The following is a 56,321-nucleotide window of genomic DNA, read 5'->3' as shown; positions in this document are numbered from 1 at the left end:
GCACCCGTCAACGAGGTCGCCCTCCGAGCCGCGATCAGGAAGCATATTGCGGATACGCGCAAGAGCAACCGCTCGGCCATCGCCGATCTCATTGGCATGCTCGACACGAAGAAGCACTTGATGCGGGAGGTGCGAACCACTGACATCAAGCCCTATCTCGCGAGGATCGCGCGCAACCCCATCCCGCTTGCCGCGTCCGGGATGACGGATGTCGATTTCGGTCGGCTCCTGCAAGATTTCGTCGCCACGTCGTTTCCCGGAAAACGTGGAACAGGAGAATATGCCGACTATCACCACGCGCTTTTCAAACGTGTGAAGGATGTGTGCGTCCCGAAGACGCCAAAGGCGGCTTTTGCATCGACCCGAGATGTTGCGAGGATCTACGATTTTTTCGTTACGACCTATGCCTCCGAAGGCAAACGCAAAGGTCTGGTGCCGGGGCATGCCTACGAGATTTCCGGCACGGCCAAGATAACGATCCTGCGCGGCGGAAATCCGGTCGATATCTGCTTTGTGCTGTTGCGAAATCCCTGGCGGGACTATGTGCGCAGCTACGTCTTCAAGCTCAACGATTCAAAGAGCGGCGATATCGTGAAATCCTTGTCGGGAAAAACGGTTGAGCAGTTCAACGCGCTGTCCGAAGACGCTCTGACCATCCTTCAGTTGCAGGGTCAAGGTTTCGCAGAACAAGCCAAGAAGCTTGAGGCGGATGCCTCGCAAAGCGTGCGCAAAAGCGCTCAGTTTCCTGTCGAACTCTCCGATATCACCAAGTTCTTCGACCAGGTTCAGGTGGGTTCCTGAGGCACTCGCCTGTCTCGACGGGCATGACATCTGCAGCAGGGGGCAAGATCATGGCCGGCGGCAAGGAGGGGATGAGGGCGGACGGCCTGACCCCCGTGTCGGAGATAGATCCGCAACAGTTCACGGCACTGGGGTTGAAGGATCACGGCTGCGCGCAGCTCGACCTCTGGATGGCGGCGCTGACCAGGGGCGACGGCGACGTGGTGGCGTACCAGTTCGACCTGCCGGTCTATGCACCGGATGGAGGGCGGACGACGCCGACGCGGGTGTTCGTCGCCGCCTCCGTGCTCCGGGAGGCCTGGCGCCCCGGCGACGCCTATGAGGCGCTGAAGCCGGCCCGCGCGGCGATCGACAAGGCACTGGCCGTCACGTCGGCGCAACTGGCCTATTCCTCCTATGATTTCGCCGCCATTCATGCCGTTGAGGGCAATGTGGCGGAGGGCGATGTCGCGCGCGTTTCGGCCACGGCGCGCGCGCTTGCAAGCGACTGGCCGCACGCGCTGACACCCCTGCGGGCCGGCATCAATTTCACCGGGGAGGCGAGCCTGCTGCCGGAGGTAAGCCCGGCGTTGCGCAAGCGCTTCGGGCTCGACGGCAGCGTGCGCGTCGCCGGCAGTGTCGGCCGGCTGGAGCGGGGCTACTGGATCGAGGCGAGCACGGCCGTCAATGTCGCGCCGCTCGATCTGCTGGGCGGGCGTCTGTCCATCGCGCTGCAGCGTGCCGGCGTGCGGGTGGACGGGGTGGCGGCTGAGGGGGTCGGCAGCAGCGAGGTACCGCCTTTCGCCCTCGGCCTGAGCGGGACCATCACCCTCGACACGCAGAAACTCGCCGTCGGTATCGAACTGGATCCCGTTGCCGCGCAACTGGCACTGACCGCCGATGCGCCGGAAGTGCTCAGGGCCGGCGCGCTGCTGAAAAGCCTGGCCCCGGAACTCGACACTGCTCTCGGCGGCGTTCTCGGCACGGCGGACAAGGTGGTGCCGGGCCTGCGGCGGCTCGCTCTGAGCACACCGCTTGATGGCGTCGACGGTGCGAAACTCGCCGTGTGGCTCACTTATGCCGAGCCCTTCACCTTGTTCGATCTCATTCGGGTCACGCCCAGCCTGTTCGCCGCTGGTACCTATAGCGGGTCCGCCTTCAGCTTCGAGGCGGAGCTGAGCGGCGAGGGCATCATCGGGAGCGGGGCGCTGGCGATGCGCTTCGAGACCAGCCTTTCCCTGCCCGATGGCGCGTTCCGGGCGGGGGCGGTGGGGGGCGAGGTTCGTTTGCCGGCCGATGTGGCCGGCAAACTGGGCAAGGTGGCCGGCTGGGAGAGCCTGCGCCTGATTGATCTCGCCCTCACCGGCAATACCCGCGAGGGGGCCTATTCCTTCACCATCGTCACGCTCGGCTTCCTCGATTTCCGCATTGGCGGCGGCACGCTGTCGATCGGCGATGTGCGCTTCGAGGTGGGCAAGCGCCGGGGCGAGGGGCTCACGGCGCAATTGGAAGCGAGCCTGGTGATCGGCGATGTCGAGGCTGATGTGTCCATCGACATCGACAAGGGCGTGCGCGGCACGGTGACGGTGCCCGTGCTCCCCATCGGCGCTCTCGCCGCCGATCTGCTGCAGATCGAGGCGCCCGGCGATCTCGCGGCGGTGGAGATCAACGGCTTCCAGCTCGACATCGCGCTGGGCGAGCAGACGGAATTCGCTTTCTCCGCGGAATCCAACTCCCCCTTCACCATCGCCGGGCTGAGGCTGACGCTCGGCAAGCTCGATGTGCGCTATGCCGGCGCGCTGTCGCTGCAGGGGCGGGGGCAGATCCGCCTCGATGCCACCGACATCGCGCTAAACCTCGATTATGCCAAGGAAAACTGGAACTTCTCCTTCAGCGCCGACACCCGTGTCGATCTCGGCCGCGCGCTGGCACCCCTGGCGCAGCACCTTGGCTTCACGCCGCCTTTCGAGGAGGGGCGCGTCACCGTCTCGCGCGTCGCTGGGGCGCTGCGGCTGGGGTCCGAGGGGACGCGGCTGGCGCTGAATTTCGAGTTCCGCCTCAATGACGGCGATTTCCGCCTGACCCTGGTGGCGGCGCGACTCGGCGAAAAGGGCTGGGAGTACAGTCTCAAGATCGGGCCGGTAACGCTCGATTTCCGGAGCCTTCCGGTGGTCGGAGGGGCGATACGGGCGGGGGTGGAGGCCTTCGCCAAGGACGGGGACGCCAAGCCGGTCGGGGTCGACGGGCTGCGGGTCGGCGTGCTCTCGACGCTGGATGCGGCCACCCTCGCGGCGCTGTTCAAGAACCTGCCGGACCAGGATTTTCCGCCGCCGCCGCGCGACGTGGCGGGCAAGCTCTCGCTCACCGGCACGCTGCAACTGCTCGATTACAGCAAGCCGATCATCTACCCGAAGCCGAAGGCCGATGAGACCGGCAAACAGGCCGATGAGAGCGCCAGTCAGGCCGATGAGGCCGAAAAGGCCAAAGGCGACAAGAACGTCAAACCGGAGGTGGAGGTGCTGCCGCCGGTGGCCGCTCCCGCAAAAGCCGAACCCGATGCCAAACCCGCCGACGATCTGAGCTGGGTCACGGTGCAGCGCGATTGCGGGCCGCTGCATCTCTCCAAGCTCGGCTATGGCGTGCGCTCGGCCGAGGGCAGTTATGAGGTCACCGCCGCCCTGGCGGGCAAGGTCAGCGTCGCCGGGGTTCAGCTTGAGCTGATGGATGCCGGCGTCAGCGTCCGCCTGAACGCGCTCACCGCCCCGCGCGGCCGGCTGAAGGGCATGAGCCTCAGCTTCAAGCGCGGCGCGGTCGCGGTCGAGGGCGGTTTCCTGCAGATGTCGGAGACCGTCTATGGCGGCCAGTTGAACATCCAGTTGCCGAAAGTGTCGATGGGGGTGGTCGGCGTCTATGGCAGCTACAAGACCCCTTCCGGCGGCGCCTCCACCTCGCTGTTCATCTATGGCACAGCGAGCCTGACCGGCGGCGCCGGCATCAAGCTCGGGGCCCTCACCCTCACCGGGCTGGCGCTCGGCTTCGGCCTCAACCGCCGGGTGATGGTGCCCGAGATCGGCGGGGTGGCGGATTTCCCGCTGGTGGCGCTGGTCATGAAGGACAGCGCGGCGGAGGCTCCCCAGCCTTCCGCCATGGAGATGCTCACCACGCTGGAGCGCCACCTGCCCTTCGCCGAGGGCCAGATCTTCGCCGCGCTGGGGCTGCGCTTCACCATCGCCGAGGCGATCGACGCTTTCGCGCTCGCCATCGGGCAGTTTGGCCGCGAGGTCGAGTTCTCGCTGCTGGGCCTCGCCCGTTTCGAGAAATCGGTCGGCAGCCAGAAATTCTGCCGGGTCGAACTCGCCATCAAGATGACGCTGCGGCCGGAGGAGGGCGTGTTCCTGCTGCAGGCCGAACTGACGACGAATTCCTGGGTGCTCGACCCCTCATGCCGGCTCACCGGCGGCTTCGCGCTGGGTGTGTGGTTCGCCGGGACGCGCAAGGGCGATTTCGTGCTCACCCTCGGCGGCTATCACCGCGATTTCAAACCGCCGGCGCATTACCCCGCCGTGCCGCGCCTCGGGCTGAACTGGGCGGTGACGAACGAGCTGACGCTGAAGGGCGAGCTTTATTGCGCGCTCACCCCCTCGCATCTCATGGCCGGCGGGCGGTTCGAGGCCTCGTTCATCCATAGCCGCATCAAGGCCTGGTTCATCGCCGCGGTCGATTTCCTGCTGCGCTGGGCGCCGCTGCAGTACAGCCTCGATGCCGGCATCTCGATCCGCGTCGAGGCCGACCTCTCGCTGTTCTCGATCAATCTCAGCCTCGACGTGCAACTGCGGCTGTGGGGCCCGCCCTTTGCCGGGCGGGTCCGGGTCAAGCTGTCGGTGCTGTCGTTCGAGATCGCCTTCGGCGGCGCGCCGGCGCCGGCGGAAATCCGCGGCTGGGCCCAGTTCGGCGCGTTGTTCCTCGACAAGGCCAGCCCCCATTGGCAGGCCGTGCCGCTGCCTGGCCTGCCGGTGGAGGCGCCGGCCATCTGCGGGGTGGTGCTGACCGGCGGGCGGCTGGCGCAGCCGGACGACCGGCAGCCGAGCGGGCCATGGCGGGTGCGCGGCGACGAACTCAGCGTCTCCATCGCCTCGGTGCTGCCGGCCACCACGCTGGTGCTCGGCACGCTGGCGGGCGCCGTGCCGCCCAAGGCGCGCAGCGGGACAAACCTGGCGCTGGCCGCGCCGCTGGCGCTGGAGGCGGTGGCGGCCACCCATGCAGCCGAAGGCGCGGCGCTCGGCATCGTACCGCTGTCGATCACCCAGGCGGAAAGCCGGCTCACCATCGGCCTCGTCCGCGACCTAGCCGGCGGCGTGACCGTGGCGGTGGATCTTGCCGGCTGGCACAGCGAAGCCGAACGCCAGGGCATGCCGGCCGCGCTGTGGGACCGGCAGAAGCCGGGCGACGCGCCCGCCGCCAAGCTGACCGGGGCCTATCTCACCGGCCTCGCCCGCCTCGCCCCGCCGCCGGGGCGCCGCCGGGGCGAGGGGATGCGGGCCGCCCTTGCCCGCCACCGCGAGAGCGACCTGATCTTCCGCGCGCCCGCCCTTTGCGAGCCGCCGGTGCAGGCCGCACGGGCGGGGGCGCCGGCGCCAGCAGCGGCGGGCGTGCCCTCGGCCGAGCTTCTCAAAACCCTGGGCGCGCTGGGCTTTCCCGTTTCGCTGGAGGCGTCGGCGGGGGAAGCGCGCCGCCTCCGCCACCCGCCGCTGCACCGCGCCTGGCCGGAAGGAGCCTGACCCATGCCCGCACCCGGCCCCGAAGCGCTGGCCGTCGATCTCTACGACGCCTATCTGCCGGCCCTTTCCGCCGGCAGCCACCGCCTTGTCGTGCAGCAATCGCTCACCTATTCCGACGCTGGCGGCGCGGCAAAGGCGCATCATTATTACCGTGACGAGACCTTTCTGGTCCGTGGCCCCCGCTTCTTCCTCGACGAGAGCGACATTCACGCCCGCTACCCCGCGCCGGGGGCGACGGGCGATTTCAACCGGCACATCCCCAATATCGTGCTGCGCAAGCGGGCGCTGCCCTGGGAGCGCGAGCTCAGCCTGACCGGCACCGCGCGGGCGCCGTGGATGGCGCTGTTCCTCCTCAGCGAGGCCGAGTTTCAGGCGCAGGGCGGCGAGGCGGCGGTGCAGACCCTGGCGCCGGAGACGCTGTTCACCGCGAACCGCCGCAGCGCCGACGGCACGGTGCTGTTTCCCAGCCTCGAACCGGAGCCGGACAAGGAGGCGGGCCAGCAGCGCGTCAGCGTCATCGACCTCGACCGCGCGCTGGCCGCCGCCCTGTGCCCTTCGGCCGACGACCTGTCGCGGCTCGCCCATGTGCGCCAGGTCGAGATGGGCGACAAGCCGCGCGCGGCGATGCATGGCGCCGGGGAGTTTCCCGTCATCTGCGCCCGCCGCCTTCCCGCCGCCGGGGCCCATCTCGCCCTGCTGGTGTCGCTGGAAGGCTGGGAGGAACTGATCGAGGCGCGGCTGCCGGAGGGGCCGGCGCGGCTGCGCTTCGTGCTGCTGGCGCGCTGGGGCTTCACCCATGACCCGGATTTCGCCCACAGCTTCCCCGGCCTCGCCCGCCGCCTCAGCCTCGACCTGCTGCGCAGCCCGGCGCCGCCGGGCCTGCCCGCCAGCGCCGCCGGCCTGCTGGCGACGGGCCACACGCCGATGGCCTATCGGCGCGCAGAGGGCGGCGCCGGCCTCGGCTGGTATCGCGGCCCGTTCGCGCCGGCCCCGGTGGCGCCGCTGCCGCTGGATGCCATCGACCATGCCGATGCCGCGCTGATCCTGGCGCCGGAAGACGGGTCGCTGACCCTGTCCTACGCGGCGGCGTGGCAGCTCGGCCGGCTGATGGCGTTGGCCTCTCCCGGCTTTCTCGCCGCCACCCGCGCCTTCATCTCCGACAATGCCGGCCCGCGCGAGGTGGCGTTCCGGCTCGACACCTATATGCGCACCCATCTGGCGGCGATCCGCCGCGAATGGAGCGCGCCGGCGCCGGCGCCGGGGGACGACGCCGCGCCGCCCGACAGTCTCCACGCCGTGCTGCGGATGGCCGGCTGGCTGCGCGGGCTGCTGCGTCTCGACGGCGTGCCCTTTCCCTATCTGGTGGCGGGAGAGCCGCTGCTGCCGGCCGCGAGCCTGCGCTTCTTCCATGTCGACGCGAACTGGCTTCTGGCGCTCGCCACCGGCGCGCTGAGTCTGAGCGGCACCGCGACCGGGGAAGGCGCGCGCGCCGGCCTGCCGCTGCGCCGCCTGTTGTCGCGGCTGATCGAGCGCTGCGAGGCGGGGCCGATGGCCGAGCCCGACCCGCCGGGCGACCTGCTCGACCGGCCGTGCACCGGATTCCTGCTGCGCGCGACGCTGGTTTCGGACTGGCCGGGGCTGGAGACGCAGGTGGAGACCGCGCCGGCGGGCGCCCGGCTGCAGCGGCTGGAGCGGCTGGCGCCGGATGTGCTGCTCGGCCTCGCCGAGGGGCGGATCGCCCGGGTGACGCTGAAGGAGCCGCCGGAGGGGCTGGCGTTCCGGCTGGCACCGCCGCGCGAGGGGGTGCCGGAGCCCGATGCGCGCGGCCTGTTCAGCCCGCTGGCGCGGCTGACGGCGGAGCAGGCGCTGGGCCTCGCCCGGCCGGGGCTGGCGGGGGCGGACCCGCTTTCCGCCGCCGCCTTCGCCGCCGGGGCGCTGAGCAGCGGCAGCATCCAGAGCTATGTGTGGGAGATCCCCAGGTGAGCGCTGTCGACACCGCCGCGCAGGCGGATTCCCAAGTGGCAACGCCGCTGCTGGTGCCGATTCAACTCGACGCGCTGGTCGTCGAGGGCGAGGCCGGCCCCGAGGGCGACCTGCTGCTGGCGCGGCACACGGCCGAGCGCGGCGCTTCGCTGCGCTGGAAGCCGGGGCGGGTGAATTACGCCCCGGGGCTGCGCACCCTGGTCGATCCAAGGTTGACCCCGTTTCTCGGCGCGGTGCCGGCGGCCGGCGACCGGCTGGCGCTGCGCGACAGCGAGCGGCCGGTGAAGGGCGATCGCGGCGTGTATCTGCGCTGGATGGTGCCGGAAGGGCTGCGCAAGTCGCTGGTGGAGAACGGTCTCAGCTTTCCCGCTTTGCCGGACCAGTGGCTGATCCTGCGCCTGCTGCGCCGCGCCGGCTCCCGCCGCGAGGTGGAGATCAAGGCGTGGATGATCGACGGCGCGGCCTATCCCGGCGATGCCGGCTCCGCCAGCCTGCCGGTGCCGGCCCCCGGCCGGGGCGGCGCGGGGGCGCCGGAACTGGCGGCGCAGCCGGTCGGCCTCGTGCGGACGCTGGAGACCTACGATCCCGCCCGCCAGGCGCAGATGGCGCATATCGAGCTGACCGCGCTCGGCACGGCGTGGACCGGCTCGCCCACCTTCGCCACCTCGCTGGCGGAAAACCGCAACATCCTGTCCTGGCATGACGGGCTGGCCGATCTGCGCGACGGGCAGGACAAGCTGCCGCTCGCCAGCGTCAGCTATGCGGTGGTGGGGTGGTATCGCGTGCCGGGCGCCGATCCGCTCACCGCGCTGCCGTCACGTCTGGCGGACGAGGCGGGCGGGCCGGCCGATCTCGCCGCCGTGCTGACGCATCTCGGCTGGGCGCTGCCGCCGGGTGTGGAGGCGCCGGGGCCGTGCCTGTTCCATGGCACCGTCGCCCATATCAATTTCTGGGACCCGCAGCGCTATCGCGGGCCGCTGCTCGGCTCGCCGCAATCGCCCCCAGCCCATGGCGGGCTGATGCCGCCGGAGCCGCGCATCGAGGTCGGGCTCGGCGCCTCGGCGCCGGCGGCGCTGGCGGCGCTGGTGTCCGACCGGTTCTGGGACGACGAGGTCGACCCGGCCGACCGGCCGAAATGGGCGGTGCTGGAAGGCCATCTGCTCGGCGCCGCTGATCCCGCCGGGCTCGATGCCGCCACCCGCCGCAGGCTCGACCATCCGCTCGGCTTCACCTCGCTCGACGCCGGCCAGCGCCATGTCCTGGTGCAGGACAAGGAGGCGGCCGGCGAGGCGGGGGCGCCGACCGCCGGGCAATGGCAGGAACTGGCGCGGCTCAATGAGCGCCAGTCGGCGCTGAACGCAGAGGTGCGCGCGCTGATCGCGCGGGCCAATGCCCTGCGGATCGCCTGGCGCGCGCGCATCGTCGCCGTCCGCACCGGAACGCTGCGCCCGGACGCGACGCCCGACCCGCTCGCCGGGCTCACGGCCGATCTCGACGCTTTCGTCGCCGACATTGGGAGGGCGGGCGATAGCTCGGCCATCCTCTCGGCCGCGCTCATCGCGTTCGGTGCCGATCTGCCGCCGGGCTGGCGGCTGGAGACCGAGCCGGAGCCGCCCTTCTGGGTGGCGGCGGACCCGGTGGTGATGCTGGCGGGCATGCCCGGCGCCAGCCGTGCCGCGCTGCCGGACAGGCTGCCCTGCCGCACGCCGGCCGGGCTCGTCACGCAGGCGCCGGTAGCGCCGGAGCGGGCCGGCTTTCCCGAGGCGGCGCTCGCCGCGCTGGCGGCGACCCTGGCCGAAAAGGATCTCGCGCGCGTCGGCCTGCCGCAGGTCGGCCCCCTCGCCGGGCTGCTGCGCGAGGCGGCGCTGATGGAACAGGCGGTGGCCTCCGCCGCCTTCGCCGAGACCGCGCCTTTCGCCGGCCAGATCGAATGGGCGGGCTGGAAGGACGCCCTGCAGGCCCGTTTCCGTTCCGGCACGCCGGGCGGGTCGCTGGTGCTGGCCGGCGGCGACGGGCGCGAGGTGGCGCCCGAGACGCTGGTGGCGGTGTGGGGCCAGCAGCCCTGGTCGCCGCTCTATATCGACTGGAGCCTGGGCTGGCACGCCAGTCCCGCCGGGCCGGGCGACTGGAGCTTCCCGGCCGGCCAGCACCCGCTGCATTACGATTATCGCCAGCCGGCCGGCGTGCCGGCCGCCGGGCGCGACACCACGCTGCAGGTGAAGGGCCGCAGCCTGATGGCGCCGATGGATGGCGGCTTCATGCGCGAGGCGCTCGCCGCCGCCCTTGCCGAGTCACGGCTGAACAATGGCGATTTCGCCGCGCTGACCCACATGCCGCTGGTCGGGCAGGAACTGTCGGGGCTGGGGGCGGGCGTGCGGCGCCTCAACGCGCAGGCGCTCACCCCCCGGCCCGATGCCGCGCTGGTCTGGCTGACCCCGGCGACCGACCGGCCGTTGCAGACGGGCCTGGCCGCGCTGGCGCGGCTCGCCGCCGGGCTGCGCATCGCGGTGCCGCCGGCGCTGCCGCCGCTGCCGGCGGCGGGCGAGATGCCGCCGCTGGAGGCCGGCTGGTTCCGCCTTGACCATCTCTGGGTGATCGACGATTTCGGCCAGTGGGTGGAGCCGATCGCCCGGCCGGAGACGCGGGTGCAGCCGCATCCGCGCTCCCGCCTGCGGCTCGGCCCGGCGGTGGACGACACCCAGTGCGGGCCCTTCGCCCGTCCGCCCCGGCTGACCGAGGGCGCCCGGCTCGACATCTCCTTCGCTGGCGGCGAGACGCCCATACGCGGCTGGCTCTATCTCAACCGGCTCGACCATGCGCTGGTGCTGTGCGACGGGGCGGGCAGGCTGCTCGGCCAACTAATGGCCGAACCGCCTTTTCCTGTCGGCACCGGCGGTGCGGTCTGGCGCGCCTTCGCGCGGGCGGAGGAGCTTTCGCCCGATACGATCGCCGATCCGCTGCTCGCCCGTCTCGCCGCCTGGCTGGCTCACCCGTTGCTCGGCGGCGACCGGCTGGAGCGGCTGCTGGCGGGAATCGACGACGCGCTCCCCACCATCCGCGCCCGCGAGGCGGCGCCGGAGGAAATGCTGATCGGCCGGCCGCTGGCGGTGGTCGCGGCACAGGCGCGGCTGCGCGCCTTCCGCGGTGACCCCGCGCCCGGCGCCGCCGCGCTGCGCCTGCCGCTGCGGCTCGGCAACCGGCAGGACGGGCAGGACGGGCTCGTCGCCCATGCCGAGGGGCTGCGTTTTTCCGATCTCGTCGCGCTCGACACGGCGACACCCGCGCAGGTGGGCTTCGCGGCGCCGAGCGACCTCGTGCTGATCATGGACCCTCTGGCCTCGGTGGAGGTCGCCTGCGGGGTGCTGCCGGCCGGCAGGGCGAGCCTGCCACCGGAGACGGTGCGGGCGGCGCTGGCGCGGCTGGAGATCGGCTTCGCCGCCGGCCCGGTGCTGTTCCACGGCGCGCTGCCGCTGCTGCCGCCGCCGGCCAGTACCGGCGGGCGCTGGGAATGGCAGACGGCGGACGGCGCCGGAACCGCGCTGGCCGCGCTCGGCCTTGAGCCGCGCTTCGACGGCGCGCCGCCCTCCATGGGGGAGGGGTGGCTGATCCTGCGCCGTTCCGAACCGGCGGCCGAAGCTTTACCCCTCGCAGCAGAAGGCAGACTGGCATGACCCGACGCCCGCGGCTTTCCACCTTGCTCGCGGCCATTGTGCTGGTGGCCGTTCCGCTCGCCGGCGGCACGCCGGCGCGGACCCAGGGCGCCGCCCCGCCGCTGGAGGCGCGGGTGGTGCCGGGCACGCCGCCGACGCTGCAACTGGTCATTCCCCCCGCGCCGGGGGCGGGCGCCGCGCCGCGTCCGCGCGTGGTGCAGGTGATGCTCGACCGCGACAGCCTCGCCGATGCGCTCATCCGCGACCAGAGCGACGAGCTCTGGCAGGATATCGGCAAGGTCAATGGCGTGCTGCAGGATGCCGGCGGCGATGCGCTCTGGCATGTCATGCGCAGCGATGCCGCCGACCCCGCGAAGGTCCGCATCGGCATCGCCAATGTCGACCTGAACGCCAGCGACGCCGGGACACCGGTGCCCGGCGACCCGACGCTGCGCGTGCTGCTGCCGCTGCGGGCGGGCGACCGCGCGCTGCCGCTTGAGGTCAGCACCGGCCCCAGCATCGACCGGCTCTCGCCGCCGGTGACGGTGGAGGCGCGGCTGGAGAAGCCGGCCGATGTCGACCCCGGCGCCAAGCTGCGCTTCGCCGCCGATGCCGCCACGCCTCTGGCGCTGGCGCTGGGCACCCCGGTGACGTTGAGCTGGCACATCACCGACTGCGTGCAGGCGACGCTGAGCGGGCCGATCGACTACCGCCAGCCGGTGCTCGCCATCACCCCGGACAAGGGCGTGTGCGCCGGCTCGAAGAAAGTGCTGGCGATGGGCCCCGCCACCTATCAGCTCACCGCCGAGATCGCCGGCACGGCGCCGAGCCGGGTCAGCGCGGTGGTCACCCGCATGGTAGCGCTGGATGTTCGCCGCTTCGACCAGTTCGCCCATCTGACGCTGACGCCGCCTTCCGTCCTGCCGGGCGGCAAGGTGCGGGCGCGCTGGTATATCCGTGAACTGCCGGTGGACGATCGGCGCGAGGTGATGCTGTCCTGGACCGACGCCAATGGCAATCGGCGGCTGCAGCGGCTGCGCGCTTCCGCCAGCCAGACCAGTTCCGGCGAGATGAGCTTCGCCGTGCCGCAGAGCGCCGGCGCGGCCGACACCGCCGTCCGGCTGCATTATGGCGACGAGTCCATTGCACGCTCCTTCGAGATCGAGCGCTGGCAGGTGGCCGGAACCTCTCCGCCGGCGGCGGGGGCGCTGCGCGGCATGGCCTTCGCCGGCGGGCGGCTGGTGCTGTGCGGCGAGAACGGGCTGTTCCTGTCGGATGTGGGCGCCGGCGGCGGCATCGAGCCGGACGGCACCGGCAAGACCAATGACCCGTTTCCCGCCTTCACCCGCGTGCCGCTGCGCCTGGGCGCCCGCGCCGAGGGCGAGCGGGCGGACCGGCTGCCGCTTCAGGAGGCGCCCTGTCTCGCCGTGCGCGCGGTGGATGCCGACCGCGTGGCGGTGCTGGCGCAAATCGACAAGCCGGTGCCCGGCCAACCCGCCTATGCCGAACTGACGCTGCTGGCGCCGCGCGACCAGGCGGCGAGCACGCCGGTGACGCTGGCCGACGATCCGATCAACATCGCTGCGGCGCAGCGCCGGGACTACCAGATCGCCCTGCTGCGCGGGCGGCTGATCGTGCAGGTTGAGATCGGCCCGCTCGACCGCAGCGGCGGGCTGAATGCGCGCTCCTCGGTCAAGGCGTTCTCCATCGCGGAAGGCGACATACGTACCGGCCGGGTCGGCTGGCGGGCCGAGCCGGCGCTCGCCACCGACGAGCTGAGCCCGCGCTATGGCTGGCATCTCGTCGATGGTTTCGGCACCGATAATGAGGCGCTGCTGCTGGTCAACGAGGTCAGCGGGGCGACGGCGCGCTTCGAAGCCGATCCCCGGAGCGCGGAGCGGCTCGCCCAGGCCCGTGCCAGCGGCTCCCCGGCGCGGCTCGCCGCCGCGCGCGAGGCGGTGGAGATCGACTTTCCCACCGCCGCCAGCAGCGTGCCGAAGGCGCAGGCCGCCGCGCTGGCCGAGGGGCCGGTGCTGAATGTCGGCGGCGTGCTCGTCGCGCTGGGGGCGGGGCTCGCCTATAACCCGCAGACCAATGAATGGCAGAAGGGCGCCTTTGGCGAGACCGGCGGACGCGGCAGCGTCGCCGCCTATCGCGGCGACAACGAGCCGCGCCTGTGGCTGATGACGGCGGAGGGCAAGCGGCTCAGCCTGACGGTGGAAAGCCCGCGCCTGTTCGCCGCCGACTATTTCGAGAACACCCGCGCCGCCAGCCTGCCCTATCTCGTCCTCGGCGCCAATGTGACGATCCGCACCCGCGAGCCGCTGAACTGGCGCACCGACAAGCGCACCCGGCTGGAGAAGACGGGTGAGCAGCCCGACACGGTGAACTGCACCGTCAAGGGCGTCACCAGCGCCGTGGCGATGGTGACGAGCAGCTACACGCTGTTCTATCCCGACCGCGATTTCGAGCTCGTCGGCACCTCCGCCGACCGCAAGACCAACATTTCCAAGGCGCATCTGGGCAAGGGAAGCTGGGACGTGACCGTCAGCTCCGATCCCTGCGCGTCGGTACGGGTCGAGCCGGCCCCCGTGCCGAGCCGGTGAGGTCTTCCCAGCACGTCGCCGCCCGGCGGCACCCCGAGTCAAGGAGCAGGACGATGAGCGACGATACCGTAACCCCGCTATGGACGCTGACCCGGGTCCGCCAGATCGACAGCGACACCGGCAGCCTCAGCCTGACGCTGGACGGGGAAAGCACGCCGAAGGTCGAGATCACCGCTGATGGCCGAGCCGCCTTCAACACCGCGCTGTCCGTCACCGGCCCGGTGATCCTGGAGGCGCTGGCCACCGCCCTGTCCGGCCTCACCGTGACCGGCGCGGTGAAGGCGAGCGGCACCATTGAGGCGGAACAGGGTCTGGCCGGCATGGGGGCGGTGCCGGTTGGCGCCATTCTCATGTGGTCGGGCAGCCCGGCCAAGCTGCCGGCCGGCTGGTACCTGTGCAATGGCAGCGGCTGGCTGGCCAATGGCGACCCGGTCCCCGATCTGCGCGGCAGCTTCATCGTCGGCCATGATCCCGCCAGCGCCGACTACAAGACCGTCGGCAGTCGCGGCGGCGCGCCGAGCTGCACGCTGAAGGTCGCCAACCTGCCCAAGGACGACCTGCTGACGCTCAAGCAGCTCGTGGTGGCCGTACCCTATATCCCGGGTGACAATAACGCCCTCTCGCGCAATGTCGGGGACGAGGTCAAGCTGCCATCGAACGGCGCGGCGGAGCCTTTCGACATCCGCCCGCCCTGGTACAGCCTGGCCTATATCATCTATGGGGGGCCGAATTCGCGCATTCCCTCCGATCCCGGCATTCGCGCCGTCCTGCGCGCCGGCGAAGCGCTGAGCCGGGGAGGCAGCGTCGTCTCCCCGTCGGGGCGCTACAGCCTGCTGCTCGACGCATCGGGCCGGCTCAGCCTTCGCGACGATCGCGACAGGCTCAAGCCCCTGGAAATCTGGGTCGCCATGAAGGACCGCAGCGACGCGATCGGTACGATCGCCCGGATGCAGGCCGACAGCAACTTCGTCCTGTATGCCGGCGCCCGAGGGGCCGTGTTCGCCTCCGATACCTTCCAGAAAAACGGCGTGCTGCTGCGCGTGACGGACGACGGCAAGGTCCGCATCGACGACGGCGAGGGGCGCGCCATCTGGTCGAAGCCCTGACATATGGCGGCACACCGGCCCCTGCCCGACACCCCGCGCCCCTGAAAGGACACCGAGATGAACGACCAGACCGTGACGCCGAAATGGCGGCTGACCCGCGTCGCCTATGAGGACGACGACAATCTCAAGCTCACCTGCGTCGACCAGACCGAGTCGGCGCTGGAAATCACCACCGATGGAAAAACGACGCTCAACACCTCGCTGACAGTGAACGGGCCGCTCACGCTGGCGCAGCCGGTCTCGGCGTCGCGCGGCCCGGTGAGGGTGACGGGGGGCCTCTCCGTCAGCGGCGCGGTCGAGGTGCCGGGCGGCATCACCGGGCCGGGCGCCGTGCCGAAGGGTGTGGTTGTCATGTGGGCGGGCGATCCGGCCCACCTGCCCGAGGGGTGGGCGCTGTGCGACGGCCAGAACGGCCGCCCGGACCTGCGCGGGCGGTTTCCTGTCGGCGCGGATGGCGGCAGCTTCCCGGCACATCAGGCGGGTGGATCACGCGAGCATTCTCACCATATCGACCATACTTACAGGCTTACCTCCACGCGCGATGCGGACGGAAAGAATTTCGGCGTCATCGCGCCGGAGACGCTGCAACGGCTGACGTGCGATACCCATCACGCCTCGCACCTGCCGCCCTATCTGGCGCTGCACTTCATCATCAAGCTGTAGCGTCACACCCGGTGCCGGCGTGCCGGCGCCCGGCCGCGCCTGACAGCGCCCGCCGCATCCGCTATAGGCGGGTGCGTGGTCCATGGGGGCATGCGGGCGGGAAACTGCTCCTGCGGCGGTCGGGCGGGCATGAGCGAGACGTTGAGGCAAGAGCCGGGCCGTACCGAGGCGGCGTTCGCGCTGCTGGCGCACCTGTGCGCCGAGGCCGGCGCCCACCGTGCGGCGACGCCGGCCTCGCCGGCGCTGCAACGCGCGGCGGCCAGGGTCGAGGACTGGGCAGGCTTCCTCCGCCTGGTGGAGCGGCACCGTGTGCCGGGGCTGGTGCATGTCGGGCTGGGGGGGCTTGCCGGCACGGTGCCCGAGGAGGTGCGGCGCACCCTCGCCGGCAAGGCGCAGGCGCTGGCGCGGCAGAACCTCGCCACGGTCGCCGCGCTGGTCCGGCTGCAGAAGCTGTTCGACGCCGCCGGCATCGAGGCGGTGTTCTTCAAGGGCGCGCTGGTCGGGCAGCGGGCCTATGGCTCGATCGCGGTCAAGCACGGCAAGGACATTGATTTCCTGGTGCGGCCCGAAGACCTTGACGCGGTGTTCGCGCTGCTCGCCGGCGAGGGCTACCAGCCGGACTTCCCCGCGCCGCCGCTGACCCCGGCGAAGATCGACGCGCTGCGGGCCTTCCAGATGGAGGCGGTGATGAGCGATCCGGTCCGCGGCGTGCAACTGGAACCGCATTGGCGGCTGACTGAGAACCGCCGGCTGCTGCCGCTGCAACCGCTGCTGGCGGCGGCGGGCCGGCGCGAGAGTCTCGCCGGTGTGCCGATCCACGGCTTTCACCCCGACGACGAATTCGCCTATCTCTGCGTCCATGGCGCCCGTAGCGGCTGGTTCCGGCTCAAATGGCTCGCCGATCTGCACGCTTTGCTGGTGGGGCGGACACAGGAGGAGCGGCTGCGTCTCTACCGCCATGCCGAGGCGCGGGGCGCCGGGCCGGCCGCGCTGCTGGCCTTGGCCCTCTGCCGCGATCTGTTCGACCTGCCTCTGCCGACGGCGCTGGCGCGGCCGGCAGAGGCGCCGCTGCAGCGGGCGATGCGTCGGCTCTGCCATGCCTTCCTGCGCGAGGAACGGCCGCAAACCTCGCTGCGCGCGGTCGCCCTCCTGCCGATGCTGCACGCCATGGCGTGCGGGCCCGCCCATGTCGGCACCGAGATCCTGCGCTGGACGGTGAACTGCCAGGACGCCCTTGACCTGCCGCTGCCGCGCCGGCTCTACCTGCTCTACCCGCTGCTGCGCCTGCCGCTCTGGCTCGGGCGGCTGCTGACCGGCAAGGGCCTGCTGCGCCGCCGGCAGCCGGCCCGCTGACCGCGCCGCCGCGCGCGAGCATATTCTCTCTCCGCGATGTGACGGCCCCTTCACCCGACAGGTTGATTCGGCCCGATCGGATCCGGCTCCGTCGGCGTGCGCGGCGGTTGCCAGGGACGGGGCGGGGGTGGCAAGTGTGCCAAGTGTGGCGGCGCCGGGCTGGTCCGGCAGGCGCGCATGAGGATTGGCGCCTGCGGGCGCGAGGCGGAGGGACCATGCCGGCAATCGAGATTTCCGGGCTACTCACCTTCACCATCGCCATTGTGGTGTTCTTCGCCGGCTCCGGCATCAACCGGGCGATCCCGCCGCTCGGCCGGTTCAACATTCCGGAAGCGGTGACGGGTGGCCTGCTGGCAGCGCTGGTGACGCTGATCGCCTATCGCTTCTTCGACACCGCCATCGTGTTCGATCTCGGGGCGCGGGACATGCTGCTGCTGTATTTCTTCACCGGCATCGGCCTCAATGCCCGGCTGGACGACCTGCTGGCCGGTGGGCGGCCGCTGGTGATCCTGCTCGGCCTCACCGTTCTCTATCTCGTCATCCAGAACGCGATCGCCCTCGGTGCCGTCAGCCTGCTCGGCCTGCCGGAAGGGCTCACCGTGTTCCTCGGCTCGGCCTCGCTGATCGGCGGCCACGGCACCACCATCGCCTGGGCGCCGCTGATCGCGGAGCGGTTCGGCGTGGCGAACGCGCTGGAGGTCGGCATCGCCGTGGCGACGCTCGGGCTGGTGCTGGCGAGCCTCGCCGGCGGGCCGATCGCCCGCTACCTCATCACCCGGCATCATCTCAAGAGCGAGCGCGGGCAGGAGGCAATCGTCGGCCTGCCCAAGGCGGTGGATGAGCGGCGCGACGACGACATCAGCCATGTCAGCCTGCTGCGCACCGTGCTCGTGCTCAATGTCGCCATACTGATCGCCTTCGGCCTGGAGGAGGCGGTGGAGTGGACCGGGCTGAAGCTGCCCATGTTCGTGGTGTGCCTGCTGGTCGGCATCGTGCTCACCAATACGGTGCCGCGCCTGCTGCCGCGCCTCAACTGGCCGACGCGCACGCGGGCGCTGGCGCTGGTCTCTGATCTCGCGCTGAACATCTTCCTCGCCATGTCGCTGATGAGCATGCAGCTCTGGAGCATTGGCGGGCTCGGTCTCGCCCTGGTGCTGGTGCTGGCGGTGCAGACGCTGGCGGCGGTGGCCTACATCGTCTTCGTGGTGTTCCCGGCCATGGGGCGCGACTATCAGGCAGCGGTGATCTCCGCCGGCTTCACCGGCATCAGCCTCGGGGCCACGCCGACCGCCATCGCCAACATGACGGCGGTGACCAAGGCGCATGGGCCTTCGCCCCGCGCGTTCATCATCCTGCCGCTGGTCTCGGCCTTCTTCATCGACATCATCAACGCGGCGGCGATCGGATTTCTTGCCCGCTGAAGCGGCGGTTCAGTCCGCCGCCGGGTCCTCGACCGTTTCGCTGAGCGTCTGGCCGAAGCGCTCCACCTGCCCCTGATAGGTGCGGCGCGTCTTCGGGTCGATCACCGCGATCGGGGCGCTGAGTGCGAGGCCGGCGGCGCTGCCCACCGTCTGGCCGACACCGATGGCGCCGGCGGCGATGCGGTCGCCGAGGCTGATTTCGGAATCGGTCACGGTCTGTCCGTTCACCAGCCGCTGGCCGATGAGCTGCACCACTTCCGGCGAGGAGGCGAAGCGGCCATGATTGAGCGAGTCGCCGCTGCGCATGGCGGTGAGGTCGATCACCACGATGCCGGACTTCTCCAGATCGGCGTAGTATTTCTGTGTGTCGATCATGCCCAGCCGGTCCACGCCGCCGGCGATGCGGCGGGAGACCTGCAGCGCCCGGTCGTCCTGAGAGACGAACAGGGTGAAGCGCGCCTGCGGCCCGTTCAGCGCCCGCCATTGCGAGGCGAACACGTCGACATCGACATCGGGCGAGGCGAGGATGACGTTGCGGATCTTGGCCGGCAGCTTGCCGCGGCGGATGGCCATCTGCCGCAGGCTCTCCATCGCCAGCCACGCCCCCATGGAATGGGCCATGATGGTCACATCCTCGACGCGCGGATCGCTCGCCACCTGCCACACCGTCTCCTCGAAGGCGTCGCGCGAGAAGATGGTGCTCTCGCGGTCGAAGAGATAGTCGAACACCCGGGCGCGTGAGGGCCAGGTGAACAGCACCGGCGCCACCTCGGAGCCCGAGTCATGCACGATCTGGGCGAAGCGGTAGACCGCGTCCTCGAAGCGGTTGTTGAAGCCGTGGACGAAGATCAGCACCCGCCGGCTCGGCGGCAGATGGCTGTCGAGCCAGCCCTTCGCCGCCTTCACATTCGGCAGCGGCGTCACCGCGAGGGTGGCGAAATCGGTTTCCGGGTTGGGCGGCAGGCGGCGCGGCCACTGCACCTCGCCGATCTGGCGGCGGCTGTCCGGCGGGATGGAGACGGTGAAGGCGTCGAGCGACACGCCCGCGCCGCGCTCGCCGGTGTAGAGAATGCCGGCATCGGTGGAGGGTTCGCGGGTGGTGGCGACGAGAAGATTGACCTTGGTGGTGTCGGGCACGGCCGCTTCCACCGGCGTGAGCACGCCCACCGGCCGGTTCGAGCAGCCCGCGCACAAGGCGAGGGCAAACGCAACAATGACGAGACGCATCCAGCCTCCGCAGGCCCGGGCCTGTGACAAGCGCCAGCATTAGCCTGCCGAGGCGACGATGGCGAGTCACCCCGCCGTGTCGGCCGGCCGCCGCGCCTTGGGAGGCCGACGCGTCCGGCGCGGCTCAGGGTGGCGGCGCGGTCGCCGGGGCCGGGGGCGGCATGATGCGGTCGTTCATATAGGCGAAGAACGGGTTCGACGACATGCGCACCAGCGCGTCGAGGCTGACAATGAGCGCGCCGCGCTCGCCGCGCACCGCCATGGCGCCGAGTTCGAGGCCGAAATTCTCGTTCGGGTCGGGATGCGAGCCATAGAGCCCGTCTTCCGGCGGGAAGGGCAGGGCGACATGGGAGAGCGAATAGACATCCGGGGGATAGGCGAGGCCGAGCGGGCGCACGGTCTCTTCCGTGCTGCCGGCGGGAATCGCGTGCTCGACCACCTGATCGGACCCCTCATTCTCATTGGTGATGATCACGGTGCGGAAGGCGCGCGGGAGCGGTGGCAGCAGGCGCAGCAGCGCGGAATAGGAGGTCGCGCGCAGCAGCGGGCCAAGCTTGGTGTTGCGGTTGATGTCGAACAGCACGAGTTCGCTGCCATTGGCCGGTAGCTGGCCGTACAGCGCGTCGATGATGGCGCGGGTGGAGACGGTGAAGTCCATCACCGACTGGAAGGTGAGCGTCGGCGCCAGGTCCTTCAGCCGTCCGGCCCGCGCCTGGGCGCTGATGGAGGCCTGCAGCGCCCGGGTGAGGCGATGCGACTGCACTGCGCCATTGACCGGGAAGCTGTTGTACTTGAACGGATTGAACTCCGGGACGATGCCGAGCCACGCCGCCTTGTCGAAAGCTGGCAGCCAGGCCGGCAGCGCCGCCAGCCCGGCGAAGCGGGCGAAGCGGGTGATGCCGATCATCGGCGAGATCAGCACCAGCCGGTCGGGGCGGACGAGTGTGTCATCGCTCAGCGCGTCGAGTGCGTATTTCAGCGCAAGCGCCCCGCCATTGGAAAAGCCGACGATTTCCAGCTTCTTGCCCGGCGCCCGCGCGGCGGCCTCGCGCACCGCAAGGCGGGTGGCGGCGAGCCAGTCCTCCCATTCGACGGCGGTGAGGCCAGCCGGCACCGTGCCATGGCCGGGCAGGCGCGGGGCGATGACGAGGAAGCCATTGGCGAGGTAGCGCCCGGCGACATGGCGCAGGCTGTAGGGCGAATCGGTGAGGCCGTGCAGCAGCACGACGACGCCAACCGGCGCGCCTTCCGGCACCAGCTCATAGGAGCGGTTGAAATCCTGCGACAGTTTCGGCGGGTAGACGACGCTGCCGGCGAAATAGCGGTTGGAGGGCACGCGCTCGTCATCGGGCAGCTTCTGCACCACTTCGCGGGTGACATCGGCGAACAATTCGTCCTCGCGGGCGAGATAGCCGCGCCAGTCCGCCTGGTCGAGCTCGTCGACGCTCAGCTCCTCCGGCACGAAAATGTGCCAGGGCTCCAGCGGCGGACCGCTCTGGGCGAACCAGATGCGCGAGCCGAGAAAGGCGACGAACAGCACGAGCGCGAGCACGCCCAGCCATTTCAGAATCTTGCGGAGAAGGCGGAGGACAGTGGTCATGACGCTACGGCAGGCTCCTCACGGCCGGACATCAGCCGGGCGATCCAGCGTGTGCCCTCGCCCTCCTCGCAGAAGGTGAGGGCGGCGATGACCAGCGGCACGCCGATGAAGGCGCCGGACAGGCCCCACATGAACGCCCAGAAGAACACGGCGAACAGCACCAGGAAGGGCGAGATGGCGAGCGCCTTGCCGGCCACGCGCGGCTCGATATAGCTGCCGCTGAAGAACTGGATCACGTTCATGGCGAGGAACACCGCCACCGCCGTCTCCCAGGCGCCGAACTGCGCCAGCGCGAAGAAGGTCGGCAGCAGCGTCGCCACCAGCGGGCCGATGAACGGGATGTAGTTGAGCGCGAAGGCGATGACGCCAAAGGCGAGCGCGAGATCGAGCCCCATGGCGGCGGACAGCGCCCAGACGAACAGGCCGGTGAGCAGGCTCATTACCGTGCGCACCACCATATAGGTGCGGAACTTCGCCGCCGTCGCCGCGCTGGCGCGTACCAGGCGGCGGCCGGTCTCGCCCGCTTCCGCCACCAGCTTGGTACGGACGATGTCGACCTCCAGCAGGCCGAGCATGACGAAGATCAGCGTCACCACGCCAAAGCCGAGCATGCCGTTGAGCCGCCCGGCCAGCCCCTGAAACGTGCCGATCAGCCAGCTCGCGTTGAAGGTGTCGGCCAGCATGCCGGCGGAATAGAGTCCCATTTCCTCAAGCTGCGCGGCGGTCTCGCTATAGATCGCCTGAAAACGCCCGGCATTGGCGATGAGCCAGCGCCCGGCCTGGCTGAAGCCCCAGATGGTGGCATAGAACAGCACCGCCAGCACGAGAATGGTGAGCACCAGAGTCGCCATCATCGCCAGCAGCGCCGGCACGCGCTGCTGCAGACGCTGCTGCAGCGGCCAGACCAGCGCGATGATGAACAGGGCGAACGCCACCGGCGCCACCACGGAGCGGGCGAGATAGATCGCCCCCGCCGCGAGAATGAACGCGCAGATGCCGAGCGGAAGACGGAGCGCGCCGAGCGTCATGGGAGCTTTCGTGAAACGTGGCAACAAGATGACATGGGGGATAACACGCCGCGCCCCCTGGGGAAATCCGCGCCGGCCACCTCGCCTGTGGACCCGCTTCCGCTGCGGCATGGCGAGGGCGCCCCATGCGCGCGGCGCGGCGGCCCGACAAGGCGGGTTAAATTGGCTGAGACGATGGTCTATCTTGCCGTCCTCGGCGGGGGCGGCGATGGGGGCGCCCCGGCCGCAACGAGAACAGCCGGTCAGTTCGGGGGGATGGAATGGGAGGGCTGCTCGCCTTCAGCCGTATCGTTGACGGTCTCAACGAGAGATTCGGCCGCATCGCCGATTACTGCGTGCTGTTCGCCTGCCTGATCAGCGCCGGCAATGCGACGGTACGCTACCTCTTCAGCTATTCCACCAACGGCCTTTTGGAAGCGCAGTGGTATCTGTTCGGCGCGGTGGTGCTGCTCGGCGCCCCCTATACGCTGAAGCGCAACGAGCATGTGCGGGTCGATCTGGTCTATATGGCGGTGTCGCCGCGCGCGCGGCTGTGGATCGACACGCTCGGCTTCCTGCTGATCCTCATTCCCGCCGGCTGCTATCTCACCTGGCTGAGCTTTCCCTTTTTCTGGCAGTCCTTCACCGCGGGCGAGGTGTCGCAGAATGCCGGCGGGCTGATCCTGTGGCCGGCCAAGCTGCTGCTGCCGCTCGGCTTCGCGCTGCTCACCGTGCAGGGGCTTTCCGAACTCATCAAGCGCGTCGCCGCGCTGTCGGGCGTGCTCGACATCTCCACCGACTACGAGAAACCGCTGCAATAGGGCGGCGCGACACCCCGCTCTCCAGCCTTTCCCGCCCTCCAGCCTTTGTCCGACGCGCGAGCCCCGCATGTTCTCCTATGGCGTGATGCCCCCGCTGATGTTCGCCGGCATGATCTGCTTCATGCTGGCCGGCTTTCCCGTCGCGTTCTCGCTGGTCGCGGTCGGGCTGTTCTTCGGCACGCTGGGCATTCTGACGGACCATTTCACCTTCAGCTTCCTGCAGGCGCTGCCGTTCCGCTTCTACGGCATCATCTCCAACGATCTCCTGCTCGCTATTCCCTTCTTCACCTTCATGGGCGCGATCCTGGAGCGCTGCGGGCTTGCCGAGGATCTGCTGGAAGGCACCGGCAAGCTGTTCGGCAAGGTGCCGGGCGGGCTCGCCTATGCGGTGATCATCGTCGGCGCCATTCTCGGCGCCATCACCGGCACGGTGGCGGCCTCGGTCATCGCCATGGGCGTGATTTCGCTGCCGGTCATGATCCGCTACGGCTATAATGAGCGCCTCGCCACCGGCGTGATCGCCGCCTCCGGCACCATCACCCAGCTCATCCCGCCCTCGCTGGTGCTGATCGTGCTGGCCGAACAGCTCGGCCGGCCGGTGGGGGAGATGTATCTCGGCGCCATCGGCCCCTCGCTGCTGCAGGTGCTGATCTTCCTCGCCTATGTGTTCGTGCTGTCGCTGTTCAAGCCGCAGCATATGCCGCCGCTGCCGCCGGAGGCGCGCGGGGAGGGCGGCTGGCCGCTGATCCGGCAGGTGCTGTGGGGCATGGTGCCCTCCATCGTGCTGATCCTGCTGGTGCTCGGCACGCTGGCCATGGGCCTTGCCACGCCGACGGAAGCGGGCGCCATGGGCGCGATCGGCGCCATCCTGCTCGCCGCGCTGCATGGGCGGCTGACCTGGACGCTGCTGCGCCAGGCCATGGCCTCCACCGCGCGCCTTACCGCCATGGTGGTGTTCATCCTGATCGGCGCCACCGTGTTCAGCCTGGTGTTTCAGGGCATGGACGGGGCGTTGTGGATCGAGCACCTTTTGTCGCAGCTTCCGGGCGGCAAGGCGGGATTCCTGATCTTCGTCAATGTGTTCATCTTCTTCATCGCCTTCTTCCTCGACTTCTTCGAGATCGCCTTCATCATCGTGCCGCTGCTGGTGCCGGTGGCGATGAAGCTCGACATCAATCTCGTCTGGTTCGGCGTGCTGCTCTGCGTGAACATGCAGACGGCGTTCATGCACCCGCCCTTCGGCTTCGCGCTGTTCTACCTTCGCGGCATCGCGCCGAAGTCGATCCGCACCTCGCAGATCTATTGGGGCGCGATTCCGTGGCTGCTGATGCAGCTCGTCCTCGTGGTCGTGGTCATCCTGTGGCCGGAGGCGGTGACCTACTGGATCAGCGCGCCTCCCAGCGTGGACCCCGCGACCATCGAGCTCAACATCCCGCAATATGACGCGCCGCCGCTCGACCTGGCGCCGCCGCAGTTCTGAGGTCAGGCGGGGAGGGCGCTCGGTCCCTTGCCGCGCACCGCCGCGATGCCGGCCGCCACGAAGAACATGAGGACGATGCCCTGCGCGATGGCGAAGGGCGGTTCGGCCTGGGTGGGGGCCAGCGCGTGCAGGCCCGGCACCTTGGCGAAGAGCTGGGCGACGGCGACGAAAACCAGCAGCCATTGGCTGGCGACGATGCCCAGCGCGTAAACCATGTTCCAGCGTCCGGCGCGGTGGAAGACATAGTCCGCCGGCACGGTGACCGCGAGGACGAGCAGCGCGATGACGCCGACAATGTGCGAGGGCAGCACGCCGGTGAAGGGAAAGCCGAAGCCGGTGGCGCTGGTGGCGACGGCGGTGACAAGGAAGAGGACCGTCCAGCCCCGCCGTTCATGGCCGGTGATGAGGCTGGCGATGACGACGAAGCCGGCGGCGATGGCGATGAGGCTGAGCCAGGTGTGGAAGCCCGTCCACGTGGTCGGATCGAACATGCGCATGCTCCCCGATGGCGCCTCCGCCCGACGCGGTGCGCGGCGCCGGCAGGCCGCCGCCGGCGCATTGATGATACGCATCACTTTTATTGACGCCAGTGTGAAGGCCTGCGGCGCCTGGCTTTGCGCGCCGCACGCGGCGAATTCGCCCGTCTGTGTCTTTCGGCCTATAGGCCGGGCGGGCGCCGCGCGCTAAGGCGGGGCCCGGCAGCCGCCACCGTCCTTGCCGCCGCCCGTCTTGCCGACGGGGCGCCCCCTGCATATTGGATCGCCTATGTCCGCCCCCGCCTCCACGCCGGCATCGTCTCCCGCCGGCATCCCGCACCCGGGAATGGGCTTCCGGGAATTCGTGCTGTTCATCGCCGGCCTGATGGCGACCAACGCCATCGCCATTGATTCGATGCTGCCGGCGCTGCCGGAAATCGGCGAGTCGCTCGGCATCGACACCGCGAACCACACCCAGCTCGTCATCACCGCCTATCTGCTCGGCTTCGGCGGGGCGCAGCTCGTCTATGGCACGCTGGCGGATCGCTTCGGGCGGCGCAGCGTGCTGCTGTTCGGGCTGGCGGTCTATACGCTCGCCTCCATCGGCGCGGTGTTCGCTGGCACGCTCGGCGTAATGCTGGCGGCGCGGGTGATGCAGGGGGTCGGCTCGGCGGCGACGCGCATCCTCGCCATCACCATCGTGCGCGACTGCTATTCCGGCTCGCATATGGCGCGGGTGATGTCGCTCGCCTTCCTCGTCTTCCTCTCCGTGCCGATCGTGGCGCCTTCCATCGGGCAGGCGATCATGCTGATCGCGCCCTGGCGCGGCATTTTCCTGATGCTGTGCCTGTTCGGCGCGGTGCTGTTCGTGTGGACGCTGGCGCGCCTGCCGGAGACGCTGCATGCGGAGGACCGCTCGCCGATTTCCTTCGCCGGCATCTCCCATGCCTTCGGTCTGATCGTGCGCAGCCGCATCACCGTTGGCTACATGCTCGCCATCACCATGGCGATGGGAGGGCTGTTCGGCTTCATCAATTCCGCCCAGCAGGTCTTCGCCGACGCCTTCGACGCGGAAGAATTCTTCACGCTGATCTTCGCGCTGATCGCCGTGTTCATGGCGGCGTCCTCGCTGCTCAATGCCCGCATCGTCGAACGGCTCGGCATGCGGCGCGTCTCGCACGCGGCGCTGTGCGGCTATCTCGCGGTGACGCTGCTGCATGCGGCGATCGTGCTCGGCGGGGTGGAGAGCATCTGGAGCTTCTCCATCCTGCAGGGCGTGATGATGTTCTGCTTCGGCCTGATGGTATCCAATTTCAACTCCATGGCGATGGAGCCGGTGGGCCATGTGGCCGGCACCGCCTCCTCGGTGCTCGGCTTTGTCAGTACGGTCGGCGGGGCGCTGGCCGGCTTCGCGCTGGGGCAGAATTTCGACGGCACCACGCTGCCGCTGACACTGGGCTTCGCCGCGCTCGCCACCGTCGCGCTCGCCTGCGTGCTGTTCGCCGAAGGCGGCAGGTTGTTCCAACCCGACCGCCGCGTTTCCGATACCGAAACGTGAGTATTTGTAAGAGCAGAGGTATTTAGTCGCCGTCTTCTGTCGCCCTTCTGCACTTTGGGAACAGCTTTGCCGGAGCGGCGTTGAGGTGCCGCACATCAACGGGGCAGGGCGACAGGAGTAATACCATGATACGACACGCGATTATTGCAGCTTCGCTGATCCTTGCCGCGCCTCTGGCGGCGAATGCGCAGGACGGCGCCGGCACCGCCGCCGGCGCGACCACAGGCGCGGTGGGCGGCGCGCTGGTCGGTGGCCCGGTCGGCGCCGTGGTCGGCGGGGTGGCCGGCGCGGTGGTCGGCGGCATCGCCGAAGACCGGCGCTCGCGCTTCCGCGGCTATGTGGTCGAGGAGAACGTGCCGTCCTATCGCGTCGAGCGCGAGGTTGTGGTCGGCACCGAACTGCCGCCCGACACGGTGCACTATTACGAGGTGCCGGCGGAATATGGCGTGAAGGAATATCGCTACACCGTCGTCAATGAGCGCACGGTACTGGTCGATCCCGCCACCAACCGGGTCGTGCAGGTCATCGAGTGAGGCAATGCCGGGTCCGCTGCCGTTTCTAGACGGCGGCGGGCCCGGCAGCGCTCGCCATGGCACTGCGCGGCGCGCGCGGGGAGGTCTGTTTCTTCGGCGCCGCCAGCAGGTGCGCGGCACGCGACTGGGCGAATTCGAGCAGAATGGCGCCGAGTTCCGGTTCGTCGATGAGCAGGGCGGCGTCCTCGGCGGGCAGCCATGCCTGCATCCGCTCATGGCGCTCCGGCCAGTCGGCAAGCTGCCGCCGCACGGCGAGCGGATAGACCGACACTTTCACCAGGGCGAAATGTGTGTCGAGCCGCTTCCAATAGAGATACTGGCCGAGCCGCTTGCGGCCAACATCCCCGACCACGCCGGCTTCCTGCCGGGCCTCGATCTCGGCGGATTTCCAGTCCTTCCGGTTCTTCATCGGCCAGCCCTTCGGGATCACCACGCGCTGGGTCTCGCGCGAGGTCATGACGAGAACCTCGATCTGCCCGCCGGGCGTCACACGGTAAGCCAATGCCGCCACCTGATTGAGGGGCCGGCCATCGGTCATCCGGCGCCTGATCTGCTTCTGTTTGGACATGATGTGCTACATGTAGTGCATCGCGCCGGAATAGCGATGGCTTTCAGTGCGCTTTCTCACCCAACGGAATCCCGCATGACCACCGAACTGACCCTTCTGGCCTGGACGCTGGTTCTCGCCGTGGTGCAGGTGCTGCTGCCCGCCGCGTGGCGCAACCGGGAGACCGGGCTCGACTACAATGCCGGTCCGCGCGACGAACCCGGCCCGCCGGTCGGGGTCGTCACCGGGCGGCTGCGGCGCGCGCAGGCCAATCTCTACGAGACGCTGCCGCTCTTCGCCGCCGCCGTGCTGATCGCGCATGTCGCGGGCCGGGAAGGGGCGCTCACCCTCTGGGGCGCCTGGCTCTATCTCGGCGCCCGCATCGTCTATGTGCCGCTCTACGCGATGGGCATACCCTATCTGCGCTCGATGGTCTGGTCGGTGGCGCTGCTGGGCCTCGGGCTGGTGCTGATCGCCGTGCTGTGGCCGGCGTGAGGGGGGCGGGCTGATGGCGGTCGATTTCTCCTCCTTCGATTTTCTCGTCATTCCCGGCCGGGAAAACGCGCCGGCCGACCATTGGCAGTCATATTGGCTCGGCGCGTTTGCCAATTCGACCCGTCTGATCCAGGCCGACTGGAGCCGGCCGGAAGTAGGCGCCTGGACCGAGCGGCTCGATGCGGCGGTGGAGGCCGCGCCGCGCCGGGTGGTGCTGGTGGCGCATTCCGTCGGCGTGGCGACGGTGGTGCGCTGGACCGCCGCGCAGCCGGCGCGGGCGCGGGCCAAGGTGGCGGCGGCGTTTCTGGCGGCGCCGACCCATGTCGACGATCCCGACCCGTCCTTCGACCTGGTGCGCAATTTCGGCCCGATGCCGCTGGCGCCCCTGCCTTATCCCACGCTCATCCTGTCATCGCGCGATGATCCGCGCGTGACACCCGAGCAGGCGCGGGCCTTCGCGCAGGCCTGGGGCGCCGATCTCGCCGATGTCGGCGAACTCGGCCATATCGGCTCGGCGGCCCGGCTCGGCCTGTGGCCGCAGGGGCTTGTGCTGCTCGGTGGCTTGCTGGCGCGGATCTAGCGGCGCTGCCGCTCAGTGCTGGGCGAGGATCGCGGCGATGGCCTGGGCCACGGGTTTGGTCACGCGCTTGCGGTAGCGGCGATGGACGAGCTGGCCATTATGGAACACGTCCTGCTCGACATAGAGATTGCTGCCGTCCCAGCGCAGGATGTTGTCGGATTCGACCGTCTCGATGACGCCGATCCCCGGAATCAGATGTCCTTCCGGTGCGGTGGAGCTCATGCGCTTTCTCCTGCGTGTTCCGGCGCGCTCTGCGGCGGCCTCCGGCGATGATAGCCGAGCGCGCGGCGAAAGCCATCGGGAGCTTTGCGGGCCTCACGCGGCCGGCGGGGGGGAAGCGCCGGCTTCGGGCCCGGCACCATTGGCGCTCTCCACCTTGCCGCGGCGCTGCAGCAGCAGCACGGTGATCCAGCACAGCAGCGCCCAGCCGCTTCCGGCGCACCAGCCGGCGAGCACGTCCGTCGGCCAGTGGACGCCGAGATAGATGCGGCTGAAGCCGACCAGCAAAGTGAGGCCCACCGCCACCGCCAGAGCATAGGCCTTCACCCGGCGCTTGCGTTCGGTGCGCACGATGAGGACGCCGAGGGTGAGGAATGTCACCGCCGAGCCCATGGCGTGCCCGCTGGGAAAGCTGAGCGTGCGGACATCGACGAGATGGGCGACGAGGTCGGGCCGCGGACGCTCGAAGCCGAGCTTCAGCGCATAGCTGAGCAGCCCGCCGGTCGAGGTCGCCACCAGCACGAACAGCGCGGCCGCGCGCTTGCCGTCAATGGCGAGGAAGCCAGCGACGATCAGGGTGAGCAGCGTCAGTACCGTCGTCCCGCCCAGCGCCGTCACGTCGCGCATGACAATTTCCAGCCAGGGCGGGCCGAGCGGGTCGGCCGGGTCGCCCGGCGCGCGGAAGGCCAGCAGCACCGCCTCGTCGAAGGCGTGGGTCTCGCCCTCCACCACCTCGTCGGCGATGAAGGCGAAGCCCAGCAGCGCCAGCGCCGCGCCGCCCAGCGCAAGGAGCACGGCGAGCTCGGGCAGGACGAGGCCGGACAGAAGGCGCAGGCGGAGGGGTAGGCGTCGAGTCACGGGCTGCAGGAGACGGCGGGCGGAGAGAAAGGACATCGTTCACCGGCACTGAGGAAATGGGCGTTGTCGGGCCCGTCGGCATTGGAACCGATGACGGCCCTGCGGTGTTCCCTTGCTGCACATGCAGGAGGTGGTCATGTTTAAGGGCGCAGCTCTCTGGATGCTCGGTATTCCTTTGCCGATCATTCTTATTCTCTGGTTCATGGGATATCTCTAGGGCGCGCGCAGAGCCGCAGCCGGGCCCCGGCCGCGGCTGACGCGCGGCCGGGGCCCGCGCGGGCATCCGGCGAAGGGAAGGCGAGACACATACGGCGGTCATGAGCATCATCGGGACCCACAATAGCGCGCTGGTGGCGCTGTCGATCCTGATCGCCGTCGCGGCGTCCTATACCGCGCTCGACCTCGCCGGCCGCATGACCCGCACCCGATCGGCCGGGCTGGTTTGGCTTGGCGCGGCGGCGGTGGTTCTCGGCGGCGGCATCTGGTCGATGCATTTCATCGCCATGCTGGCGCTGAATGTGGGCATGGAAGTTTCCTACGGCGCCGAGCTGACGCTGGCTTCGCTGCTGCTGGCAGTGTTCGCCACCGCCCTCGCCCTGTTTGGCGCCAGCCGGCCCGGGATCGGCATTGAGGGCATTCTGCTCAGCGGCATCTTCATGGGGCTCGGTATTGTCGGCATGCACTATACCGGCATGGCGGCGATGCGGATGCCGGGCTCCATGAGCTACGACATGATCCATGTCGGGGCGGCCATTGTCCTCGCCATCTCCGCCTCCACCCTCGCCATCTGGCTCGCCTTCCGTAACCATTCGGCGCTCCAGCGGGCCGTGGCGGCGCTGGCGCTCGGCTTCGGCATTGCCGGCATGCACTACGTCGCGATGATGGGGGTGACCTTCACCAGCCATGGCGACGCCCATGATGCGGCGGCCGACGCGGCCAGGGCGGCTATGACCGGGGGCATCGACAATGCCGCGCTGGTCGCGGTGGTGACGGCCGCGACCTTCATCATATTCACCGCGCTGCTTCTCGCCGCGGCCTATGACCGGCGCGTCGCCCTGCTCGCCGACAGCGAGGCGAGCGCGTGGCGCGAGAGCGAGGAGCGCTACCGCAAACTCTATCGCCACACGCCGCTGCCGCTGCACTCTCTGGGGCCGGACGGCTGCATCGCCCAGGTCAGCGACCGCTGGCTGACCCTGCTCGGCTATAGCCGGGAGGAAGTGATCGGACGCCCGCTGACCGACTTCATGACCGAGGAATCGGCTCAGCGCCGCAACCGCGAGCACTGGCCGCGCCTTCTCCAAACGGGCGAGCTGCGCGAGGCGGAATACAAGCTCATCGCCAAGGATGGGCATATACTAGACTGTGTGCTGTCGGCGGTGGCGGAACGCGACTCCGCCGGCAATCTGACCAACACGCTGTGCGGGCTGGTCGATGTCACCGAGCGCCGCGCCACGGAGGATGCCCTGCGCCAGGCGCAGAAGCTGGAAGCGGTCGGCCAGCTCACCGGCGGCATCGCGCATGATTTCAACAATCTGCTCGCCGTCGTGCTGGGCAATCTGGAGCTCGCGGCCAAGCGCGCGCCGGACGATGCGCGGCTGCGCACCCTGCTCGGCAACGCCATGCAGGCGGCGCAGCGGGGGGCGGCGCTGACGCAGCGCATGCTCGCCTTCGCCCGACGGCAGGATCTGAAGCCGGAAGCTGTCGATGTGCCGGAACTGGTGCTCGGCATGGCGGAGATGATGCGCCGCTCCATCGGCCCGGCCGTGCGTATCGAAACCCGCTTTCCGCTCGGGCTGCCGCTGGCGCGGGTGGATGCCAACCAGCTTGAACTCGCTTTGCTCAACCTCGCGGTGAATGCGCGCGACGCCATGCCGGATGGCGGCGTCATCACCATCGCCGCACGCGAGGAGACGGTCGGCGATGGTGATGACATGGCCGAGCCGGGCCGGCTCAAGCCGGGGCGCTATTTCTGCCTCTCGATCACCGATACCGGCAGCGGCATGGACGGTGAGACGCTGGCGCGCGCCGCCGAACCCTTTTTCACCACCAAGGGCGTCGGCAAGGGCACCGGGCTCGGCCTCGCCATGGTCCACGGCCTCGCCGCCCAGTCGGACGGCCGGCTGGCGCTGCAGAGCACGCCCGGCAAGGGAACGACGGCGACGATCTATCTTCCCGTCGCCGACATCGTGCCGGCGGCGCCCGCCGTCGCGGTCGAGGATGAGAGTGGCGTGCCGGATGGCGAGGACGGCGCCCAGCGTGTGCTGGTGGTCGACGACGATCCGCTGGTTCTCTCCGCCACCGGCGCCATGCTGGAAGATCTCGGCTGCGTCGTCACCGAGGCGCTGTCCGCGCGCGAGGCGTTGGAACTGCTGGAGTCCGGCCAGATTTTCGATGTCGTCCTCACCGACCAGGCCATGCAGGGCATGACCGGGGTGCAGATGGTGGCGGTGATCGAGGAGCGCTGGCCGGGCCTGCCGGTCATTCTCGGCACCGGCTATGCCGAGCTTCCCGCCGACGCCAAGGCCGGCCTGCCGCGCCTCGGCAAGCCCTTCAGCCGCGAGGCGCTGAAGCGCGCCATCGTCGCGGCCACCCGCAAGGTGCCGAGCAATGTGGTGCCGCTGTCCCGGCGCGGCTAAAGGCGGCGGCCCGAATATTGTGGACCGCCGGTGACATTCGCCGGGCGAGTGATTATATCCAGACCGTCCGGGGGAGCCTCGTCAGGAGGCTGAGAGGCCATCATCGCGTCGGCGCGGCATGGCGACCCTTCGAACCTGATCCAGTTGACACTGGCGGAGGGAGGGAGTGCATGGTTTCTCCTCACACGAAATCGACTGATATGACAACGGTTTACCCCACGGCCAACGCCATGCGGGTGAAGGTTGTTGGCGCCGGCGTGGCCGGGCTCACCTGCGCCCACGCCTTCGCGCTGCGCGGCGCGCAGGTGACGGTGGTGGACCGCCGGCCGGGTTCGGGGCAGGGCTGTTCCTGGTATGCCGGCGGGATGCTGGCGCCGTGGTGCGAGCGCGAGAGCGCGGAGCCGCTGATCGTCGATCTCGGTTTGGAATCACAGGCTTACTGGCAGGTGGCGGTACCTGATGTGCCCAATGAGGGCTCGCTGGTGCTCGCCCAGCCGCGCGACCGCGCCGATCTGCGCCGGTTTTCCCGCCGCACCGAGCATTATCAATGGCTTGACGGGGCGGGGATCGCCGAGCTCGAACCCGATCTCGCCGGCCGCTTCGAGCAGGGGCTGTTCTTTCCCAGCGAGGCGCATCTTGAGCCGCGCAAGGCGCTTGCGGCGCTGACCCGGCGGCTGGTCGATGAGCATCAGGTTACCTTCCGCTTCGAGGCCGATGGGTTCGATGAGGTGGACGATGAGACCAGCGCGGCCGATGAGGCCGATCTCGTGGTCGATTGCCGCGGGCTGGCGGCGCGCGACACGCTCGCCGACCTGCGCGGCGTGAAGGGGGAGATGCTGGTACTCTACTCCACCGAGGTGGCACTGAGCCGTCCGGTGCGCATGCTGCACCCGCGCATCCCGGTCTATATCGTGCCGCGCGGCGACGGGCATTTCATGATCGGGGCCACCTCGATCGAGAATGACGAGCGCGGCCGGGTGACGGGGCGTTCCATGCTGGAACTGCTCGGCGCGGTCTATGCGCTGCACCCCGCCTTCGGCGAGGCGGAAATCGTCGAGATCGGCGCGGATGTGCGCCCGGCCTTTCCCGACAACCTGCCGCGCCTGCGCAAGCGTGGCAACACGATCTATGTGAACGGCCTCTACCGCCACGGTTTCCTGGCCGCGCCGGCGCTGGCGCGTCGGGCGGCGGAACTGGCGTTTGACGGGGCGTATTTCCCGGAGGTGATGGATGAAGATCATCGTCAATGGTGAGCCGGCCAGCACCGACGCCGCCACGCTGGCGGAGCTTCTGGCCGAACTCGAACTCGCCGACGCCATCGTGGCGACGGCGGTGAATGGCGACATGGTGAGGGCCGCGCGCCGCACGGCGACCCCGATCGCCGATGGCGACCGGGTGGAAATCCTCGCCCCCATGCAGGGTGGATGAACCATGGATGCGATGACCGATACGATGAGGACCGCCGGGGCCGACCCGGTGACCTTCTACGACACGCAAGTGTCCTCGCGCCTGCTGCTCGGCACGGCGCAATACCCCTCGCCGGCGATCCTCGCCGAGGCGATCCGCGCTTCCGGCACCGACATCGTCACCGTGTCGCTGCGGCGCGAATCCGGCGCGGCCAAGGCCGGCCAGAGCTTCTGGCAGCTTATCCGCGACCTCGGGGTGAAGGTGCTGCCCAACACCGCCGGCTGCAAGACGGTGAAGGAAGCGGTGACCACCGCCGAGATGGCGCGCGAACTTTTCGGCACGCCCTGGGTGAAGCTGGAGGTGATCGGCGAGGACGACACGCTGCAGCCCGACGTGTTCGGGCTGGTGGAGGCGGCGCGTATCCTCACCCGCGACGGCTTCCAGGTGTTCCCCTACACCACGGAGGATCTCGTGGTGGCGGAAAAGCTGCTCGCTGCCGGCTGCGAGGTGCTGATGCCCTGGGGCGCGCCGATCGGTTCCGGCCGGGGGCTCAACAACCCCTATGGGCTGCGCTCGCTGCGGGCGCATTTCCCCGGCGTGCCGCTGGTGGTGGATGCCGGTGTCGGCGTGCCCTCGCATGCGGCGGCGGCGATGGAACTCGGCTATGACGCCGTGCTCCTGAACACGGCAGTGGCCAAGGCCGGCGATCCCGTGCGCATGGCGCGCGCCTTCGCCGCCGCCATCGCCGCCGGCCGCGAGGCGGTGCTGGCCGATCCGATGGAGGTGCGGGACATGGCCGCGCCCTCCACCCCGGTCATGGGCCGGGCCGTTCTCGGCTCCTGAAGCTTGCGTGAGTGCGTGATGAAGCTCGATCCGTTCTATCTCATCGTCGACCGTGCCTCCTGGCTGCCGCGCCTGCTGCCGCAGGGGGTGAAGCTGGTGCAGCTTCGCGCCAAGGACATGGACGAGGCCGAGCTGCGCCGCGAGATCGCGAGCGCGCGCGAGGTCTGCGCCCGCTATGGCGCGCAGCTCATCGTCAATGATTACTGGCAGCTCGCCATCGAACTGGGCTGCGATTTCGTCCATCTCGGCCAGGAAGACCTTGCCGAGGCCGATGTGCCGGCGATGCGCCGGGCGGGGCTGAAGCTCGGCATCAGCACCCATGACGAGGCGGAGCTGGAAGCCGCGCTGCTGGCGGGGCCGGACTATGTCGCGCTGGGTCCGGTCTACCCCACCATCCTGAAGAAGATGCGCTGGGCGCCGCAGGGGCTGGAGCGGGTGACGCAGTGGAAGAAGCGGATCGGCGACCTGCCGCTGGTCGGCATTGGCGGGCTCACCATCGAGCGCGCGCCGGGCGTGCGCCAGGCGGGGGCGGACAGCCTCGCCGTCGTCACCGACGTTCTCTTGAACGCCAACCCGGAAGCGCGCGCCCGCGAATGGGTGCTGGCGACGCGGTAGGGTCTCCTCCGCTCTATGCCGCCCTCATCCCCGGGCTTGGCCCGGGGACCCAGACTTTTCCGTGCGCGCCGGCGACACAGGCGTGGCGGGGGCCGTTCCAAGCCTGCTGGGTGCCCGGGTCAAGCCCGGGCATGAGGGACGGAATGGTTCGTCATCCCGGACGACGCAGCGCGTCGATCCGGGATCGTTGTCCGGGGCAGATCGGCGCGCGATCCCGGCTCTCCGCTTCGCTGCGGCCGGGATGACGGGTGGGGGGATCGCACCGGAGCCCTACATGCCCGGGTCAAGCCCCGGGCATGAGGGGGAGCTGCCGGGGGCAGGTTGCACCCCGGCATGAGAGGCCTGCGCAAGGTGAGGGCGCGGCCTCAGCCGGCGGCCCGGCGCTGGCGCAGCAGGGCGGCGAGCTTGGCCATTTCCGGCGGCGGCTCGCGTTCGATGCGGGAATATTCCCGCCCGTCCGGCGTGCGGCGGAACAGGCCGAACTCCACCATTTCCCGCCGCAGCAGGGCGTGGTCGCCGAACAGATGCTCGGCGTTCAGCAGTTCGTTCATCCGCCGCTCGGGAAACACCTCGCCGCTCGGCAGGCGCGACCACAGCAGCCACAGGCAGAGGATCTGCTGGTTGCGCTTCTTCGGCCAGCGCACCAGCCGGCCCTGCGGATCGAACAGCCGCAGCGCCTTTTCACAGCGCGTATGGTCCGCCGGCGGAGCCGGGGGCGGCGCGGGGAGGGCGAGCCGGGCGCGGGCAGCCCGGTCGGCCCGCAGGTGCTGGAAATTGCGGTAGCCGGCGCCGCGCGCCAGCAAATTCAGCAGCTCGACATGGCCGGGGGCATGGCCGAGGGCGGCAATTCCCTGATGCAGCGTGCGGGCGAGCGCGGAAATATCCGGCGCCTCATAGGCGAGATGGAGTCTGGACATGACCTATCCTCGTTGGTGCCCTTTCGCGAGGAAATGTCGGGGTTGCCGTCTTGCGACCGGGCACAAGGACAAGTGCGGGTGCGGGAATTGAGCAGGTTTAGCTCCCCTTGCGGGGCGGCAACGCCTCGGTGAACTGCAGACCGTGGCGCAGAGATAGGCGAGGCGGCGCGCCATGTCCAGAGGTTCGCTGTTGCCGCCGTGCCGGAGGACGCACAGCTCCCTGCCGTCATCCCGGACGACGCTGCGCGTCGATCCGGGACCGCACTCCACTATGGATGACCGCGCGATCCCGGCTCTCCGCTACGCCGGCGGCCGGGATGACGTGCGAAGATCCAGGCGCCCATCGCCTACGCCGCGCCGGCGAAGCTGCGCTCCATTTCGCGGCGCAGGCGCACCGCCGGGCTGTCCTTCACCTCGACATCGGCCCAGCCGACGATCTCGCCTTCCGCGATGTCGCGGGTGAGGGTGACGTGATGGGCGAGGCCGATGGGCAGGCCGCCCTTGGCGAGCGAGGTCGCGGCGGGAAACAGCTTGCCCCAGACGGTGAAGCCGCCCTCGCCGTCCAGCGTCTCGCCGGCGCGCAAGGGGCGCTTGGCGACCGCCACCACATCGGCGTTGAAGGCTTCCGTCACCCCGGTCGGCTCATGGCGCAGCGCGGCGGAGGCGACGCTAACGCCGAGTTCCAGCCCGATGAGGTGATAGGGCCGGTAGAGCGCGGTGTACCGGCCGGAGGCATCCGTCACCACGCCATATTCCTTAAAGCAGCGCCGGGCATAGTCGCCGCGCGGGCTGGGATCGGCCTCGAACACGACATAGACGCCCCAGCGCAGATCGCGAAAAACCGGGCGGCCGTCGCGCTCCAGCGAGGAGACGGTTTCCACCGTGCCGGAATGCTCCAGCACGCCGCCCTGTTCGTGCGGGCGGAGAATGGTGGCGAGGTCGTCGACGCCGCAGGGCGGGAACAGCAGGCCGTCGGAGGGCGCCTTCAGCCCGGCCGCATTGGCGATGGCGGCCATTTCGATGGAGGATTTGGTGCCGTCGGCGAAGGAGTTGAACATCTGCGCGTTCATGCCGCCCTCAGCCGCCTGTTCGGCGGTGAGGCCGTACAGATCCCAGATCGTGTCGGGGGTGGAGCGGTGGAAGCTCGGCAGGTACTTCGTGCCCTTGCCGGCGCAGACGACGCTGAAGCCGCAGGTGCGGGCCCAGTCCACCATCTCGCACACCAGCGCCGGCTGGTCGCCATAGGCCATGGAATAGACCACGCCGGCCTTGCGGGCGCGCTCGGCCAGAAGCGGGCCGACCAGCACGTCGGCCTCCACCGTCACCATGACGATGTGGCGGCCATGCTCGATCGCCAGCAGCGCATGGGCGGCGCCGGCGGCGGGGCTGCCGGTGACTTCGACCACCACATCGAGCCCGTCGGTGGCGATCAGCGCTTGCGCGTCGTCGGTGAGCATGGTGCGGCCGGTGCCCAGCGCCTCGGTGAAGGAGGAGGCGATGACGGCGTCCGCGTCCCAGCCGGTGGCCTCCAGCGCGGCGCGGGCGCGCGGCACGGAGAGATCGGCGATGCCGAGCAGGTGCAGCCCCGGCGTGGTGCGCAGTTGCGACAGGAACATGGAGCCGAACTTGCCGGCGCCGATGAGGCCGACACGGACGGGGCGGCCGGCATCGGCGCGAGCCTTGAGCAGGCGGGCGAGATTCATGGGGCGTATCCTTGGCGTTTCGTCCCGGGAAGGCGGCCGGGCTTATGGCGCCCGGTCCGTGCGGTCGGCCCGCCGGTCGCGACCGGCGGGAAGGGCTCAGCCGGCGGCGGCGCGGCCCTGCGGCCGGGCCTCTTCCGCCGCCACCGCCTCGATGATCGCCGGCGCCGGGGCGGCGACGCTGTCGGCGGGCTGGACCGGCGCGGCGGCGCGCTCGGCCTCGGCGGCCTTGAGATCGAGAATGCGGTCGGCGAGGCTCGGCGGGGCGCCCGGCACGCGGGTGTGCTCGGCCAGCAGCGCCTCGATCTTCGAGCCGGGGCCTTCCATCCGCGCGGTGAGATGGGCCACCCCGGCGGCGATGTCGCTGATATGCTCGCGCAGCAGCGCGGCGGCATCGCCATTCACCGGGCCGTCGCCGACAGGGCGCACCGTGGCGGCGAGCGCGGTGAGCTCGGCGATGCGCGCCTCAAGCGCGGCCCGTTCGTCCTGCGCGCGGGCGAGCGCGTCCTGCACCTTGGCCAGTTCGTCCTTCATCGCGTGGTTCCGGCGCAGTTCGGTTGCGAGGCTTTCACTGGTGGTGCGCACCGTCTCGCGCTCGCTCGCCAGATGGGCGTTGGCGGCGACGAGCTGGCGGTCGAGTTCGTGGATGCGGTCTTTCAGCGTGTCGCGCAGCGTGGTCAGCGCCACATGCTCGATCTGCAGCCCTTCCTCGCGCGTGCGGGTGTCCTCGAAGGATTCGCGGATGCGGGCGAGCTCGGCGCGGGTGCGGGCGAGCGCGTCGCGCGCCTCCGCAAGCTCGGCGCTGGTCGATTCCAGCTCGGCCAGCAGATGGTCGCGATGGGTGGCGACGCTGGCATGCTCGGTCTGCAGCGCCTCAAGCTCGGTCGAGAGCCGCTCGATCGTCTCCTGCCGCTGGCGCAGCGTCTCGCCTTGGCGGACGATCTCGCCATATTGGGCGGCGGTGCGGACCTGCTGGCGCTCCACCTCCATTTCCAGCCGGCGGATGCCGACGGCGAAAATGGCGCGCTGCTGGTCCTTGTCGGCCTGCACCTCGGCGATGGAAACGGGAATCGCGCCCTCGATCCGCTTGCGGGTGAGCCGCACCGCCCGCCGCCACACCGCCGGCAGCGTGATGAGCGCCAGCAGGGTCGCGGCCAGGAAGCCGATGGCGCAATACATGATCGCTTCGATCATGCGGCGATCTCACCTCACAACGCGGCGGCGGTCCGGGGCGGACAGCCGGCCAGGAGCCAGCAGGTTACAGAGGCCAAAACGCCCGGGCTAGCCCGGGCGCACGGCAATCGGGGAGGCGGTTCAGAACGGATTCCACGTCGCCGACGGCGTGAATTTGAGATAGCCGATATTGGCGCCGAGACGAACGCCGACACCGGAGCGGATCGGCACCACGACGATATTGTCGGAGGCCAGCGCCGTCATGCCGAAGCCGGCGACGAAATAGGCCGAGCCGGAAATGCCGCCGAAGCGCCGGTAGATGTCGTTGATGCCATTGAGGTTGTACACAAGAATCATGGTGCGGGCGCCGTCGCCGCCGAAATCCCAGCCGAGCGAGGGCCCCTGCCAGTAGACTTTCAGGTCGCCGGCATTGCGGGTGTAGAGCGTGCCGTCGCCATAGCGCAGCCCGCCGACAAAGGCGCCGGAGCCTTCCTGGCCGAGAATATAGCCATTGGGCTGGCCCCACTGGTTCACCGCCTTCTCGATCGACAGCGCCAGCCCGCGCGAGACTTCGCCGAAGAAGCCATGGCCCTTCTGAACCAGTTCATCGGTGGAATAGGTGCTGCTGGCCGGCTGTGCCTGCGCCTGTGCGGGCGGGGCGAGGAAGGGCAGGGCACACAGAAGGGCAAGGCAGGCGTAAAGGGCGCGCAAGGTCGGCATGGACGGTCTCGCGTTTGATCTCGACAGGCGGGGCGCCGCCGGTGGCGGGCCCGATTCAGAACCCGGGCCGTCAGACCCCGAGCCTATCAATAGCATGGAGTGCGACCAGAGAAAGGCACGGCCGGGCCAAAAGGCCGGAAGCGGGCCGGGTGTGGCCCCTCTGCCGCCGTCACGCCGCCGCGCCGCGGGCGATGAAACCGTGAACGCGGTAGTCCTCCTGCGTGCGCCCATAGGGCAGGGCGCTGCCATCGGGCCGGCACACGCTGCCACCCGCCGCCCGCAGCACGGCATGGCCGGCGGCGACATCCCATTCGCACACCGTGCCGAAGCGCGGATACAGATCGGCCCGCCCTTCCGCCACCAGGCCGAATTTCAGCGCCGAGCCGCAGCTTATCGATTCCGCTATGTCGAGATCGCCGAGAAAGGCGGAGGTCTGGGGATCGAGATGCGAGCGGCTGGCAACCGCGACGAGAGCTTTTTCCGGCACCGGCCGGCAGCGGATCGGCGTCCAGAAATCGGGATGCGCGTCGAGGCCGGCGAGGAAGGCGCCGCCCCCGGCCGGCGTGGTGACGCCGGCATAGAGCTTGTTCACCGCCGGGGCGAGCACGATGCCGAAGCTCGGCACCCCGGCCTCCACCAGCCCGATATTGACCGTGAACTCGCCGCTGGCGCCGACGAATTCGCGCGTGCCGTCCAGCGGATCGACCAGCAGGAAGGTGCCCGCCGGTGCCGCGCCGGTGCCGAGCGCCTCGCCCTTGCCCTGCGCCACCGCTTCCTCGGCGATGACGGGTACGCCGGGCAGCAGCCGCGCCAGCTCGGCGCGCAGCAGTTCCTCGGCGGCGAGATCGGCGGCGGTGACCGGGCTTGCATCGGCCTTGTGCGCGACCGTCATGCCTTCGGCGCGGATGCGCAGGATCACCTCGCCCGCCTTGAGGGCGGCGCCGGCAAGCGACGACAACAGGCTGAGATGGGGCGGCAGGGGCGTGACGTGAAAGGACATTGCGCGCGAGTTTCCGGCTTGGGGAGACAGGATGGGGAGAAACGGTTGGCCTCCATGGGAGCGCGGTGTATCACACCCGGCGATGCCGGCCACGCGCGCCGGCGCGATTTCCGGGCGGGCGATCCCGCCACAGCCTTTCGCAAGGGACGCGATGACGACCGCCATCGACCTCGACAAGCTCGACCTCGCCGCCCTCCTGTGCTCGCGCGTCTGCCACGACGTGATCAGCCCGGTCGGCGCCATCGTCAACGGGCTGGAAGTGCTGGAGGACGAGGACGACCCGGCGATGAAGAGCTTCGCGCTCGACCTCATCGCCAAGAGCGCCCGGCAGGCCTCTGCCCGGCTGCAATTCGCCCGCCTCGCCTTCGGCGCCGCCGGCTCGGCCGGGGCGCAGATCGACACCGGCGACGCTGAGAAGGTGGCGCGCGGCTTCCTTGAGGATGACCGCACCAGCCTGAACTGGCAGCTCCCCCGCGTGCTGGCGCCGAAGAACAAGGTGAAGCTGCTGCTGAACCTGCTCGTCGTCGCCACCTCGACCATTCCGCGCGGCGGGCGCATCGGCGTGGAGGAGAACGGCGCGGGCGAGGAGGGCGGTTTCCGCCTCATCACCCAGGGCAGCCATTCCCGCATTCCCCCGCATCTCGTGGCGCTGCTGGCCGGGCATCCGGCGGAAGAAGGCGCGTCGCTCGATGCCCATGCCATCCAGCCGCATTATACCGGCCTGCTGGCGCGGGCGACCGGCTACGCGATCACGCTCGCCCATGAGGGCGACATGGTGACGATCCTGGTGGCGCGGGGCTGAGGCGCCCCCCACAACGGCCTTCCCGTAGGTTCAGACGACATTAACGGTATCGGTGGAAACTGACCCTCGCAGGCCGAAAGGTCGGCGTGTCGTGTCCCGTTGTGCCGGTCGCCCATGTTCCCCATCGATTCCCTGCCCGCCGCCCCGCGCGGCCCCGTCTCCCGCGAAGCCGCCCGCATCGCCGCGAGCCTGCGCGCCCCGGCGCCGCGCCCGGAACCGGCCCGCGCTGCGCCGCGTCCGGCGGCAGCGCGTGTCGAGATCATGGCCTTCGCCCTTGGCGGGCTGCGCCTCGCCTTCGCCGCCTCCCAGGTGATGGACACGATGACGGTGAGCGGCGAGCGCTGGACGCGGCTGCTCGCCATGACCCAGACCGGCACGCTGGCGCAGAGCGGGCTGCCGCTGATTCACCTCGCCGCCCGGATGGGGATCGCCCCGCTGCGCGCCGCCAGGGGCACGCTGCTGCTGCTCGGCAGCGGCGGCAAGGTGCGCGCCGCCGTGCTGGTGGAGGGCGAATTGCAGCCGCAGGCGGCGCGGGTGGAAACGGTGCCGCCGAGCTGGCGCGCGCGCTTCGGCGCCGGGGCCGACCTGGTGGAGGGCGTGGCGCTGCTCGCCGATGGCACACGGGCGGCGATGGTCGACCTGCCGCTCGGCGTGGCGACGAAGCGCCCCGCCACCGCCGCGCCGGAGAGCGACACGGCGCATCTTCTGGTGCGCGCCGGCCGGGCGCAGATGGAGGCGGTGCGCATCGCCTCGCTGAAGAATGTGACGGCGCTGGAGAAGGTGCCGGGGATCGCGGTGCTGCCGACCCCCGGCGGTGCCGCGCGGCGCATGCTGCTGGCCTTTGGCGGCGAGGGCGAGGCGGTTGTGGTCGACGAGATCGTCGGGCTGGCGCCGGAAGGACGGATCGAGCGGGTGGGGGGGCTGCGCTTTCTCGCCACCGCGTCCGGGCGCTTCCGCCTGCTGGAGCCGTCGGGCACGCAGGCCCCGCGCCCGGCGCCCGCGCGCGTGCTGCTGACGGCGCCGGAGGGGGCCTCCCGCCAGGCGCTGCGCACGCTCATCCGCGCCATGGGCCATGAGGTGTCGCTCGCCGACGATCCGCGCGCGGCGCGGCTGATGGGCGCGCGCTTCGACGTGATCCTGTTCGATCTCGACGCCTATGGCGAGGCGCCCGATCTCGGGGCCGCTGGCGGCCCCGGCCGGCGCATCGGCCTTTGCGCCGCGTCGCGGCCGGTGCCGCCGGGCTTTCGGGCGGTGGTGCCGGCGGACGACCCGGTGGCGCTGGTGCTGGCGCTGCTGGCGGGCGAGCCGGCGCGCTGACACTGTCCGGCGCGATCACGCCTGCGCCATCCGGGCGAACCCGCTCTGTCCCGGCGGGCATCGGCTTGCTAGCGTGAGGCCTGGTGACAAATCGGGCATAAGGCTCCCGCTCCGTCGACGGCGGGCGGCGGGGGCGGCGGACGGATTATGCGGGTGCGGGGACTGTTCCGGCTGATGCTGGCGCTTCTGGCGCTGGGCGCCGCTCTGGCGAGCCCTGTCGCGGCGGCGCGGGCGATGGCGGCGCCGGGTCCGGCTGCGTCCGCCCCCACCATGCCGTGCCACGAGGCCGCGTCGGAGATGACGCAGGCGTCGGCAGCGGCGGCGCCCTCCGTCACCCCCGGACAAAAGCCGGCCGCGTCGCATCTGTGCTGCGTGCTGACCCAGACCGTGGTGCCGCCGCTCACCGCGCCCGCCCTGCCGGTGCCGGAGGCGGTGTCCGCGCGCCCTTGCGTGCGGGCGGAGACGATCCGGGCGGGCCTCGCCCCGCCGATCCCGGTGCCGCCGCCGCGACTCCTCTGATCGGTTTCGCGCGGCCGGAGCGGCCGCTGTTCCACCATCAGAGGATTCTTGACATGAACCGTAGCCTTTGCGCGGCGCTGCTCGCCGCCTGTCTTTCCGTGCCCTCGCTGCCGTCGCTCGCGCAGCAGGCGACCACCCCCATGCCCGGCATGGATCACAGTCCGATGGACCATAGCGCCCACATGAGCGCCGCGTCCCCCTCGACCCAGGCCTTCGAGGCCGCCAATGCCCGCATGCATGAGGGCATGGCCATTCCCTTCACCGGCAATGCCGATATCGACTTCGCCCGCGGGATGATCCCCCATCATCAGGGGGCGATCGACATGGCGCGGATCGAGCTGCAACACGGCACGGACCCGGAATTGCGGGCGCTGGCGGAAGAGATCATCAAGGCGCAGGAGGGCGAGATCGCCTTCCTCAAGGCCTGGCTGGCGAAGAACGCGAAATAGCGCGGCGCTGACGCCCTCCCGGACGGCCGCGCGGCTGTCCGGGAGGGGTGCCCCCAAACAAAAACCCCGCCTTGCGGCGGGGCTTCAGTCGGGGAGGATCGGGAAGCGGCCGGTCAGGCCGACATGCGGTCCGGCTCGTTGCCGGCGTCGCGCAGCACATAGCCGCGGCCCCACACCGTCTCGATGAAATTATGCCCCTGCGAGGCGTTGGCGAGCTTCTTGCGCAGCTTGCAGATGAACACGTCGATGATCTTCAGCTCCGGCTCGTCCATGCCGCCATAGAGATGGTTGAGGAACATCTCCTTGGTCAGCGTCGTGCCCTTGCGCAGCGAGAGGAGTTCCAGCATCTGGTACTCCTTGCCCGTCAGATGCACGCGGTTGCCGGCGACCTCGACCGTCTTGGTGTCGAGATTGACCACGAGATCGCCCGTGGTGATGACCGACTGCGCATGCCCCTTGGAGCGGCGCACAATGGCGTGGATGCGGGCGACCAGCTCGTCCTTGTGGAACGGCTTGGTGAGATAATCGTCGGCGCCGAAGCCGAGACCCTTCACCTTGTCCTCGATGCCGGCGAGGCCGGAGAGGATGAGGATCGGCGTCTTCACCTTGGCGACGCGCAGCCCTTTGAGGACATCATAGCCCGACATGTCGGGCAGGTTGAGGTCCAGCAGGATGATGTCGTAATCATAGAGTTTGCCGAGATCGACGCCCTCTTCACCGAGATCGGTCGTGTAGACGTTGAAGTTCTCGGACTTGAGCATCAATTCGATGCTCTGCGCGGTCGCGCGGTCGTCCTCGATGAGCAAGACGCGCATGCCAATCCCCTTCCCTCGCCATGGCCCCGGGGGGGTCAGCGCTCAACACGACTCTTTCAAGCCGAGCGTGACCCCACCCCGCGCCCGGCCGACACACACCGATTCGTTACTCGTGAGACAAGGGGTAACAAGAACCGATTCCCGAGCACAAGCGGCGAGACGAATTATCTTCGAGTCTTCCGCCAAGAGTTTGTTCGAAAATTGGAATTCCAGATTCCCGTCTTTAGAGTCGAATCTTAAGAAGCATGCCTAAGTGAGTCCTGCGACTCCGCTTTCGCGAACGCCTGACCCCACCGGACGACACCCCGATCATTAATGAGCCCGGTAAACAAATCGTTTCGATCGGCGGGCGGGGCGGCGCTTTCCCCGATCCGGGCACCCTTTTCCGACCAAAGAGTAAGGAAGCGGCAACATCTGTTGTCGAAAATGCCTCTGCCGCAGCGTGATGGCGGCACGTGACGGCCGCCTTTTCGCTCCGTGTGGAGGGCGGGCGGACGACGGAATGGAGTTTAAGCCGACCATGAAGTCGCTCGATACACTCATTCGCCTCAAGCGCTTCCAGGCGGAGGAAAAGCGCCGCCATCTCGCACAGATCGAGACCATGATCGCGGATTTCGACCGCATGGCGCGCGATCTCGAACGCGAGATCGAGGCCGAGGAGCAGCGCTCGGGCATCACCGACACCCAGCACTTCGCCTATTCCACCTATGCCCGCGCCGCCGCCACCCGTCGCGACAATATGCGCCGCTCCGCCGACGAGCTGAAAGGCCAGCTCAGCGAGGCGCGTCTGGCGCTGGAGGACGCGCTGGACGAGCTGAAGAAGATGGAAGCGCTCGGCGAGCGCGAGCGGGTCGAGGCGCCGGTGGAGATGGCCCCGCGCAACATCGCCGGCCGCGCCCGCGCCGTGCTCGGCGCCTGACGCGCCTCAGCCGGCCGGGATCACCGGCACATGCGGCGCCGCCGTCGGCGCCAGCAGCCCCGACAGGCGCGGATCGTCGACGATCTCCACCGCGCTGGCATAGGGCCGGAACCCGGCTTTCATGTAGAAGGTCAGTGCGCCCTGCTTGTCATGGGTGCAGGTGTGGACATGCACCCGGCGGGGCCCGCGCGCCCAGGCCCGCGCCAGCGCCCGGTTGATCAGGAAGCGCCCGGCGCCGCTGCCGACCATGTCCGGCAGCAGGCCGACAAAGGCGAGTTCGATCTCGCCCGGCACGCGGCCGTCCAGCTCGATATAGCCGGCCTCCGCGCCGTCCTTGCGCAGCAGCAGCAGCTCCACCTCGGGATGCTGGATGATGGCGGCCAGCTCCGCGTCGCTCATGCGCAGCCGCGAGAACCACAGCCAGTCCTCGCCGACGCGGCGGAACAGGTCGCGGTACCAGCCGGGATCGGGCGCCGGCACGCGCTCCACCGCCAGCCCTGCCATCGCCCGCTCCGGCAGCGGCGGCGGCGGGGCGGTCATCTCGAGCATGGTGACGATCGCGGCGATCTTGCCCGGCGGCAGCGGCGTGTAGCCATTGAGATTGAGGGTGAGGGGAATGGGGTCGGTCGTGGCGGGGTCGGTCGTGGCGGGGTCGGTCATGGCGGGGCTATCCGGTGAAGCCGCCTTTTAGCGCCAATCCGCCGCCGCGCGCTATCAGGGGATGGCGCGAATGCAGTGGTACCGCGCGCCCGGCGGGGTTCACAGCGGCGAATTTTCGGATATCTTGCGGATAATTCGATTTAGTACATCTACTGAGAGTGAATTCATGACCGTCGCCGTCACCATCGACCAGGTCGGCAAGAGCTTCGGCAGCGGCGCACCGGCGCTTTCCAACGTGTCGCTGGATGTGAAGCCCAGCGAGCTGGTGGCGCTGCTCGGACCTTCGGGATCGGGCAAGACCACGCTGCTGCGCATCGTCGCGGGGCTGGAACAGCCGAGCCATGGCCGGGTGCTGTTCAACGGCGAGGACGCGCTCTCGGTGCCGGTGCGCCGGCGCGGCATCGGCTTCGTGTTCCAGAATTACGCCCTGTTCCGCCACATGACCGTGGCGGAGAACGTCGCCTTCGGCCTGCGCTCGCGCCCGCGCGCCGAGCGGCCCTCGGAAAGCGAGATCCGTTCGCGCGTCGCCGATCTTCTCGCGCTGGTGCAGCTTGACGCTCTGGGCGGGCGTTTTCCGGCGCAGCTTTCCGGCGGCCAGCGCCAGCGCGTGGCGCTCGCCCGCGCGCTCGCCATTGAGCCGAAGGTGCTGCTGCTGGACGAGCCTTTCGGCGCGCTCGACGCGCTGGTGCGCAAGGAACTGCGCCGCTGGCTGCGCGAACTGCACGACCGCACCGGCCACACCACCCTGTTCGTCACCCATGACCAGGAGGAGGCGCTGGAACTCGCCGACCGCGTGGTGGTGATGGGCAAGGGCAAGATCGAGCAGGTCGGGACGCCGGACGATGTCTATGACCGGCCGGAGACCGCCGCCGTGTTCGGCTTCATGGGCGAATCGAGCCGGATCGAGGTCGAGGTGAAAAGCGGCGTCGCCCTTGCCGGAGCGACCGCCATCGCCGCCGCGACGCAAGTCGTGCCGGACGGGCCGGGCCTGCTCTATGTGCGCCCGCATGATGTGACGCTGGGTCTGCCCGGCACGGCGGGGCTGAAGGGGCAGGTGCGCGCCTTCCGCCGCCACGGCGCCATCCGCCGGGTGGAGATCGAGGTCGGGACCGCCGTGCTGGAAGCCGACATCGCCCCGACGGTGCGGGTGCCGATCGGCGAGAAGGTGGCGGTGCGGCTCGACCGCGCCCGCCTGTTCGCCTCCGGCGGGCCGGGCGTCGACACCAAGGCGCCGCCGGCGCAGCAGCCGGGCGACTACGCGATCTGAGGGGCGCCGGTCCTGACGCTCCTCATCCCCGGGCTTGACCCGGGGATCCCGCTTCTGCGCTGTACGTGAGGCCCGATGCGCGGGGGCGTCCTCCCCGGCCACCGGGTCCCCGGCTCACGCCCGGGCATGAGGGCGATCGGGCGGTCAGCGCCGCTCCAGCTTCCACACCTCTTCCGCCACCGGCTCCTTGCCGCGCAGCCCGCCCTTGAGCGGGTGCTTCTCCAGCAGGGCGACGTGATAGGCCGCGCCATAATGGCGGCGCACCTCGTGCTCATCCACGGCGAAGGGCGGGCCGACGGTGAGGCTCTGGTCGTAGTCGAACGTGATCAGCAATTGCCGCGCATGGCGGGTGAGATGCGCGAGATGGGCGGCGTAGCGCGTGCGCATCGGCTCGGGCAGGGCGACGAGGGCGGCGCGGTCATAGACGGCGTCGACCGGCCCCAGCACCTCATGGGTGAGGTCGAAGATATCGCCGACAAAGATGGTGATGCCTTCCGCCGCGAAGCGCTCGAGCGGGCCGATCTCGGTGATCTCGGGCGTGACGCCAAGCTCGGCGAAGAGCTGTTCGACGGCGAGGCGGCTCAGTTCCGCGCCCGCCAACTCATAGCCGTGGCCGAGCAGCCAGTTGAGATCGCGGCTCTTGCCGCAGAGCGGCACGAACACCCGCGCGCCGGGGCGAAGGCCGAGCGATCCGAAATGGCGGACCAGCAGCGGATGGGCCTCGCTTTCGTGAAAGGCGATGTCGTTCGCCTCCCATTTCCGGTGCCAGAAATCCGCGTCCATGACATCCCTCCTGTAATCCCGCAGCCATCCTAACCGCTGCGGCGGCGGCGGCGAATCCGCAATAGCCCTCTGGTCAATCACCCGTCTTGCGCAGAAAGGCGCCGAAGGCGCGCGGGCCATCGGCGACGGCGACGGTGCCCACCACTTTCAGCGTGGCGGTGTCGATGATGTCCAGCGTGTTCGCCTCCCAGCAGGCGACATAGATGAAGGCGCCATCGCGACTGGCGGCGATGCCTTCGGGATAGTCGCCCACGGGGATGGTGGCGAGCGTCTTCAGCGTGTCGGTGTCGAACACGGTGACGGTCGAGTCATACTGGTCGGTGACGAAGGCGCGGCCTTTCGCCAGCGCCACCGCATAGGGCCGGGCGCCGACCTTCACGGTGGCCACGACCTTGCGGGCCTTGAGGTCGATCAAGCTCACATCGTTGGAGGCGACATTGGCGGTGTAGGCGCGGGCGCCTTCCGCGTCGATGGTGACGCCGAAGGGGCGGGCGCCGACCGGGATCGAGGCGAGGCGGGTGAGCGTCTTCGTGTCGATGAGGCTGACCGCGTCGGAATCGCGATCGGCGGAGAGCAGCAGCGCGCCGTCCGGCGTCACCGCGAGGCCGGAGGGCGACTGGCCGACCGCCACCTCGCCGATGATGGCGCCGCTCGTCGCGTCCACCGCCTTGATCCGGTGCTGGTACCAGTCGGCGACATAGGCCGGGCTGCCGGAGGGGTGGACGGCGACGCCGAGCGGCCCGCCGCCGAGGTCCACCCGGTGGGTGACGGTGCGGCTGGCAGCGTCGAGAATGGTCAGCGCCTTGCCGTCGGGAGAGGTGACGAAGGCGCGCGCGCCGTCCGCGCTCACCGCGATGCCGGCCGGCTTGCCGGAGATGGGAAGCGTCGCCACCACCTTGCGGCTGACGAGATCGACCACCGACAGCGTTTCCGCCGGCTGCGAGGTGATGAAGGCCTCGTCCGCCAGAGCCGGCGGGGCGAGCAGGGCGGCGAGGAGGGGGAGGGTCCTGATCACCGTCATCCCGGACGATCGAAGGTCGAGCCGGGATCGCACGGAGGTGGCGCGCGATCCCGGCGCGCGCGGTCGCGCGGCCGGGATGACGCCGGGAGGGAAAGAAGACAGGTCTAGCCGCCAAGGCCCCTCACCCCAACCCTCTCCCCGGCGGGGAGAGGGGGCCAGGCGCCGCGTGATGGGTGCCGACGTCACGGCTCAGCTGCCGCCCTCGATCTGCTTCTTCAGGCTTTCCAGACCCGCCTTGTAGAGGCCGGTGACGGCGTTGACGGCGGCTTCGTCGTTCAGCTCCGGCGGCGGGTCGTTATTGGGGTAGCCGCGATAGAAGGCGCCGCGCCACTCGACCTCGGACTTCTTGCCGTCGTCGGCGGGGGTGACGATAAGCCAGGAGGAATAATTGGTGACCGGCAGCACCGCCACGTCGACCTTGTCGATGCGGTACATGAGGGTCATCTTTTCCGGCTCGAGCTTGGCGACCTCTTCCTCGACGGTGGCGCCGTTCTTGAGGGTCAACGTGCGCTTGGCGCCGGGGGCGTTGCCGCCCGTGCCCTCGGTCTTGGCGACGACCGGAATCCAGCCGCCATCCTGGAAGTTGGAGACCACCGCCCACACCTTCTCCGGCGGGGCGTTGATCTCGATCTTCTCCGAGATCTTCTGGCGGGTCGGGCCATGCGCCGCCGCGGGCGGCAGGGTGGCGAGCAGAGAGGTGGCGGCCAGCGCCGCGGCAAAGAGTTGCAGCTTCATCGTTTCCATCCCGGAGTCAGAGCGCGTTCCGATCGGATTGCTGTGCAATCCGATCGGTAAAACGTTCTCTATCAATAGTTTAGAGACTGATTCACCGATCGGGCTGATTCAACCTGATCGGATCAGGCTCTAGGGCATTCCGGACTTTGCGTCCGTTAGCCACCAGTCTAGGGAGGGATTCGTCGTTCGTGAACTCTTTTGCGTGTGGAAAATTTCCCGGGTCGAATTCTTCGGATTTCTTAAGAGAATTCTTTGAGAATCTTAAGAAACGCCGCCCCGAACGCCTCCAGCTTGGCGGCGCCCACGCCCTTCACACCGGCCAGCTCGCTGCGCGTGCGCGGGTGCTCCACCGCCATCTCCTCCAGCGTCTTGTCGGCGAAGACCACATAGGCCGGCACGTTGCGCTCGGCGGCGAGGTCGCGGCGCAGCGCCTTCAGCTTGCCGAGCAGCGCGGCTTCCGCCGGGGCCAGCTCCGCCCCGCTGTCGGAACGGGCGAAGCGCTCGCGGCTCCGTTTCGCCGGAGCGCGCAGGGTGAAGGCGCGGGTGCCCTTCAGCACGGCGAGGCCGGTCTCGGTGAGGGTGAGCGCGCCGAAGCGGGTGGGGTCGGCATGCAGCGCGCCGGTGGCCACCAACTGGCGCAGCAGCGCGCGCCACTCCGTCGCCGGCTTGTCGCCGCCCGCGCCGAAATCGGCGAGCTTGTCATGGCCGCGCCCGCAGATCGCATCCGTGCGCTGGCCGGTGACGACGCTGGCGAGATAGGCGGCACCGAAGCGCTCGCCGGTGGCGCGCACGAGGCGCAGCACCGTTTGCGCGTCGGCGCTGGCGTCGATCACCTTGGGCGGGTCGCGGCACACGTCGCAGGCGCCGCACGCCTTGGCGCGCTCGCCGAAATAGCCGAGCAGCACGGCGCGCCGGCAGGTCACCGCCTCGCAGAAGCCGACCATGGCGTCGAGCCGGCGGGCTTCCACCATCTTGCGCTCGGGCGGGGAGGGTTCCTCGTCGAGGAAGCGGCGGCGGGTGGCGATGTCACCGGCGGAATAGAGCAGCAGCGCCTCGGAGGGCTGGCCGTCGCGGCCGGCGCGGCCGATCTCCTGATAATAGGATTCCAGCGTGCCCGGTGCATCGGCATGCAGCACATAGCGCACATCCGACTTGTCGATGCCCATGCCGAAGGCGACCGTGGCGACCATCACCACCCCGTCCTCGGCGAGGAAGATTTCCTGATTGGCGGCGCGCGCCTCCGCGCTCATGCCGGCATGGTAGGGCAAAGCGCGAATGCCGGTGGCGGCGAGGCGCTCGGCGGTCTCGTCCACCTTCTTGCGCGAAATGCGGTAGATGATGCCTGACAGACCCGGCCGGGCGCGGACATAGCTCTCGATCTGCCGCGCCGGGTCCTTCTTGTCCTCGACGCCGATGAAGATGTTCGGGCGGTCGAAGCCGGAGACGAAGACGCGCGCCTGCCCGCCGAACAGCCGCTCGACAATGTCGTCGCGCGTCGCCTTGTCGGCGGTGGCGGTCATCGCCACCAGCGGCAGGCCGGGAAAGATCTCCCGCAGCCGGCCGAGGCCGAGATATTCGTTGCGGAAGGAATGGCCCCATTGCGAGATGCAGTGCGCCTCGTCCACTGCCACCAGCCCGAGCTTGAACCGCGACAGCGCGGCCAGCATGCGCTCGGTGAGCAGGCGCTCAGGGGCGAGATAGAGCAGGCGCACCTCGCCCGCCGCCACCCGGCGCCAGATCGCGACATTGTCCTCGCGGGATTTGCCGGAATGGATGGCCTCGGCGGCGACACCCTGCAGCTTCAGCGCGTTCACCTGGTCGTCCATCAGCGCGATGAGCGGCGAGACGACGATGGAGAGCCCGCCCTTCACCAGCGCGGGGAGCTGGTAGCACAGGGATTTTCCCGCGCCGGTGGGCATCACCGCCAGCGTCGGCACGCCGGCGAGGATGGAATCGACAACCTCCTGCTGGCCGGGGCGGAAACGGTCGAAGCCGAACACCTCGGCGAGCCGCGCCCGCTTCGCCTCTTCGATGTGAGGCGGCAGGATGCCGTGCGATGAGGTGACGGGGATGTTCATTCCGTGCGTCGTCGTCCGTTTCGGGTGCCCTTGGGCGTCGTGGGTCTTGATGGCGACCGCGCGGGCGGAAATGGTGGCCGCGCGGTCCCGGGGGATTCGTCTGTCGCGGCGCCCCGCTGATCCCGAGAGACGCCGCTTCCGCGCGAATCATCTGCCGAGAGAATCACCTGTGATGAGCCTCGACCTTACTCTTGGTTTAACCCTGGCGGCGCTGCTGTTCGAGGTCGCCTTCGGCTATCCCTCGTTTTTGCTCGCCCGGATCGGCCATCCCGTGATGTGGATCGGCCGGCTGATCGGCGCTCTCGACCGCCATGTCAACCGCGACGCCGCCGCCCCGCGCGAGCGGCGCCTCGCCGGGGTGGGGGCTCTGGTGCTGATCGTGGCGGTGAGCGGCGGTGCCGGCCTGCTGGTGCAGGGGCTGGCGTTGCGGGTGCCGGTGGTCGGCCTGCTGCTGGCCGGGCTTGCCGGCTCCAGCCTGCTGGCGCAGCGCAGCCTCTACCAGTTCGTCGGCGCGGTGGCGGAGGGGCTGGAGACGAGCCTTGAGGAGGGACGGCGGGCGGTGTCGCATATTGTCGGCCGCGACCCGGACAAGCTCGACGAGGCCGGGGTGGCGCGGGCGGCGATCGAGAGCCTGGCCGAGAACTATTCCGACGGGGTGGTGGCGCCAGCCTTGTGGATGGCGGTCGGCGGGCTGCCGGGCGCGGCGATCTACAAGGGCGTGAACACCGCCGACAGCATGATCGGCCATCGCGACGCGCGGCACCTCTATTTCGGCTGGGCGTCGGCGCGGTTTGACGACCTGATCAACCTGCCGGCCGCGCGGCTGGCGGGCCTGCTCATCGTCGCCGGGGCGCTGTTCGTGCCGGGCGCCTCGCCCCTACGGGCGTGGCGGGCGATGATGCGCGACGCCCGCCGCCACCGCTCGCCCAATGCCGGCTGGCCGGAAGCGGCGATGGCCGGCGCGCTCGGCATCGCCATCGCCGGGCCGCGCCATTATGGCGGCACGCTCTCGGTCGACGGGCTGATGGGCGAGGGCGGGCGCTATGAGTGCACCGCCACGGACATACGCCGCGCGCTCGCCCTCTACCGCGCGGCGGATGCGGTGATGCTGGCGCTGGTGGCGGGGCTGGCGCTGCTGGCATGGGGGTGGTGAGGGGCACATAACCCTCGCGCCCTCATCCGCGGGCTTGACCCGTGGATCCAGCCTTTGCGTGGGAACTGAAGATCATTCGGGTCCGCTCCCGGTCACTGGGTGCCCGGGTCAAGCCCGGGCATGAGGGAAGGCGCTGGCGATTTTCAGCAGCCGGTCGAGGTCGATGTGCTTTTCCAGATGCGCGGCCAGCGCGTCGAGCGTCGCCTCGACGCCAGCTTCATAGTCGAGCCCGCTCGGCGGGGCGCCGAGTGTCGCGAGCCAATGGGCGCGCTGGCGGTCATCCGTGAACAGGCCATGGGCATAGGTGCCGGTGACGCGCCCGTCCGGGGACACCGCGCCTTCCGGCCCGGCGCCGTCGATGTGAGCAAAGGGCCGGGCGCGGCCGGGGCCGTCGGTGACGCCCATATGCATCTCATAGCCGGAAAACGGCGCCCCGCCGGCGGTGCCGGTGACGGCGACCAGCCGCTTATGCCCTGACAGCACCGTGTCGACCTCTAGCAGGCCGAGGCCGGGCAGCGTGCCGGGCGGGCCTTCCACGCCGTCGGGGTCGGCGAGCAAGCGCCCCAGCATCTGGTAGCCGCCGCACAGGCCGAGCACCCGCCCGCCGCGCCGCACATGGGCGAGAAGGTCGATGTCCCAGCCCTCGCGGCGGAAATCGGCGAGGTCGGCCATGGTGGATTTCGAGCCGGGCAGCAGGACGAGTGCGGCATCGGCGGGCAGCGGCGTGCCGGGGCGCACGCGGATCACCTCCACGCCCGGTTCGGCCTCCAGCGGGTCGAGATCGTCAAAATTGGCGATGCGCGGCAGCAGCGGCACGGCGATCTTCACCCGCGCCCCCGGCTTGGGCAACGTGGCGGCGTCGAGCGCCAGCGCGTCCTCCGCCGGCAGGCGGCGGGCGTCCGGGAAGAACGGGATGAGGCCGAGCGCTTCCCAGCCGGTGCGGGACGCGATCGCCTCCATGCCGGCGGCGAACAGGGCGGGGTCGCCGCGAAAGCGGTTGACGAGAAAGCCGCGGATCATCGCCGCGTCATCCTCCGGCAGCACGGCGCGCGTGCCGACGAGGCTGGCGATGACGCCGCCGCGGTCGATGTCGCCGATCAGCACCACGGGCACGTCAGCGGCGCGGGCAAACCCCATATTGGCGATGTCGTTGGCGCGCAGATTGATCTCCGACGCCGAGCCGGCGCCTTCAACCAGCACGAGGTCGGCCTCGGCTCGCAGCCGCTCATAGCTGTCCAGTACAGCGGACATGAGCGCGGGCTTGAGCTTCTGATAATCCGCCGCTTTCGCCGTGCCCCGCGCGCGACCCTGCACGATGACCTGCGCGCCGATCTCGCTCTGCGGTTTCAGCAGCACCGGGTTCATGTGGACGGAAGGGGCGACGCCGGCGGCGCGGGCCTGCAGCGCCTGCGCGCGGCCGATTTCGCCGCCATCGGGCGTGACGGCGGCATTGTTCGACATGTTCTGCGGCTTGAACGGGCGCACGATGAGCCCGCGCCGGGTGAAGGCGCGGGCGAGGCCGGCGACGATCAGCGACTTGCCGACATCCGAGCCGGTGCCCTGGAACATGAGGGCGAGGGGCTTATGAAGGGGAGGGCTCATGCCCCCTCTCCCCATCGGGGAGAGGGATGGGGTGAGGGGTCCTTCAGCCGGTGAGCCGGGAGCCCCCTCACCGACCCGCTGCGCGCGCCACCTCTCCCCGACGGGGAGAGGGCAGAAAGGCCCGCACAGGACGGTTCATCGCGGCGGGAGATCAGCCGCGCCGTGCTTCGAGATAGTCGACGCGGCGTTCCAGATTGGCTTCCCGCACCATGCCGGGGATGAGGAACAGGTCGATGATCTGCCCGATGCCGAGCAGGCCGACCGTCAATAGCCACAGGGCGCCGGTCCAGTAGCGGCCGGTATAGAAGCGCTGGATGCCGCACACGCCGATCAGGCCGAAGCACCAGAACAGATAGGCGATGGGGGTGGAACGCATCGAAGCGTTTCTCCATGAAAGAACCACGCCGCAACAGCCGGCGTCCTCTCTCACATAGGAATGACGCTGCGCAATTGCGAGATCGCCGCCACGGCCCGCGTGCCGATTTCGACCGGCCGCGCATCAGAACTCGATGCCCTTCTGCGCCTTCACCCCGGCTTTGAAATGGTGCTTCACGAGCCCCATCTCGGTGACGAGGTCGGCGGCCTCGATCAGCTCCGCCTTGGCATTGCGGCCGGTGACGACGACGTGCAGCCCCTCGCGGCGGGCGCTGAGCGCCGCCACCACCTCGGTGAGCGGGAGATAATCGTAGCGCAGGGCGATGTTGAGTTCGTCCAGAATGACCAGCCCGAAGGCGGGGTCGTCCATCATCTCCCGCGCCTTGTCCCAGGCGCGGCGGGCGGAAGCGATGTCGCGGGCGAGGTCCTGCGTCTCCCAGGTGAAGCCCTCGCCCATGGAATGCCATTCCACCCGCGCGCCGAAGCTTTCCAGCGCCGTGCGCTCGGCCGAGTCCCACGCGCCCTTGATGAACTGGACGACGCCGACCCTGGCCCCGTCCGGTTGGCCGAGCGTGCGCAGAGCGAGGCCGAAGGCGGCGGTGGACTTGCCCTTGCCGGGGCCGGTGTGGACCAGCAGAAGGCCCTTTTCGACGGTCTTTTCCGCCACTTCCGCGTCCTGCACCGCCTTGCGCTTCTCCATCTTGGCGCGGTGGCGGGCGGCGTCCTCGGGGGAAATATCGCTCATTCGGCGCTTCCTTTCACGTAGAGCGGCAGGCCGGCGACGGTGAAGACCACGCGCGCGGCGCGGGCGGCGACCATCTGGTTGAGCCGTCCCTGCGCGTCGCGGAACCGGCGGGCCAGCGCATTATCCGGGACGATGGAGAGGCCGACCTCGTTGGAGACCGCGACCACCGGCCCGTCATGGGCGACGAGCGCCTCGACCAGAGCGGCGCATTCGGTGGCAAGATCGGCCTCCGCCAGCAGGCGGTTGGACAGCCAGAGCGTGAGGCAATCCACCAGCACCGGCCGGCCGGGCGGCAGCGCCCTGAGCGCGGCGGCGAGGTCGTGCGGGGC

General features: G+C 69.8%; 49 protein-coding genes and 1 riboswitch (2 of these 50 cut by a window edge). Of the genes, 27 read left to right on the top strand and 22 right to left on the bottom strand.

The annotated features are described in order from the left end of the window. From AAC979_RS12320 to gltS, 9 genes are all read left to right on the top strand, one after another. A protein-coding gene (locus tag AAC979_RS12320) for a hypothetical protein (RefSeq protein WP_371347173.1) crosses the window boundary here: on the top strand, positions 1-801 show its 3' end. It extends 948 nt beyond the left edge of the window; the window shows 801 of its 1,749 coding nt (coding positions 949-1,749); its start codon lies beyond the left edge, outside the window; it ends in the stop codon at positions 799-801. 50 nt (positions 802-851) lie between these two features. Next, positions 852-5,558 carry a DUF6603 domain-containing protein gene (locus AAC979_RS12315; RefSeq protein ID WP_371347172.1) on the top strand — a complete coding sequence of 1,569 codons (4,707 nt, stop codon included), beginning with the start codon at positions 852-854 and terminating at the stop codon, positions 5,556-5,558. Between the two features lie 3 nt (positions 5,559-5,561). After that, positions 5,562-7,541, top strand: coding sequence for a hypothetical protein (locus AAC979_RS12310; protein WP_371347171.1), 1,980 nt, complete (start codon positions 5,562-5,564; stop codon positions 7,539-7,541). Continuing rightward, positions 7,538-11,212, top strand: coding sequence for a hypothetical protein (locus AAC979_RS12305; protein WP_371347170.1), 3,675 nt, complete (start codon positions 7,538-7,540; stop codon positions 11,210-11,212). Before AAC979_RS12310 ends, AAC979_RS12305 begins: the two co-directional genes overlap by 4 nt. After that, positions 11,209-13,797 carry a hypothetical protein gene (locus AAC979_RS12300; RefSeq protein WP_371347169.1) on the top strand — a complete coding sequence of 863 codons (2,589 nt, stop codon included), beginning with the start codon at positions 11,209-11,211 and terminating at the stop codon, positions 13,795-13,797. Before AAC979_RS12305 ends, AAC979_RS12300 begins: the two co-directional genes overlap by 4 nt. Positions 13,798-13,850: 53 nt before the next feature. After that, entirely contained in the window at positions 13,851-14,903 is a 1,053-nt protein-coding gene (locus tag AAC979_RS12295; RefSeq protein WP_371347168.1) for a hypothetical protein, read from the top strand. A 57-nt stretch (positions 14,904-14,960) separates the two neighbouring features. Beyond that, the gene (locus tag AAC979_RS12290; RefSeq protein ID WP_371347167.1) at positions 14,961-15,566 is read left to right on the top strand and encodes a hypothetical protein; all 606 of its coding nucleotides are present in this window, start codon (positions 14,961-14,963) and stop codon (positions 15,564-15,566) included. Between the two features lie 129 nt (positions 15,567-15,695). After that, positions 15,696-16,919, top strand: a complete 1,224-nt coding sequence (locus tag AAC979_RS12285; protein WP_371347166.1) for a nucleotidyltransferase family protein — start codon at positions 15,696-15,698, stop codon at positions 16,917-16,919. Positions 16,920-17,134: 215 nt separating this feature from the next. Further along, positions 17,135-18,340 (top strand): sodium/glutamate symporter, encoded by a 1,206-nt coding sequence (gene gltS / locus AAC979_RS12280; RefSeq protein ID WP_371347165.1) that lies wholly within the window; start codon positions 17,135-17,137, stop codon positions 18,338-18,340. A 9-nt stretch (positions 18,341-18,349) separates the two neighbouring features. Here gltS and AAC979_RS12275 read toward each other — a convergent pair whose 3' ends face one another. The 3 genes from AAC979_RS12275 to AAC979_RS12265 all read right to left on the bottom strand — a co-directional run bounded on the left by AAC979_RS12275 (position 18,350) and on the right by AAC979_RS12265 (position 22,195). Then, entirely contained in the window at positions 18,350-19,567 is a 1,218-nt protein-coding gene (locus tag AAC979_RS12275; RefSeq protein WP_371347164.1) for an alpha/beta hydrolase, read from the bottom strand. Positions 19,568-19,691: 124 nt separating this feature from the next. Continuing rightward, positions 19,692-21,167: an alpha/beta hydrolase gene (locus AAC979_RS12270; RefSeq protein WP_371347163.1), complete on the bottom strand. Its 1,476-nt coding sequence runs from the start codon at positions 21,165-21,167 to the stop codon at positions 19,692-19,694. Next, positions 21,164-22,195: an AI-2E family transporter gene (locus tag AAC979_RS12265; RefSeq protein ID WP_371347162.1), complete on the bottom strand. Its 1,032-nt coding sequence runs from the start codon at positions 22,193-22,195 to the stop codon at positions 21,164-21,166. Before AAC979_RS12265 ends, AAC979_RS12270 begins: the two co-directional genes overlap by 4 nt. 260 nt (positions 22,196-22,455) lie before the next feature. Here AAC979_RS12265 and AAC979_RS12260 point away from each other — a divergent pair, with 260 nt between their 5' ends. Together AAC979_RS12260 and AAC979_RS12255 are read left to right on the top strand one after the other, a co-directional pair. Continuing rightward, complete coding sequence (locus AAC979_RS12260; protein WP_371347161.1) at positions 22,456-22,995, top strand: TRAP transporter small permease subunit; 540 nt, start codon at positions 22,456-22,458, stop codon at positions 22,993-22,995. Positions 22,996-23,062: 67 nt separating this feature from the next. Then, entirely contained in the window at positions 23,063-24,475 is a 1,413-nt protein-coding gene (locus AAC979_RS12255; RefSeq protein WP_371347160.1) for a TRAP transporter large permease subunit, read from the top strand. Positions 24,476-24,477: 2 nt separating this feature from the next. Here the strand turns inward: AAC979_RS12255 and AAC979_RS12250 are convergent, their stop codons facing one another. Next, positions 24,478-24,966, bottom strand: a complete 489-nt coding sequence (locus tag AAC979_RS12250) for a hypothetical protein (RefSeq protein ID WP_371347159.1) — start codon at positions 24,964-24,966, stop codon at positions 24,478-24,480. Between the two features lie 274 nt (positions 24,967-25,240). Between AAC979_RS12250 and AAC979_RS12245 the strand changes: the two genes are divergently transcribed. After that, entirely contained in the window at positions 25,241-26,509 is a 1,269-nt protein-coding gene (locus AAC979_RS12245; protein WP_371347158.1) for a multidrug effflux MFS transporter, read from the top strand. Between the two features lie 125 nt (positions 26,510-26,634). Continuing rightward, positions 26,635-27,042, top strand: coding sequence for a DUF1236 domain-containing protein (locus AAC979_RS12240; RefSeq protein WP_371347157.1), 408 nt, complete (start codon positions 26,635-26,637; stop codon positions 27,040-27,042). A 25-nt stretch (positions 27,043-27,067) separates the two neighbouring features. On the opposite strand, the gene AAC979_RS12235 is transcribed toward AAC979_RS12240, so the two are convergent. Continuing rightward, positions 27,068-27,610 carry an NUDIX hydrolase gene (locus AAC979_RS12235; protein WP_371347156.1) on the bottom strand — a complete coding sequence of 181 codons (543 nt, stop codon included), beginning with the start codon at positions 27,608-27,610 and terminating at the stop codon, positions 27,068-27,070. A gap of 75 nt (positions 27,611-27,685) precedes the next feature. On the opposite strand from AAC979_RS12235, the gene AAC979_RS12230 reads away from it, so the two are divergent. Together AAC979_RS12230 and AAC979_RS12225 are read left to right on the top strand one after the other, a co-directional pair. After that, positions 27,686-28,084 carry an MAPEG family protein gene (locus AAC979_RS12230; RefSeq protein ID WP_371347155.1) on the top strand — a complete coding sequence of 133 codons (399 nt, stop codon included), beginning with the start codon at positions 27,686-27,688 and terminating at the stop codon, positions 28,082-28,084. A gap of 13 nt (positions 28,085-28,097) precedes the next feature. Continuing rightward, a complete protein-coding gene (locus AAC979_RS12225; RefSeq protein ID WP_371347154.1) occupies positions 28,098-28,664 on the top strand; it encodes an RBBP9/YdeN family alpha/beta hydrolase in 567 nt (188 codons plus the stop codon). A gap of 12 nt (positions 28,665-28,676) precedes the next feature. Here the strand turns inward: AAC979_RS12225 and AAC979_RS12220 are convergent, their stop codons facing one another. Together AAC979_RS12220 and AAC979_RS12215 are read right to left on the bottom strand one after the other, a co-directional pair. Continuing rightward, positions 28,677-28,886 carry a hypothetical protein gene (locus AAC979_RS12220; protein WP_371347153.1) on the bottom strand — a complete coding sequence of 70 codons (210 nt, stop codon included), beginning with the start codon at positions 28,884-28,886 and terminating at the stop codon, positions 28,677-28,679. Positions 28,887-28,979: 93 nt separating this feature from the next. Then, positions 28,980-29,777: a phosphatase PAP2 family protein gene (locus AAC979_RS12215; protein WP_371347152.1), complete on the bottom strand. Its 798-nt coding sequence runs from the start codon at positions 29,775-29,777 to the stop codon at positions 28,980-28,982. 281 nt (positions 29,778-30,058) lie between these two features. On the opposite strand from AAC979_RS12215, the gene AAC979_RS12210 reads away from it, so the two are divergent. The 5 genes from AAC979_RS12210 (at position 30,059) to AAC979_RS12190 (ending at position 35,242) form a co-directional block, all read left to right on the top strand. Further along, positions 30,059-32,377, top strand: coding sequence for an MHYT domain-containing protein (locus tag AAC979_RS12210; RefSeq protein WP_371347151.1), 2,319 nt, complete (start codon positions 30,059-30,061; stop codon positions 32,375-32,377). A 59-nt stretch (positions 32,378-32,436) separates the two neighbouring features. Next, positions 32,437-32,556: riboswitch (TPP riboswitch) on the top strand. 51 nt (positions 32,557-32,607) lie between these two features. Further along, positions 32,608-33,630, top strand: coding sequence for a glycine oxidase ThiO (gene thiO / locus AAC979_RS12205; RefSeq protein WP_371349050.1), 1,023 nt, complete (start codon positions 32,608-32,610; stop codon positions 33,628-33,630). After that, complete coding sequence (thiS, locus tag AAC979_RS12200; protein ID WP_307019737.1) at positions 33,608-33,805, top strand: sulfur carrier protein ThiS; 198 nt, start codon at positions 33,608-33,610, stop codon at positions 33,803-33,805. Before thiO ends, thiS begins: the two co-directional genes overlap by 23 nt. A 3-nt stretch (positions 33,806-33,808) precedes the next feature. Further along, on the top strand, positions 33,809-34,627 hold the full coding sequence (locus AAC979_RS12195) for a thiazole synthase (protein ID WP_371347150.1): 819 nt from the start codon (positions 33,809-33,811) through the stop codon (positions 34,625-34,627). Between the two features lie 18 nt (positions 34,628-34,645). Beyond that, complete coding sequence (locus AAC979_RS12190; protein ID WP_371347149.1) at positions 34,646-35,242, top strand: thiamine phosphate synthase; 597 nt, start codon at positions 34,646-34,648, stop codon at positions 35,240-35,242. Between the two features lie 365 nt (positions 35,243-35,607). Here the strand turns inward: AAC979_RS12190 and AAC979_RS12185 are convergent, their stop codons facing one another. From AAC979_RS12185 to AAC979_RS12165, 5 genes are all read right to left on the bottom strand, one after another. After that, the gene (locus tag AAC979_RS12185; RefSeq protein ID WP_371347148.1) at positions 35,608-36,159 is read right to left on the bottom strand and encodes a DUF2087 domain-containing protein; all 552 of its coding nucleotides are present in this window, start codon (positions 36,157-36,159) and stop codon (positions 35,608-35,610) included. Between the two features lie 347 nt (positions 36,160-36,506). After that, complete coding sequence (locus tag AAC979_RS12180) at positions 36,507-37,862, bottom strand: NAD(P)H-dependent oxidoreductase (protein ID WP_371347147.1); 1,356 nt, start codon at positions 37,860-37,862, stop codon at positions 36,507-36,509. Positions 37,863-37,958: 96 nt separating this feature from the next. Further along, positions 37,959-39,053, bottom strand: a complete 1,095-nt coding sequence (locus AAC979_RS12175; protein WP_371347146.1) for a hypothetical protein — start codon at positions 39,051-39,053, stop codon at positions 37,959-37,961. A gap of 120 nt (positions 39,054-39,173) precedes the next feature. Then, on the bottom strand, positions 39,174-39,752 hold the full coding sequence (locus tag AAC979_RS12170) for a DUF1134 domain-containing protein (RefSeq protein ID WP_371347145.1): 579 nt from the start codon (positions 39,750-39,752) through the stop codon (positions 39,174-39,176). Positions 39,753-39,921: 169 nt separating this feature from the next. Further along, positions 39,922-40,752, bottom strand: coding sequence for a 3'(2'),5'-bisphosphate nucleotidase CysQ (locus AAC979_RS12165; RefSeq protein WP_371347144.1), 831 nt, complete (start codon positions 40,750-40,752; stop codon positions 39,922-39,924). A gap of 151 nt (positions 40,753-40,903) precedes the next feature. Here AAC979_RS12165 and chpT point away from each other — a divergent pair, with 151 nt between their 5' ends. The 4 genes from chpT (at position 40,904) to AAC979_RS12145 (ending at position 43,839) form a co-directional block, all read left to right on the top strand. Further along, entirely contained in the window at positions 40,904-41,554 is a 651-nt protein-coding gene (chpT, locus tag AAC979_RS12160; RefSeq protein WP_371347143.1) for a histidine phosphotransferase ChpT, read from the top strand. Between the two features lie 114 nt (positions 41,555-41,668). After that, positions 41,669-42,871, top strand: coding sequence for a chemotaxis protein CheW (locus tag AAC979_RS12155; RefSeq protein ID WP_371347142.1), 1,203 nt, complete (start codon positions 41,669-41,671; stop codon positions 42,869-42,871). Between the two features lie 147 nt (positions 42,872-43,018). Further along, positions 43,019-43,390: a hypothetical protein gene (locus AAC979_RS12150; protein WP_371347141.1), complete on the top strand. Its 372-nt coding sequence runs from the start codon at positions 43,019-43,021 to the stop codon at positions 43,388-43,390. Positions 43,391-43,443: 53 nt separating this feature from the next. After that, positions 43,444-43,839: a DUF305 domain-containing protein gene (locus tag AAC979_RS12145; protein ID WP_371347140.1), complete on the top strand. Its 396-nt coding sequence runs from the start codon at positions 43,444-43,446 to the stop codon at positions 43,837-43,839. A gap of 113 nt (positions 43,840-43,952) precedes the next feature. Here the strand turns inward: AAC979_RS12145 and ctrA are convergent, their stop codons facing one another. After that, positions 43,953-44,654 (bottom strand): response regulator transcription factor CtrA, encoded by a 702-nt coding sequence (ctrA, locus tag AAC979_RS12140; RefSeq protein WP_371347139.1) that lies wholly within the window; start codon positions 44,652-44,654, stop codon positions 43,953-43,955. A gap of 520 nt (positions 44,655-45,174) precedes the next feature. Here ctrA and AAC979_RS12135 point away from each other — a divergent pair. Next, positions 45,175-45,573 (top strand): flagellar export protein FliJ, encoded by a 399-nt coding sequence (locus AAC979_RS12135; protein ID WP_371347138.1) that lies wholly within the window; start codon positions 45,175-45,177, stop codon positions 45,571-45,573. Between the two features lie 6 nt (positions 45,574-45,579). Here AAC979_RS12135 and AAC979_RS12130 read toward each other — a convergent pair whose 3' ends face one another. Beyond that, the gene (locus AAC979_RS12130) at positions 45,580-46,233 is read right to left on the bottom strand and encodes a GNAT family N-acetyltransferase (protein ID WP_371347137.1); all 654 of its coding nucleotides are present in this window, start codon (positions 46,231-46,233) and stop codon (positions 45,580-45,582) included. A 166-nt stretch (positions 46,234-46,399) separates the two neighbouring features. On the opposite strand from AAC979_RS12130, the gene AAC979_RS12125 reads away from it, so the two are divergent. Further along, the gene (locus AAC979_RS12125) at positions 46,400-47,500 is read left to right on the top strand and encodes a sulfate/molybdate ABC transporter ATP-binding protein (RefSeq protein WP_371347135.1); all 1,101 of its coding nucleotides are present in this window, start codon (positions 46,400-46,402) and stop codon (positions 47,498-47,500) included. Between the two features lie 144 nt (positions 47,501-47,644). Here AAC979_RS12125 and tmpT read toward each other — a convergent pair whose 3' ends face one another. The 4 genes from tmpT to recQ form a co-directional block, all read right to left on the bottom strand. Continuing rightward, complete coding sequence (gene tmpT / locus AAC979_RS12120) at positions 47,645-48,283, bottom strand: thiopurine S-methyltransferase (RefSeq protein ID WP_371347133.1); 639 nt, start codon at positions 48,281-48,283, stop codon at positions 47,645-47,647. Positions 48,284-48,356: 73 nt separating this feature from the next. Next, the gene (locus AAC979_RS12115) at positions 48,357-49,304 is read right to left on the bottom strand and encodes a YncE family protein (protein ID WP_371347131.1); all 948 of its coding nucleotides are present in this window, start codon (positions 49,302-49,304) and stop codon (positions 48,357-48,359) included. Between the two features lie 189 nt (positions 49,305-49,493). Next, positions 49,494-50,039, bottom strand: a complete 546-nt coding sequence (locus AAC979_RS12110) for an SRPBCC family protein (protein ID WP_371347129.1) — start codon at positions 50,037-50,039, stop codon at positions 49,494-49,496. A gap of 239 nt (positions 50,040-50,278) precedes the next feature. Further along, positions 50,279-52,117 (bottom strand): DNA helicase RecQ, encoded by a 1,839-nt coding sequence (recQ, locus tag AAC979_RS12105; RefSeq protein WP_371347127.1) that lies wholly within the window; start codon positions 52,115-52,117, stop codon positions 50,279-50,281. Positions 52,118-52,289: 172 nt separating this feature from the next. Between recQ and cbiB the strand changes: the two genes are divergently transcribed. Further along, positions 52,290-53,270 (top strand): adenosylcobinamide-phosphate synthase CbiB, encoded by a 981-nt coding sequence (cbiB, locus tag AAC979_RS12100; RefSeq protein ID WP_371347125.1) that lies wholly within the window; start codon positions 52,290-52,292, stop codon positions 53,268-53,270. 108 nt (positions 53,271-53,378) lie between these two features. On the opposite strand, the gene AAC979_RS12095 is transcribed toward cbiB, so the two are convergent. The 4 genes from AAC979_RS12095 to cobU form a co-directional block, all read right to left on the bottom strand. Beyond that, the gene (locus AAC979_RS12095; protein WP_371349049.1) at positions 53,379-54,839 is read right to left on the bottom strand and encodes a cobyric acid synthase; all 1,461 of its coding nucleotides are present in this window, start codon (positions 54,837-54,839) and stop codon (positions 53,379-53,381) included. A 184-nt stretch (positions 54,840-55,023) separates the two neighbouring features. Next, positions 55,024-55,248 carry an NINE protein gene (locus AAC979_RS12090; protein WP_244375471.1) on the bottom strand — a complete coding sequence of 75 codons (225 nt, stop codon included), beginning with the start codon at positions 55,246-55,248 and terminating at the stop codon, positions 55,024-55,026. Between the two features lie 123 nt (positions 55,249-55,371). Beyond that, on the bottom strand, positions 55,372-55,992 hold the full coding sequence (cobO, locus tag AAC979_RS12085) for a cob(I)yrinic acid a,c-diamide adenosyltransferase (protein ID WP_371347123.1): 621 nt from the start codon (positions 55,990-55,992) through the stop codon (positions 55,372-55,374). Continuing rightward, positions 55,989-56,321: the 3' portion of a bifunctional adenosylcobinamide kinase/adenosylcobinamide-phosphate guanylyltransferase gene (gene cobU / locus AAC979_RS12080; protein ID WP_371347121.1), read on the bottom strand. Its footprint extends 183 nt past the window's final position; 333 of the gene's 516 nt are visible here — the last part of the coding sequence; its start codon lies off the right edge, out of view; it ends in the stop codon at positions 55,989-55,991. The genes cobO and cobU overlap by 4 nt, the downstream gene beginning before the upstream one ends.

The organism is Ancylobacter sp. IITR112 (assembly GCF_041415945.1).
Classification (GTDB): domain Bacteria; phylum Pseudomonadota; class Alphaproteobacteria; order Rhizobiales; family Xanthobacteraceae; genus Ancylobacter.
This window is presented reverse-complemented; position numbering and strand designations above follow the sequence as displayed.

Excerpts from the sequence above, each read along its gene's own strand:
- AAC979_RS12315 (WP_371347172.1), top strand. The coding sequence starts at position 852 with ATGGCCGGCGGCAAGGAGGGGATGAGGGCGGACGGCCTGACCCCCGTG.
- AAC979_RS12310 (WP_371347171.1), top strand. The coding sequence starts at position 5,562 with ATGCCCGCACCCGGCCCCGAAGCGCTGGCCGTCGATCTCTACGACGCC.
- AAC979_RS12300 (WP_371347169.1), top strand. The coding sequence starts at position 11,209 with ATGACCCGACGCCCGCGGCTTTCCACCTTGCTCGCGGCCATTGTGCTG.
- AAC979_RS12295 (WP_371347168.1), top strand. The coding sequence starts at position 13,851 with ATGAGCGACGATACCGTAACCCCGCTATGGACGCTGACCCGGGTCCGC.
- AAC979_RS12290 (WP_371347167.1), top strand. The coding sequence starts at position 14,961 with ATGAACGACCAGACCGTGACGCCGAAATGGCGGCTGACCCGCGTCGCC.
- AAC979_RS12285 (WP_371347166.1), top strand. The coding sequence starts at position 15,696 with ATGAGCGAGACGTTGAGGCAAGAGCCGGGCCGTACCGAGGCGGCGTTC.
- gltS (WP_371347165.1), top strand. The coding sequence starts at position 17,135 with ATGCCGGCAATCGAGATTTCCGGGCTACTCACCTTCACCATCGCCATT.
- AAC979_RS12275 (WP_371347164.1), bottom strand. The coding sequence starts at position 19,567 with ATGCGTCTCGTCATTGTTGCGTTTGCCCTCGCCTTGTGCGCGGGCTGC.
- AAC979_RS12270 (WP_371347163.1), bottom strand. The coding sequence starts at position 21,167 with ATGACCACTGTCCTCCGCCTTCTCCGCAAGATTCTGAAATGGCTGGGC.
- AAC979_RS12265 (WP_371347162.1), bottom strand. The coding sequence starts at position 22,195 with ATGACGCTCGGCGCGCTCCGTCTTCCGCTCGGCATCTGCGCGTTCATT.
- AAC979_RS12260 (WP_371347161.1), top strand. The coding sequence starts at position 22,456 with ATGGGAGGGCTGCTCGCCTTCAGCCGTATCGTTGACGGTCTCAACGAG.
- AAC979_RS12255 (WP_371347160.1), top strand. The coding sequence starts at position 23,063 with ATGTTCTCCTATGGCGTGATGCCCCCGCTGATGTTCGCCGGCATGATC.
- AAC979_RS12250 (WP_371347159.1), bottom strand. The coding sequence starts at position 24,966 with ATGTTCGATCCGACCACGTGGACGGGCTTCCACACCTGGCTCAGCCTC.
- AAC979_RS12245 (WP_371347158.1), top strand. The coding sequence starts at position 25,241 with ATGTCCGCCCCCGCCTCCACGCCGGCATCGTCTCCCGCCGGCATCCCG.
- AAC979_RS12240 (WP_371347157.1), top strand. The coding sequence starts at position 26,635 with ATGATACGACACGCGATTATTGCAGCTTCGCTGATCCTTGCCGCGCCT.
- AAC979_RS12235 (WP_371347156.1), bottom strand. The coding sequence starts at position 27,610 with ATGTCCAAACAGAAGCAGATCAGGCGCCGGATGACCGATGGCCGGCCC.
- AAC979_RS12230 (WP_371347155.1), top strand. The coding sequence starts at position 27,686 with ATGACCACCGAACTGACCCTTCTGGCCTGGACGCTGGTTCTCGCCGTG.
- AAC979_RS12225 (WP_371347154.1), top strand. The coding sequence starts at position 28,098 with ATGGCGGTCGATTTCTCCTCCTTCGATTTTCTCGTCATTCCCGGCCGG.
- AAC979_RS12220 (WP_371347153.1), bottom strand. The coding sequence starts at position 28,886 with ATGAGCTCCACCGCACCGGAAGGACATCTGATTCCGGGGATCGGCGTC.
- AAC979_RS12215 (WP_371347152.1), bottom strand. The coding sequence starts at position 29,777 with ATGTCCTTTCTCTCCGCCCGCCGTCTCCTGCAGCCCGTGACTCGACGC.
- AAC979_RS12210 (WP_371347151.1), top strand. The coding sequence starts at position 30,059 with ATGAGCATCATCGGGACCCACAATAGCGCGCTGGTGGCGCTGTCGATC.
- thiO (WP_371349050.1), top strand. The coding sequence starts at position 32,608 with ATGCGGGTGAAGGTTGTTGGCGCCGGCGTGGCCGGGCTCACCTGCGCC.
- thiS (WP_307019737.1), top strand. The coding sequence starts at position 33,608 with ATGAAGATCATCGTCAATGGTGAGCCGGCCAGCACCGACGCCGCCACG.
- AAC979_RS12195 (WP_371347150.1), top strand. The coding sequence starts at position 33,809 with ATGGATGCGATGACCGATACGATGAGGACCGCCGGGGCCGACCCGGTG.
- AAC979_RS12190 (WP_371347149.1), top strand. The coding sequence starts at position 34,646 with ATGAAGCTCGATCCGTTCTATCTCATCGTCGACCGTGCCTCCTGGCTG.
- AAC979_RS12185 (WP_371347148.1), bottom strand. The coding sequence starts at position 36,159 with ATGTCCAGACTCCATCTCGCCTATGAGGCGCCGGATATTTCCGCGCTC.
- AAC979_RS12180 (WP_371347147.1), bottom strand. The coding sequence starts at position 37,862 with ATGAATCTCGCCCGCCTGCTCAAGGCTCGCGCCGATGCCGGCCGCCCC.
- AAC979_RS12175 (WP_371347146.1), bottom strand. The coding sequence starts at position 39,053 with ATGATCGAAGCGATCATGTATTGCGCCATCGGCTTCCTGGCCGCGACC.
- AAC979_RS12170 (WP_371347145.1), bottom strand. The coding sequence starts at position 39,752 with ATGCCGACCTTGCGCGCCCTTTACGCCTGCCTTGCCCTTCTGTGTGCC.
- AAC979_RS12165 (WP_371347144.1), bottom strand. The coding sequence starts at position 40,752 with ATGTCCTTTCACGTCACGCCCCTGCCGCCCCATCTCAGCCTGTTGTCG.
- chpT (WP_371347143.1), top strand. The coding sequence starts at position 40,904 with ATGACGACCGCCATCGACCTCGACAAGCTCGACCTCGCCGCCCTCCTG.
- AAC979_RS12155 (WP_371347142.1), top strand. The coding sequence starts at position 41,669 with ATGTTCCCCATCGATTCCCTGCCCGCCGCCCCGCGCGGCCCCGTCTCC.
- AAC979_RS12150 (WP_371347141.1), top strand. The coding sequence starts at position 43,019 with ATGCGGGTGCGGGGACTGTTCCGGCTGATGCTGGCGCTTCTGGCGCTG.
- AAC979_RS12145 (WP_371347140.1), top strand. The coding sequence starts at position 43,444 with ATGAACCGTAGCCTTTGCGCGGCGCTGCTCGCCGCCTGTCTTTCCGTG.
- ctrA (WP_371347139.1), bottom strand. The coding sequence starts at position 44,654 with ATGCGCGTCTTGCTCATCGAGGACGACCGCGCGACCGCGCAGAGCATC.
- AAC979_RS12135 (WP_371347138.1), top strand. The coding sequence starts at position 45,175 with ATGAAGTCGCTCGATACACTCATTCGCCTCAAGCGCTTCCAGGCGGAG.
- AAC979_RS12130 (WP_371347137.1), bottom strand. The coding sequence starts at position 46,233 with ATGACCGACCCCGCCACGACCGACCCCGCCACGACCGACCCCATTCCC.
- AAC979_RS12125 (WP_371347135.1), top strand. The coding sequence starts at position 46,400 with ATGACCGTCGCCGTCACCATCGACCAGGTCGGCAAGAGCTTCGGCAGC.
- tmpT (WP_371347133.1), bottom strand. The coding sequence starts at position 48,283 with ATGGACGCGGATTTCTGGCACCGGAAATGGGAGGCGAACGACATCGCC.
- AAC979_RS12115 (WP_371347131.1), bottom strand. The coding sequence starts at position 49,304 with ATGACGGTGATCAGGACCCTCCCCCTCCTCGCCGCCCTGCTCGCCCCG.
- AAC979_RS12110 (WP_371347129.1), bottom strand. The coding sequence starts at position 50,039 with ATGAAGCTGCAACTCTTTGCCGCGGCGCTGGCCGCCACCTCTCTGCTC.
- recQ (WP_371347127.1), bottom strand. The coding sequence starts at position 52,117 with ATGAACATCCCCGTCACCTCATCGCACGGCATCCTGCCGCCTCACATC.
- cbiB (WP_371347125.1), top strand. The coding sequence starts at position 52,290 with ATGAGCCTCGACCTTACTCTTGGTTTAACCCTGGCGGCGCTGCTGTTC.
- AAC979_RS12095 (WP_371349049.1), bottom strand. The coding sequence starts at position 54,839 with ATGTTCCAGGGCACCGGCTCGGATGTCGGCAAGTCGCTGATCGTCGCC.
- AAC979_RS12090 (WP_244375471.1), bottom strand. The coding sequence starts at position 55,248 with ATGCGTTCCACCCCCATCGCCTATCTGTTCTGGTGCTTCGGCCTGATC.
- cobO (WP_371347123.1), bottom strand. The coding sequence starts at position 55,992 with ATGAGCGATATTTCCCCCGAGGACGCCGCCCGCCACCGCGCCAAGATG.